Origin of the sequence: Streptomyces sp. Y2F8-2, from assembly GCF_014905555.1 — a bacterium.
GTDB classification, from domain to species: Bacteria; Actinomycetota; Actinomycetes; order Streptomycetales; family Streptomycetaceae; genus Streptomyces; species Streptomyces cynarae.
In genome coordinates this window covers 1-56,810 of the sequence record NZ_BNGS01000010.1, presented here as the reverse complement: position 1 = coordinate 56,810, position 56,810 = coordinate 1, and the positions used below count along the sequence as shown (strand labels likewise).

Below are 56,810 nucleotides of genomic sequence, written 5' to 3'. Positions count from 1 at the left end.
CATCCAGACCTCTTCGGCAACACGATCGACGCCGTGCTCTCCATCGTGTGGATCGTCTTCGTCACGAATGCGTTCAACCTGCTGGACAACATGGACGGCGCCGCCTCGTCGCTGTGCGTGGTCATCGGCGGCTTCGTCTGCCTGACCGCTCCGGCCGGCGGTCCTGATGGTGTGGGCGTGCTGGTGGCCGCGCTCGCGTGTGCCTGCCTCGGCTTCCTGTTCCACAACAGGCATCCGGCACGCATCTTCCTCGGCGACGCGGGATCGCTCTTCCTCGGCTTCACGCTGGCTTCCGCCTTGGTGGTGCTCCACGACGACGTCGAGGGCCTGTCCGGACCGGCGGGCCTGCTGCTCGCCACTGTGGTGCCGACTCTGGACACGACGCTGGTGATGCTGTCCCGCTACCGGGAGTCCAAGCCGCTGCTGCAGGGCGGAACGGACCATATCGCCCATCGGTTGAGACGCCTCGGCCTCACGGTCCCTCAGGTCGTTCGGTACCTTGCGCTACTCGCCGTGGCCGGCTGCCTGTCGGGGATGTTGGTGACCCACGGGTTGCTCCCTCCCGGCACCGCGCTCGCCGCCGCCGGTGCGGTCGGCGTCGGCGCGGTGGCGCTGCTGCTCAGGATCCCCGCCGCCACGGCCGCATCCGAAGGTGGCGCGGTCACGGCGGGTACGCCGTCGAAGGACGCCGCCCGCGCTGCCGTGCCCCACTCGCGGGAAGCGAACAAGGGAACGGCGCTGTCCCCGACCGCCGGCGTTCCGGCTGCACCGCAGTGACACCCCGCAGCGGGCGGCGTCGGCCTTCCGGCGTTCGGGTGACGCCTCCCGCACGACACGCCGAGCCCTGGCAGGGCCACGGCCTCGGGCGCCGCTCAGCCTCTAGGGTGCGGACGCGCGATGATGCAAGGCCTCGTCGGCAGCGGAGGGCGGCTCGGTGACCATGGCGCGCATCTGCGAAGTGATCAAGACTCTGGACGTGGGCGGTGCCGAGGTTCTTCTGGTGGAACGCCTGCGCCGGGCGCCCCGGACCGGTCGTGACTACACCGTGGTCTTCGTGAAGGCCGCGACCGACGAATTGGCCGAGGTGCTGCGGACCTGCGGAGTGAAGGTCGTCGATCTGCGATCGTCACCGCGTCTGCTCCGCTACGCCAGACTCGTCCGTGTGGTGCGAGGACTGCGGCCCGACGTGGTCAACGTCCACTCCCCCCTGCCCGCATCGCTGCTGCGCCCCGCCGTGCGCCTGATGTGCCGCCGCCCCGCACTGGTCTCCACCGTGCATCACGAGTGCTATCGCCCGCTGACCATGCTGGTCGACCGGTGGACACGGTGGCTCGATGATCTGACGGTGGCGGTCTCACCGCAGGTGGCCACCGCTCGTACCGTCAAGGGAGCACGCCTGGTTCGCACACGCGTCCACGGAGTGGATGTCGCGGCTCAACGGTCCTGGGCTCAACGTGCGAGGGAGGTGCGCGCGGAGTTCGGGATCCCCGACGACGCCTTCGTACTGGCGTGTGTGGCCAACTTCCGCTGGCAGAAGAACCATCCCCTGCTGATCGAGGCTGCTGCCCGGGTGCTCGGTGAGCGGCCCGACGCCGTGTTCGTGCTGGCCGGTGACGGCCCCCTGCGTGAGCAGGTGCTGGCTGAGGTCGACCGGCGAGGGCTACGGGAGCGCATTCGCTATGTGGGGCGTGTGCCGGGGGCCAACCGGCTCGTGGCCGCGGTGGACGCCTTGGTCCTTTCCTCGAACCACGAGGGACTGCCCGTGGTCGTCATGGAGGCGATCGCCGCAGGGGTACCGGTGGTTTCCACGGCCGTGGGCGGAGTCACCGACCTGGTCCGCGACGGCGAGAACGGATTTCTGGTGCCGCCCCGGTCACCGGAGCGGCTGGCCGACGCCATCCTGCGCGTCATGCGCCCCGAAGTTCACGCCGCGCTCGCCGCCCGGGCTCTCGCCGACACCTCGTCGGTGGACATGGCGGCCACCGCGGCGTGGTTCGACGACGTCTACGCCACCTTGGCGGCCGGAGCCCGCCCCTGACCGTCGCGGGGTCACGGCTTCGTACGGCCCGCGGCGCGAGTACCACCGGCGACGGATGCCCCTCACTCACCCGGCCGCCATCGGGCCCACGGCGGAGCGGTGCGGGGCGCGGTCCGTCACGGTGCGCCGGGCGTCGAGCCAGGTGACGGTGCGCCGACGGCCGGGCCGGACGGGCTTCGAGCGAAGCGCCCGACCCGCTCCGCCGCGGCCCACGTCATCACTGCGCCACGGACCGCCGTTCGCCGCCGTCGCATACCGGAGAGGGCCGCACATGCACCCGCAGCGGTGTGACCAGCGGTTGGCGCCACAGCACGGGGGCCCGGTCGCTGGCCGGCTCCAGCAACTGGAGCGTCCAGGTACGGGTGCGCCGCGCCGGCAGCTCCAGGTCGAGGGTGTACACGGGATGACCGCGTTCCTTGCCGACGCCCACCGTGATGCCCTGCCCGTCGAGCGTCGCCTGGGTGAGTTGTGCGCCGGCGCTGGCGTAGTAGGAAACCAGCAACCGGTTGTCTCCGGGGCGGGTGGGGTGCCGGGGTCTGTCGCCGCGCTGGGTGACGTAGGCGGGAAGCCCCGAAGCCGGAGCCCGGTTCGTGAGATCGATCCGCGCGGTGACGAGCCGGCCCTGTGGCGTGCAGCGGCCCGGGAGCCAGCTCAGCTCGCGCTCCAGGTAGTAATCGAGCTTCCCGCCCGCGGCGTTGTTGACGACGAGGCCGGCGAAGGGGTCGGTGGTCTCCGGGAACGTACCGCTCAACGGACGGGTCGACAGGATGCGTTGCTCGTTCTCCCGTGCGCTCCACACCTTCAGCCGGCCGGCCGCGGCGTCACCGTACGCAGCCTTGACCAGCCTGGGGAGCCGTCGTGGGTCGCCGAGGGAGTCCGCCAACGTGGTGGCTGCCGTGCGCGCCACCTCGAGGAGGAACGCCTTGCGCCGCGCGTCGTCCGAGTACCGGGCGTAGCCCGTACGCTCGGTGAGGTCCAGCGCGTTGTCGGCGGTGAGCGGTGTGCCGTCGGGGAGGCGTCCGGGGCCCGTCGCCCGCAGAAGGCGGCCCAGCGTGGTGGGGTCCAGGGCGACGACTCCGTCCACCCTCTCGCCGCTTCGCTGGCGCCAGGTAGCCGACCAGATACGGGCCGCATAGGGGAAGTGCGGGCTCATGTTCGAGTTGGCCCAGTATCGAGTGGGCTCGGCCGAGGCGTAACGGGCGGCGAATTCCGCTCCCAGATCGACGGTGGGGTTGGCGCCCGACACCCTGTCGTCGTTGCCGAACGTCTCGAAGTCCAGTCGTCCCCGATCGGCGGTGACCACGGCGAAGGCCCCGGGCATGCCGCCGGTGCCGCGGGCCTCCGCGGTGTTCTGGACGACGACGAAATACCGCCGGGGGCTTTCCTCGCCCATCATCTGCGGTAGCACACGGGCGGCCATCGAAGCATCAGCCGTGACCGGGACGGTCCGGTCGAGCAGCTCGGCAAGCCGCGTGCGTACATGGTCGACCGCGGGCAGCCAGGTCGCGCGGGGCAGTCCGCCGACATCCGCGCGGGATTCGGCGGCGGCCCGAGCCGCCCGTTCCAGTGCAGGAGCCTGACCCTGGAGTGCGGACAGCAGGGATTCCAGACCGCGCTTCCGCCTGTCACCGGCGTGTTCGGAAGCGATGCGCACGAGCGGCGGCAGGACGTCATGAGTCAACCGGTCGGCGACGTCCGCCGCGCCGCGGACGGTGCTCGCGGGCCCGCCGAGGACCGGTGCCTGCGCGAAGAGATACCAGGCGGGCCCCGTGGTGAGGCGATGCGCCTGGGCGGCGTGTCCCGCCGCGGAGCTCATCGCCGCCTCCGCGTCCATTGTCCCGGCCCCTGCAGCGTTTCTCCCCGCCGCACCGGTCACCGAGTGCCGCAACGTCTCCAGCGACCGCTGCGCGGCCAGCAGCTCGGTCCGGGCGAACAGACCGGTGACCACGATCCAGCCGGCCCCGGCGATGACCAGGAAAACGACGGCCGACAGGATGTACCGGGCGCGGAGGAGGGACCTGGTCTGCCGTCGCAGGCTCCGCATCCGTGGCAAGAGCTCGTCCGTCAACGGGGCTCGGACCATGACGTCGCCATATCTTCCACGCTCCCGACATGCACTTGACTCGAACCGACAGCGCAAAGCGGCTGTCACACGCATAGATATCGTTGATGAACCCCCGTTAACGCTGTGGAACGGCCCAAATCACTGAACGGATCAATAAATCCCATTAACGGGTCGGCCGGGCTCAGCGGTGCGTCGACGACGTGCCGTACTTCAGCGTGAGCTTCGCCGATCGAGTGGAGCAGACTTCCGGGTACAGAGAGGCCGCCACCGCCGCCGGGTCACCCTGCCTGCCGAAACCCCGAGGGGACAGCGTCGTCTCCCCGATTCCACGCCTGAGGCCCCCCTTAGGGGACCCTTAGGGGATGTCACAGCTCGGCCCCAAAGCCTCCCCGTCCCCCGGTTGCGGCACGTCACCCCCCGACACCAGGTACGTTCGAAGACGTGGCTGGATTCAGGATCGGACGCGGCGGCCGGGACAACCGTGCCCCGCAAGCGCGACCGCAACACCCCCCGTACGGACAGCAGGCGCCGCAGGCCCCGTCGCACGGCTACCCCGCTGCACCTCCGCAGCAGCAGTACGGCGGGGCGGGACCCCACGGTGGCCGGCCGCAGTGGCAGGCACCGCAGAGCCACGGTGAACCGGAGTACTTCGGCGACGACGGCCGGGGCCACCCCCACACCCCGGATCCGTACGCGGCCAACACCCCGGGCCACACCCAGGCCTTCTCCGTCGGCGAGGACCCTTACAGCCAGGGCGAGACCTACCGTGCCGGCCAGGCCTCGATGCCGCCGGCCGGCCCACGGCTGCACTGGAAGGAGCTGCTGCGGGGCATCGTGCTGTCCCCGACCCAGACGTTCCTCCAGATGCGGGACTACACGATGTGGGGCCCGGCCCTCATCGTGACGTTCCTGTACGGCCTGCTCGCCGTCTTCGGATTCGACGGCGCCCGTCAGGACGCGATCAACGCCACGCTCTCCAACGCGATCCCGATCGTCCTGACGACCGCGGTGGCGATCGTGATCAGCTCCTTCATCCTGGGCGTGGTCACCCACACCCTCGCCCGCCAGCTCGGCGGCGACGGCGCCTGGCAGCCCACGGTCGGCCTGTCCATGCTGATCATGTCGATCACGGACGCGCCGCGCCTGGTCGTCGCGATGTTCTTCGGCGGCAACGCGTCCTTCGTCCAGCTCCTGGGCTGGGCGACCTGGGTCGGCGCGGGCGCGCTGCTGACCCTGATGGTCTCCAAGTCCCACGACCTGCCGTGGCCGAAGGCCCTGGGCGCGTCGGCGATCCAGCTGATCGCCATCCTGTCGATCGTCAAGCTGGGGACCTTCTAGCGTCCCTCGGCTACCGGTGTCGAGGTCGGGTTCGGCGTGGCGGACTGCAGATCCGCGGCGCCGGCCCCGACCGTCATCACATGGCCGTGGGCGACCTCGCGCTTCTTCGGATTGACGGCGACGGCGGTCGCCTGGGCGGTGAAGACCCGCGATTCCGGCGCCGGGAGCATGGGCGTGTACTTCGTATGGCCGTAGGCGACCTCCGCGACCTGCCGCCGGTTCGGTGAGGTCCGGATCTCGACGGTGTCGCCGACCTCGGCTCCGGTGAGCTTGCCCCACACCGTGTGACACGCCGGGCTGTACCGGATCGCCAGGTACATGGTGCCAGCCCACTCCCCCCGGAGCGTCCTCGCCCCGGCCCCGCATCGGGTGGTTTCGGGGTCGAGCCCGTCGCACTCCTCGCCGTGGCAGCCCGGCGGCGTCGACGGGCCCGTGAGCGCGCCCACCGTCCCTTCGGCCGCCGCGCTTCCGCCCGTACTGCCGCCGGGGTCGTCGCCCAGTGCGGCGGTCAGGAGTACGGAGGCCACGGCTCCGATCACGGTCACCAGAACCGAGCCGACGAGGGTCTGGGGGCCGTGGCCGCGTACCCAGGCACGCGTGCGGGCAACAAGGCCGGTGCGCGGGCCGGAACCGCCGCCCGGGTCAGTGGTCGTTCCGCTGTCAGGCCCCTGGGACGTGCCGTCGGGTAATGGGCCGCCCGTGCCGTCTGTCATCTCTCCCCCCTTCCGCCGTACGGCTCGAAAATCCGCCCGCCCCTCACGCCCCGTGGCACGCGGTCCCGTCCGTACCGTCCTGTCCGTACAGCCCCGTCCGTACTGTCCCGTTCCGTACGCGCCCGGCGCCCGAAAGCTCTGCCCTCGATCCCTCGACGCTACGCACGCCCCCTCGACATCCCTACCGTTTCTCCCAACTCCTGGACGCTACGGTCCCGTTGGTGCCATAAGATGGCGCCCCTGTTCAGCACCGGAGCGAGAAGGAGTGGCTGTGGAAGCCGAGTTGGCGGCCCTCGCGTCGAGCGCGGGGACGGCGGTGGTGACGGCTCTGACCACCGACCTGTGGGAGCGGGCCAAGACCTCGGTCGCCGCTCTCTGGCAGCGCGCGTACCCGGAGCGTGCCGACACGGTCGAGGCGGAACTGACGGAGACCCGCACCCTGCTGCTCGCCGACACCCAGGCCGACCTCGCGGAGGACTCGGCGCAGGAGTGGCGCCTGCGTTTCCGCCGGCTGCTCGTGACACGTCCCGACCTTGCCGAGGAACTGCGCCGCGTCCTGGCGGAGGAGCTCACCCCGTCGCTCCCCGCACAGCAGACTCAGGGCACCACCACGGTCTTCAACGCGGCCCCGACCGGCCATGCACGCGTCTACCAGTCCGCCGGGAACCAGACGATCAACGAACGATGACGGGACAGACGACTCCCCCTCCTGACCGACCCGCCGGGCAGTCCTTCTCGGCAACACCGTCGGACCAGGCCCGGACCTACCAGACCGGCCGCGATCAGACGATCCATGAACACCACCACTACGCCTCGCGCGGGTCGCTCAGGGCTGGGCTGGCGTGGTCGCTGGCGGGAGGCCTGATCCTTGCACTCGGCGCGTTCGTCGGCGTCGACCTGTGGGAACGCCATACGGTGTCGGACGCAGCGCCGGCGGGCGACGCGGAGACGTCGTCGCACGCGCCGTCGCGGAGCACCGTCCCGACGAGGTCCGGGAGCCCGTCACCGAGCGCGACAGCCACCGCGACCACGGAGACTGCGGCACCGGGCGCGTCACAGCCTGCGCTGCCGGGCAACCCGGCACAGGGCTGCACCGGCTGGAGATCGACTGACGCGTCCGACGTGCTGGTCAAGCCCTGTGCGCGTATCCAGGGCGGCCGCCTGTACATGATCGCCGAGTGGCGTACGACGTCCGGCTCGAAGTCGGTGGACGTCTACCTCTGGCTGAGGGATTCGTCGGGCAGAACCACCGTCTTCCCCGGCACGGACGAAGCCCACGGCAAGGTGTTCCCCGCCCTGCCGGCCTGGCCGACTCCGCAGTCCCGTGAGCAGTGGGTGGAGGCGGCAGTCGACACGGACCTGACGCACGGTGCGCGCTACGAGGTGTGCGTGACGGTGACGGACCGCGGCGCCCCCGCCCCGAAGATCTACAACTCGAACGTGTACGGCAGGCAGTACCAGGTGACGTACAAGTGACTCGGACGCCTACGCGTCCAGCACCTGCCCGTCCCGCTTCACCACAGGCCCGTCGACACTCCACGGGAAGTTGATCCAGTCATCGGTCCGCTTCCACACGTACTCGCACTTCACCAGCGACTGGGACTTCTCGTAGATCACCGCGGAGCGGACCTCGGCGACGGTCTCCACGCAGAAGTCGTGCACGAGTTTCAGCGTCTTGCCGGTGTCGGCCACGTCGTCGGCGATCAGGACCTTCTTGTCGGTGAAGTCGATCGCGTTGGGGACCGGGGCGAGCATCACGGGCATGTCGAGCGTGGTGCCCACACCGGTGTAGAACTCGACGTTGATCAGATGGATGTTCTTGCAGTCCAGGGCGTACGCGAGGCCGCCGGCCACGAACACTCCGCCGCGCGCGATGCTGAGCACGATGTCGGGCTGGTAGCCGTCGTCGGCGATGGTCTGCGCGAGTTCCCGGACGGCGCGTCCGAAGTCCTCGTAGGTCAGGTTCTCTCGTGCGTCGCTGGTCATGTCTCGCTCACACCTGCGTCCGGTGGAAGTTCAGGAAGGAACGGGACGGCGTGGGACCGCGCTGGCCCTGGTAGCGCGAGCCGTACCGCTCGCTGCCGTAGGGGAACTCGGCCGGCGAGGTGAGTCGGAACATGCACAGTTGCCCGATCTTCATGCCCGGCCAGAGCTTGATCGGAAGGGTGGCGAGGTTGGACAGCTCGAGCGTGACGTGCCCGGAGAAACCGGGGTCGATGAACCCGGCGGTGGAGTGGGTGACGAGCCCGAGCCGCCCGAGGGAGCTCTTGCCCTCCAGCCGCGAGGCGAGATCGTCGGGCAGCGTGATGACCTCGTACGTCGAGGCCAGGACGAACTCCCCGGGGTGGAGGATGAACGGCTCGTCGCCCTCGGGTTCGACGAGCCGCGTGAGGTCGACCTGCTCGATGGAGGGGTCGATGTGGGGGTACCTGTGGTTCTCGAACACCCGGAAGTAGCGGTCGAGCCGCACGTCGATGCTCGAGGGCTGCACCATGGTCGGATCGAACGGGTCGATCACGACCCGCCCCTTGTCGATCTCGGTCCGGATGTCCTTGTCTGAGAGAAGCACGCCCTGAGAATACGCAAGGCGCGCGGAGCCGCCACAATCGCGACGACTCCACGCGCCCGAACCGCTGGCCGCTACGGGCCCTCCGCTCCTGCCGCTACTGCTTTTGCAAGGTCACCGGCACCGCGCTGCGGAGCCGGGCGCAGCGGGGACACCGGACGAGCCGGCCGGGGCCGAGGCGCTCGGCCTGCTGCATCGGGAACGAAGCGGTGCTGAACACGTGCCCCTCGGCACAACGGACGACGGTGCGCTCCATCAAGTCCTCTGAGTCCCTTCCCCAAGAGCCTTCGTCTCACTGCCGTGACGGACGACGAAAGCCACATTACGGGATGAAAGGGACGGCCCTCCAGGCGGCACTCCGACCGCGCACGACCCCTCCGCTCCCCCACCACCGTACGCCCCAACTCCGGCCCCCCGCAGCCACATCCGGACCCTGGAACGACACAGGACCCCACGGCGCGAGCACCGGGGGTCCGGGATGAGGTACAGTGAGCAGCGTTCCAGGACCGGATCACCGGTCGGGGACTTACGCGGGTGTAGTTTAATGGTAGAACATCAGCTTCCCAAGCTGAGAGCGCGAGTTCGATTCTCGTCACCCGCTCCATGATTAAGGCCCAGGTCAGAGACCCGGGCCTTTTTGCTGTCCTCGATGATCAGACGCCGCGTGCCAGATTCGTGCCAGAAGGCCTGTCGGGCGCCTTCCGAGCTGCGGCGACCCGAGCCTTCCGGACGGTGGCGTCGAGGCCCGCGGCGACCTCCTCCTGACGCTCCTCGTCGGAGTGCTGATAGATCAGCGCCGCCTTCTCCGAGGACTGTCCCGCGCGGACCATCGTGTCCGCCCGGCTGCGCCCCTGCCTCCGGCCCGCTCCGCGCGCTGCGCCGACGCGCGCCCACATGTGGAGAGGGCTGGTGGCCATGAGTCGATCACCGCATAGAGCGGCCCACGGTCAAGGCAATGCCTCCGGCGGGGGATCAGCCGGCACCGGGATGGAGGGGGCGCCGCCGCCGACTGCGGGTCCGTAGTGGCGTGCGCAGGGAGCTCCCGTCCCGCACACCGCCGACCCAGGCGGAGCCGAGCAGACGCGGCCCATGGCGTACGGGACAGGAGCTGGGGTTAGTGGTGGGTTGAGGCGGTGCGCACCGTGCAAGGCCTCTCACGACCACTACCGCGTGCCCTTGACGCAGGTCAACGAGCTTGCTGAGCAAGCGGCTTGTTGACGCGCTCGGTCTCATCCTGCACGAGCAAGGAGAGGAGAGAGGCCACGGAGAGACCAGCTTCCGCCGGATGACGCAGTACCTTGCCTGCCTCGATGCGGTAGGTGTTCGTGCGGCCATCACGGGTTCGAGAGAGGTAACCGTCCTGCTCGAGGTCGGAGATGATGCGCTGGACGGCGCGCTCCGTAAGCCGACAACGAGCAGCGATGTCGCGGATCCGGACGTTCGAGTTGTCGGCAATGGCTGCCAGCACGCGCGCGTGGTTGGTGATGAACGTCCATCCGGTGTGAGGTTCGGGCACTCCAACCATGCCCTGCATCTTAGGGGCAGCATTGCTGAACCCAGATACATGACATACTTTTCACGTAATCGCTGACATGTTCCCGCGATGCAGCGCCACGGAAGGAGCCCGCAAGTGTCCTGGGACGAGGCCGTCATGCCAAGACTCGTGAGCAACGCTGACGAGGAGCAGTGGTCGAACCTGGCCGGCGAACCTGCCCCAGAAGCTGCATTGGATCAGTACGCATCGCGCGGTGCCTGGGTCATTGCAGCTCATGGTTCATACGACATGCATTCGGTCCCGCCTCTGGCGAACGCACTGGCCGCCGCTGCGAGAGAGCATGCAAAGGTGATCCTGGACGCATCCGGCGTTGTCTTCGCGGACTCGTCATTTCTCAATGTGCTCATTCGTACGCACAAGGCGGGCACCTTTCGAGTGGTCGCGCCACCGCAGCAGCTTCAGCGCCTGTTCGCGATCACGGGAGCCGACACCGTCCTGGAGATCCGAGAGACCGTGGACGCCGCCACCCTCTCCTGAGACTCCTGTCAAGCTCGCCGTTGGGCCTGACACCAACGGCTGACACCAACAGCCACGAACAGGGCCGAACAAGAGCGGTGCTCAGCGACCGGCGGGTCCACCCCGGGTCAGGGCTCTGCTGAGTACCAGAGGAGCCGTGATCGACCTGATAAGGATGAGGCCAGATCGCAAAGTCTGGGCCCGATACGGGCTCCGTGCGCACCATCGGCCGGCGCCCGTCGCTTGGCTCGGTCATTGAGACTCTGCCGACCTCACGTCGAACCGCCCCCTCGACCTTATTCGGCGCCCTACGTCACAGTCGGATGCTGGGCACGGGCCCACCATCAGGGACACGGCCTGGAGTTCATCATGACGGCGCCGATCAGCGATCCGCGGACGTTCTCGCGATGACGGCCTTCTACCACTGCGGTGGGCCGGAGCCTCACCGTCTTGATCTGGGCCACAGCCTGCCGATGGGGGAACCCTGGACGCCCGGATCGACCTGCGAGCATCTGCTTGTCAGCCTGTCCTACCTGCACGGGCCCGACCTTGAACGGTGTGCCCTGCCAGACGGACACGCCCGCTTGCTCTGGCTGCTACCGGTTACCGCATCCGAGATCGCGTTCCGCAGAAAGCATGGAACCGAAGCCCTGGAGCAGCTCTTCGACGAAGCCGAGATCAACCCCGTTGATCCGCGCAAGCCCGCAGTCGTCTAAGCAAGGGAAAGCGGGGCCGTCTCGGGGCCGTCAGAGGGTGCTCAACGACGACCAACGCCGACAACCACCGACAGCTAAGTCGCAGGTCGCAGCGTTGATCGATTACGTGGCCGCAGGTCGGAGACCCGGCCTTTCACTTCTTCGGCTACTGAGATAACCGCAGGTCAGAGCCCTAGGGGCCATCCTGGGCCGTCTCTGGGCCGTCATCCGCAGGCTCGTCCTCTTGGAAGACGCGATCAACGGCGGCCCGGGTCCGGGTCTCACTCGACCGGCTGCTCACCGCCGTTGCCGGGGCTTGCCACGTCCATGGAGACTTCGCCGCCCGTGGTGTTCGTATCGCCAGCGCAACCCACTAGCCCCCGCAGGGCTCAGCTCGGGGAGGTTCGTACCAGGTCGGCGTACAGGATGATGTTGTCCGGGCGGTGGCCTGCGCGCAGGTCGCCGCCGCAGGTGATGACGCGCAGTTCGGGGCGGGAGGTGTCGCCGTACACCCGCTGGGTGGGGAAGTGTCTCTTGTCCACCTGCTGCAGGGTGCGTACGGCGAAGACGGCGGTGGAGCCGTCGGCGCGGTCGACGGTGATGGTGTCGCCGGGACGCACGCGCGCCACGTTCCGCAGGACGGCGGGCCCGTTGACGGTGTCGAAGTGGCCGATGAGTACGGCCGGACCCGTCTGGCCGGGGGTGACGCCCTCCCGGTACCAGCCGATGCGGTCGGCCTGGGCGACGGACGGCACCTGGACGGTTCCGTCGGCGGCGAGGCCGAGTTGGAGGACGGGGGAGGTGTCGACGCCGGCGGCCGGGATGCGGACCCGCACGGGCGCGGATGCGGGCAGCGGAGCCGGTGAGGACGTGGGCGAGGACGCGGACGCGTGCGACGGCGGTGGGGCGGAGGCGGTGATGTTCGCTGCCGGGCCGTGTGCGGCGGGTGCCGGGGTGTCGGCGTGTACGGCGATGACCGTCATCCAGCCGCCGACGGCCAGTGCTGCCGCCGCCATGGCCGCGATCCAGCGCAGGCGGCTGCGGGAGGGCGGGGACGGGGGCGGCGCTTCCTGGGCTGGGGGCGCGTTCATCGGGGTTCCTCGGGGCTTCCTGGGCTGTGCTGGGGGGAGTCGCCTGGGGTGGACGCCGAAGGCGGGCCGCCGGTGACGACCGGTGGCCCGCCAGGTGCGGTGGTGTCGGGGGATCAGACGCTCGCGCGGCGGCGGCGCACGACGTAACCGAGGCCGGCCACACCGCCCACGGCCAGGACCGCCCCGCCCGCCAGCAGCGCGGTGTTCTGCGAGCTGCCGGTGCCCTCGGCGCCCGCGGCGACGGCGCCGGTGGGGACGACCTTGGTCTGGGTGGCCTTGGTGGTCTGGGTGGTGCCCTTACCGGCGCCGGTGCCGGTGCCGGTGTTCACGCAGCCCTTGGGCAGCTTCGGGAAGGGCGTCGTGCGCCAGGGGGAGTCGCCGCCCTGGTTGTTGTCCAGGAAGAGCGGGGAGGTGCTGTAGGCCTTCTCGATCTTCAGGCCGTTGACGGTGTCCACCGGGCGGTTGCGGTCCACGGTGGACACCGCCTTGCCCTTGCCGTCCCTCAGCACGGCCTTGGGGCCCTTACGGAGGCTGTTGGTCAGGTCGACCGTCCAGCCGCCGAAGCGGGAGGGAATGGTCTGCATCACGGTGCACTTGCCGATGACGGTGACGGTGCCGGTACCGGCGCCCGACCCGGACCCCGTACCCGTGCCGGAACCGCTGCCCGTGCCCGTCCCCATGCAGTCCTTCGGCAGGGCCGGGAACGGCGTCTGGCGCCACGGCGCCGGGTCGCCCTGGGAGCGGTCGAGGAAGAGCGGGGAGGTGGTGTCCGCGTTCTTGATCTTGAGGCCGTTGGCGAGATCCTCGGGATGGGCGCGGTCCACGGTGGACACCGTCTTGCCCTTGTCGTCCTTCAGTACGGCCTTGGGGCCCGCCGAGAGGCTGTTGGTCAGGTCGACCGTCCAGCCGCCGAAGGCGGAGGGGATGGTCTGCGTCGCGGTGCAGTGTGTGTCGGTGCCGGACTGGCCGTCGGCGGCGAAGGCGACGGCCGGCGTGAGCAGGGCGCCGGCGAGAGCGGCGGTGGCGACGGCGGCACGGAGGGTGAGGCGGTGGCGCGCGAGCACGGCAGACATGGTGATCCCCCCAGGGATGACAAGAGTGGTGAAGCGAGAAGATCGCCCCGCGGCTTTCCGTCCGGCCCCCCGGTTTCGGCCCTTGCGGTGTGCGATGCAGTTAGTGTGACTGATCACATAATCGTGATCGATACGGGAACCGTCACCGCTGTGTAACAGCGCGACGGCTCACCTCTCCGGCCGTCAACCGGCGCGTCCGGTTGATCGATGACAGCAGGAGGCTTGCCCGCTGCCGGAGCTGTTTCGCTGACATCCACCGCTGACATCAACGAGCACGGACGGCGGCTGCAACCAGCAGGCGCGTGCGGCACCGGTGCCTGAGGCGGGCCTCAGCCCGGCCGGGTGGAGAACGAACTCCTGAAGCGGGTGTCAAAGCAAGGGGGCGGTCGGTCACGCCTGCTCCTGCTCCGCAAGCTCATGCCGGTTGCCGAGGAACGCGCGGCCGCAACGTGGAGGCAGGTGCTGTACCACCATTGTGTGGGGTGATCAGCGGTCGCGTTTCCAGGCGGTCTGCAAAGACCAGTGCCTCCCAGCGGTATCGATCAGCACCACCGGCGGCCTTGGGCCGGTGAGTGAGGCTCGTACGAGCCGACCAGCACGCCCGTCTCGCGCAGCTCGCCCGGACTCCGGCGGTACGCGGGGTGGGCGGCCTGGGCCGAGTTCAGGTACGGCAGGACGGCGGTGGGAATGCCCGTGCCGTACGCCTCGCACAGGATGCCCCGGGTGAGGGTGTCGGAGATGCCGGCGGTCACGCGTGGGCTCCAGGACGGTGAGCTTCTCGTTGGGCGGCCAGGTGGTCTGCAAGCGCATCGGGCCCGATCTTGCTCAGGGCCCACAGACTGCTGGATCGGCGAGCCCCCTGCCAGAGTGGGTCATCCACAGGGGTGTGGAAGGGCAGCACGGGCATGCCGTGGGCGTCGAAGGGGCCGCGGCGTCGAGGTAACGCAGACCACCGGTGCCGCACAGACAGTGGGTACTGTTGGTGGCTGCCGCAAGGTCGGCGAGGCGCTCGGAGCGGCCTTGCCGGGTCGGGATCTCGCTGCTGTCCCGCACCTTCCCCGACCAGCCATCAGGCGTTCGCCACCGCCGGCGTCAGGCGTGCCGTGCTCCGCAGCGAACGGGAAGCGGTCAAGGCGAAAAAATCTGTGGATCTTCGCGGCAACCTCTTCGGCCTCTCGGACCACTCAGCGTTGTCCGGCCAAGTGGTCCGGTCAGATGCAACGGCTGAAAGAGAGCACAGGCATGTCCCTGGAACGAGAGCACAGACATGTCCCCGGCCCACCCACGTCATCGGTGGCGTCCCGCGTCGGCGGCCACCGTGCCGACGGCGGCGCGCGCGGTGGTCGCCCGAAGCATCGTGGCCGTCGGTTGCTCGCGCATCGGGGTCTGTGGGCAGGTCTCGCCATGGTGGTCGTGGCCGGCTCGGCTGTCGTGGTCAGCCAGGCTTCGGCGCAGCAAACCCTGGATCTGAAGAAGTGGTACGTGCTGGTCAACCGCAACAGCGGCAAGGTGCTGGACGACCGCGCCTACGCCACGAACGACGGCGCGGCGGTGGTGCAGTGGGCGCGCCACGGCGGGGCCAACCAGCAGTGGCGGTTCATCGACGCGGGTGACGGGTACTACCGGCTGCAGAACCGGAACTCCGGCAAGGTGCTGGACGACCTCGGCTGGTCGAAGACGGCCGGCTCCGCCCTCGTGCAGTGGCGAGACCACAACGGCACCAACCAGCAGTTCAAACTGGCCAAGTCGCCGGACGGCTACGTGCGTTTGGTCAATCGCTTCAGTGGCATGGCCGTCGATGTCCGCAACGCCGCCAAGGCCGACGGGGGCGACGTCGTCCAGAACCGCGACCGGGGCGGCGCCGATCAGCAGTGGCAACTCGTCCCGGCCGGGAGTGTCGGCAGCTCCGGTACGCCCACCGCGCCGGGCGGCAGCGTTCCCACCAGCCAGGCTCCGAGCGGCTCGCACCCGTCGTCGGCGCCGTCTCCCGTGGCCGGTGGCGGCAGTTCGACGACACGTTTCATGGGCAGCAGCACGGTGCTCATCGGCGGCTCGATGTCCGACGCCTCGGCGACCGCCGCGCCGTTCGACATGCGCTACGCCTATGTGCACAGCCAGCCCGCGCCCTCGTCGGACTACTACACGGCAGCGCGCTGCCACGACGATTGGTCGGGCTGGTGGGGCTGCTGGAACGGCAGCACCACGGCGCCCGGCACTTACGTGACCTGGCGGGACAGCGTGGCGGCCCAGGCGACGTACAAGGGCAGCGCGCGTCCGCAGAAGATGCTCTGGACCTGGTACTCGTTGCGCGACCTCGGGGATGCGGCAGGCGAGGGCGACGGTCCGGGCGAGGTCAAGGCCATCAACCGGCTCGATCTGCTCACCCGGTACCTGAACGACTACCGGTTCTTCCTCCAGAAGATCGGCACGTCGCACGACGCGATCGACCTCGAGCCCGACTTCTGGGGCTACGTGCGGTCGCTCGGCGATCCGCACCAGGTTCCCGCACAGGTCTCGGGCGCGAATCCGACGGATTGCGGATCGCAGGAGAACAGCGCCGCCGGACTCGCCCGCTGCCTGATCTCGATGGCGCACAAGTACGCGCCGAACACCGCCGTGGGGCTGCACCTTTCCTGCTTCGACTGGCAGACCAACACACAGGCATGCGTCAAGGACTACGCGAACCTCGGCGCGCAGAACGCCGACTTCCTGGTCACCGACGTGTCGGACCGCGACGCGGGCTGGTACGCACAGCCGGCCCACGGCGGCAGTGACCACTTCTGGACCGACCAGAAGGCCGCCGCCGCGCTGCAGTTCTACAAGACGATGGCCGAGTCCGTGGGCAAGCCGGTGGTCCTGTGGCAGATCCCCGTGGGCAACATGGCGCAGAACAACACCCTCAACCATTACAAGGACGACAAGGTGGACTGGCTCTTCGGGCACATGGACCAGGTGGCGAGCGCCCATGTCGCCGGGCTGCTCTTCGGTCCAGGGCAGCAGGAACAGACGACGGTCGAGTCCGACGGCGGAAACCTGATCAACAAGACGATCGCCTATCACAACTCGGGCGGTACAGCACTCAAGTAGGCGAAGCTGACGAAATGCGCCCCCATCTCTTCGATGGGGGCGCATTTCGTCATCTTCGTCGGGCTGAGGACTTCTCCGGTCGGCGCCGGCCATGCCGCCGTCGGTGCGGGCGCCGATCGGGGCGGCCTTGGCGAAGGGGATGATCGTGCTGACAGGTGACGGCGGGGAAGCCGAGTTCGACCGCGAGGCCGGGACAGTGCGGGCCGTCCCGGTCGATGAATGCGCCGATGTGGCGGAAGGTGAATGCGGCCCGGGACGCCGGCGCCCACACCGCGCAGGACCAGGAGCCCACCCGTCAGCCCGACAAGCCTCGCCGAGCCTCCGTCTGGTCCCCAAACGATGGGAACCCCAGCCATGCGCCGGCTGGGGTTCCTCGAGGCGGTGAGCAGCGGTCAGCGGGTGGAGGTGCCCACGCCGTAGACCGCTCGTCTACGCGCCGGTGCACCGCACCCGATCGCCATCACCGTGGATCAGGCGGGTCAGCGCTGCAGGGTGAGGACACCCGGCCGCCACGGCAGTCGGTCGTAGGGGCCGGTCGCGGTGGGGGACTTGCCCTGGTAGAGGAACTGCAGGTGGCAGGGGTCGATGGTCATGGTCTGGTCGGGGTTGTTGCGGACCAGGTCACCATGGCTGATGTCGTTGGTCCAGGTGGCACCGCTGTTGGCCTTGCCGGCGAAGGGGTTGCTCTCGCCGGCGGCCTGCGGGGTCCAGGAACCACTCAGGCTGGTGGCGGTGAACGAACGGAAGTAGCGCTGCTCGTTCGCCCCCCGAGCCTCAACGATCATGAGGTACTGGTTGTGGCCCTGAACCTTGTAGACCTGCGGCGCCTCGAACAGGTTCTTCGTCGAATCGCTCATGACCGTCGTGTACGACGAGCCGAAGTTGCCCGGGAAGTTCCCGATCGGCATGCTCGCCCGGTAGATCTTGCCGTTGTCGCCGGCGAAGAACAGGTACATGTTCTGGTCGTCGGCGATCAGGGTCTGGTCGATCGGGCCGGTGGCGGATTCGGTGCGGGGGATGCTGCCGGTGAACAGCGGCTGCGGCGCGGACCAGCCGTCGGGGTTGGTGGGGTCGCTCGACGTGCGGTAGACGAAGGGCGACGCGCCCCACTGGGACGCCAGCACCCAGATGTTCTTGGGCGCGAAGTAGAACAGTGTGGGCGCCACCGCTTTCTGGCTCATGCCGGTCTGGCCGGCCGACACCATGTCCGCCCAGTTCGTGAAGGGCTTGAACATCATCGAGCCGTACGACGATCCCGACACGCTCGACGCGTAGACCAGGTGCTTGCCGTTGTACGTCACGGTGGTGAAGTCCTTCACCGCGTCCCACCCGTTCGCCGGCTGCGCCAGCGCACCCGTCGACGTCCACCGGTATGTCGACGGAAGAGCACACGTGCCGCCCGCCGGCGCAGGCGCCGGGGTCCTGAAGTTCCAGTGCTGGTTGGCGCCGCCGCCGTTGGAGTCCCAGATCTGGACGGGGGTGCCGTTGGCGGTCTTGCCGCCGGGAATCTCCAGTGCCCGACCGCTGGCGACGTTGGTCAGCGTGTAGGAGCCGTCGCTGTTCCGGGCGGCCCGCCAGTGCTGGTTGGCGCCGCCGTTGGAGTCCCAGACCTCCGTTCTGGTCCCGTTGCCCGTCTGGTTGCCCGGCTCGTCCAGTACCCGGCCGCTGGCGACGTTGGTCAGCGTGTAGGAGCCGTCGCTGTTCCGGCCGGCACGCCACTGCTGGTTGGAGGCACCGCTGGCGTCCCACACCTGGAGCGGGGTGCCGTTGCCGTTGTATCCCGCGGGCTCGTCGAGAACGCGTCCGGCGGCCACGTCGGAGAGCGTGTAGACGGTGCCGGAGGTGATGCCTTCGGCTGGTGTCCCGCCGCTGCCCCCGCTCGGCGTGCCGCCGCTGCTGCCCAGGGCGGTGAGCACCGCGTTGTAGGCGGGCTTCTCGTTGCCGCTCGCGTCGAACAGCAGCGGGTTCTCACCGGTGCGCCAGGAGTCGCTGTCGCGGATGCCCCACACCGTGATGCCCGTGCAGCGAGCGACGTTGAGGCAGTCCTGCACGGTGTTGGCGTACGCGGTGGCGGACGCCTGGGCGATGTCGAGTTCGGTGATCTGTACGTCCACGCCGAGCGCGGCGAACTTGGACAGCGTGGCCTGGAAGCCGGCCGGCGGGCCGCCGGCGCCGAAGTGGCTCTGGAAGCCGACGCAGTCGATGGGCACACCGCGGGACTTGAAGTCCTTGACCATCGCGTAGACGCCCTGCGTCTTGGCGTCGGTCCAGTTCTCGATGTTGTAGTCGTTGTAGCAGAGCTTGGCGGAGGGGTCGGCGTTCCGGGCCGTGCGGAAGGCTTCCTCGATGAAGCCGTTGCCCAGCACGTCCTGGAAGACCGAGCTGCGGTGCTGACCGCTGCCGCCGTCGGCGAACGCCTCGTTGACCACGTCCCAGGCGTAGATCTTGCCCTTGTAGTGGGTCATCTCGGTGGTGATGTGGTTGTCCATCACACTGCGCAGGGTGTTGGCGTCGGTGAGGGACTTGACCCAGCCGGGCAGTTGGGAGTGCCACACCAGGGTGTGGCCGCGCATGCGCTGGCCGTGCGCGGCGGCGTGGCCCACGATCGAGTCGGCCGGGCTGAAGTTGAAGTTCCCGCGGGAGGGTTCGACGGTGTCCCACTTCATCTCGTTCTCCGGGGTGATCATGTTGAACTCCCGGTCGAGAAGGGTGGAGTACGTCGGGTCGCCGAACCTGCCCGAGGACACCGCCGTGCCGAAGTAGCGGCCGCTGCCGGCCGCCGCGGTGGCCAGGGTCGGTGTGCGGGCCTCCGGCGTGCGTGCGGCCAGCGCGACCAGCGGTGCGGCGGCACCCGCGGCGGCGAGGACCACGGCGGCGGCGAGCACGCGGCGGGTAGCCGGACGGCGGCGATGAGAGCGGTTCTGATCTGACAACGGCACGTCCTTCTGGCACAGCGGGCCTTGATCCGGACCCGGTTACCTGCCGGTTGCCGCCACGCACACAAAGGTTGCCGCGATCCGACGGAAGAGTTTTCACGGCCGCTGTCACCGTCCCCACCCGGTTCCACGGCGACCCGCCGGCCACCATGGAGGCCACCTACGCCGACGGGACCAACGTCGGCCCGGCCGACTGGACCCCGTACCAGCAGTGCGGGTACTTGTTCTCCCATCGAGCTGTGCGGCAAAGGGACTCACCCCTTGCCGCACAGCGGCGTTCACCGGGTCGGGACGAACCCTCCCCGGACCGACGCGGAGCCGCCCGAACCCTGCGCGTCGACGCGGTAGCCGTCGCCCGCGGAACTGCGCACGCCGGTGCCGTTGTTGAACTGGGCGGCAAACTCATAGCTCCCGGCCGGCACGGTCAGGCCCGGCTTGAGGACCCAGCGGTAGACCAGCGTGCCGCCGTCCTCCCGAGCGGTGACGGTGAAGTCAGCACTCGGCAGGGTCTCCCAGGTGCCGGTGTTCTTCACCCCGCCGGTCTGCACGATCCGCATCTCGACCGTGAGCGAGGTGAGCGGCCGGGTCGTCTTGAGGGCGAGGTTGCTCTGCGTCCAGTAGACGGTGCTGTGCGGGTCCACCGAGCCGGCCGACCACAGCGGCCCGTTCCGGCTCTCGCCGGCGGCCGGCGATGGACTGGTGGCCGGCGGAGTCGGGCGCGCGCTGCCCGGGGTGGCGGGGGCCGGCGCAACGGGGGTGGGGCGGCCCGATGTCGGGTGCGGGGAGCCGGCGGTCGGGGACGGGGTGGCAGGCGTGGTCACGGTGGCCGACGGCGACGAGTGCGCGACGATGGCGGCGACGGCGAGGCCGCCGGTCGCCAGGATGCCGGTGGCGGCGAGCCCGGCGAGCGCGACCCTGGTCCCGGACCTCGCGAACGGCCGCGCGCGGTGACGGACGGCGGGGCCGGCCATGCCGCGTTGCACCCGGGCCAGCATCCGCGCGCGGTCGGGCCGGTGCGCCTCGGCGGCCTCGCGCAGCTGACGGGCGATCTCGTCGTTCACCGGTTCCTCCTCCCTGCCACCAGGTCCCCGGCCGCTCGTGCGCCCAGTATCCTTTCCAGCTCGGCCATTCCCTTCGAGGTCTGGCTCTTCACCGTGCCGACCGATATGCCCAGCGCTGCCGCCGTGTCCTTCTCCGACAGGTCGAAGGCGTGCCGCAGCACCACGCAGGCGCGCTTGCGGAAGGGCAGCCGGGCGAGCGCCGCGCGGACGTCCAGCACGGCCGCCATGTCCGGCCCCTCCACCTTCTCGGGGCTGCGGGACCAGAACAGCGTGATCCGGAGTCGCTCGCGCACCGCGCTGCGGATCCGTCCCCGCGCCAGGTTGGCCACCACACCGCGGGCGTAGGCGAGCGGGTGGTCGGCCTGCCGCAACCGGTCCCAGCGCTGCCACAGGGCGAGCAGGGCATCCGCCGCGAGGTCGTCCGCCGCGTCGGTCTCGCCGGTCAGGAGGTATGCCAGACGGGCGAGTTCGGCATAGTGGCGTTCGAAGAATTCGTGGAACTCCGCGGACGCGTCGTCGAGGAGCATCCCTCCGTCGCCCTCTCCTGGCGATGACGTGCACGTTAGTTGCATGTTTAACAACAGGGGCGCAGCCTAACAGTGCCCGGCCCGGGATTCGAACGGCGGTCGTGCTCGGTTGCGGACCGGTGAAGGCTGTCCGGCGGCTGGTCAATGCCGGGCGAACTGGACGCCCGTCGGCTGCGCGACGTCCGGCTGCACGGCGGTGCCGTCGACGGTCAGCCGCTCCCCGTAGATGTCGGTGATCCTGACATCGGTCCCGCTCCCGGGGGGACGGCACGGCAGCACCCGACGACCAGCAGCGCCACGCGGGTGGCGCACCACAGCCTCACCATAAGGCGCAAGCGGAGCAGCCCCAGGCGGTGGGCCGGCCAGGAGCATGTCGGCCCGGGCCTGGTCGATGCTCTGCGGCTGGCCCTGACGCAACGGAGTGGGCGGGACGCGCAGGTTCGACGGCCGTGGAGAACTCCGGCGGAGGGCCGACCACAGAGTCCGCAGGCAATGGCGAATGCACGCCTGCGACGCCGTCGGCCACACCGCGAGGACGCAAGAGGCTCAGGCGTTGTACTTGGCGAAGATACGGGTGCCGGCCACCGCCGACACGACCATCAGGCCGACCACCACGCAGATGCCGGACAGGACGGAGTGCGAGCCGTAGTTTCCGGCGAAGAGTCCGCGCATGGCGTCCACCGCGTAACGCAGAGGGTTGGCGGAGCCGATGGCCTTGAGCCAGCCGGGGGCGTAGGTCAGGGGCAGCAGGATGCCGGACAGCAGCATCAGCGGCAGGGCGATGCCGTTGAGGACGGGAGCGAACAGCCATTCCGACGTCAGCTTCAGGGCCAGCGAGTAGGACAGGAATGCCAGGCTGATACCGACGAGCAGCATCATCGCGATGGCGGCCAGCACACCTCCTACCGGAGCCCGCAGCCCGAACAGCAGGGCGATGAGCACGATGACGACCGACTGGATGAACAGGGCCAGCACATCCCAGAGCACCCGCCCGAGCAGCAGCCCGAGCCGGCTCGCCGGGGTCACCCGCAGCCGTTCCAGGTAGCCGGAACGGACGTCGGGGATCAGCCCGAATCCGGCGTAGCCGGTGGCGAACAGGCCCAGTTGGACGAGCAGGCCCGGGATGTAGACCTGCCAGGCGGAGGCGCCGCTCTCGGGCAGCATCCTCACCAGCAGCGGGCCGAACAGGGCCATGTAGACGAATGGTTGGACCAGGCCGATCAACAGACCGATCCTCTTCTGTGCCACGGCCGCGGCCTCGTCGCGGAAGACGATCGCCGCGTCTCGGATCGTGTGCATCGTTGCTCCCCCTCAGGCGTGGACGGCGTCCGCGTCCCGTTGCGGACGGCGGTCGGTCATGGTCATGAAGACGTCGTCGAGCGTGGGCTTCACCACACGCAGGGACTCGACGCGGATCCGCGCGGTTTCGAGCACGCGCAGCAGATCGGCGAGGATCCGCTCGGCGTCGCGGCAGCTGACCGACAGAACGACGCCGTCCACCGTCACCTCGTGAACATCTCGGTGGGCGGCGAGCAGGTCACGGGCACGCGTCGCGTCGACGTCGACCTCGATCCGGATGGTGTCGTGGGAGATCGCGGCCTTCAGGCTCTGCGGGCTGTCCTCCGCGATGATGCGGCCCTTGTCGATGATCAGTACGCGGTCACAGAGGCTGTCGGCCTCGTCCAGGTAGTGGGTCGTGAGGAACACGGTGGTGCCGTGCTCGTCACGCAGGCGGCGGATGTGCTCCCAGACGCCATTGCGGCTCTCGGGATCCAGATTGGCGGTGGGCTCGTCGAGGAAGAGGAGCTCGGGCCCGTGGATCAGGCCGAGCGCCATGTCGACGCGACGGCGCTGGCCGCCCGAGAGTGTCTGGACGACGCGGCTCGCGAGGTCCTCGAGACCGAGCTGGACCATCACCTCCTCGGCTCGTGCTTCGGCCTCCGGGCGGGACATCCCGTAGAGGCGGCCCTGCAGGACCAGGTCCCGGCGGACCGGGGAGCCGGGCTTGGCGCCGCCCGCCTGGGAGACGTAGCCGATGTGCCGGCGCACCTTCGCCGACTCGTGCAGCAGATCGCATCCCGCGATGACGGCCGTGCCCGAACTCGGGGGGAGCAGGGTGGTCAGCATGCGCATGGTGGTCGTCTTGCCGGCGCCGTTGGGCCCGAGGAAACCCACGATCTCCCCCGCATCGACGGTGAAGTCGACTCCGGCCACCGCCTCGACCGGGCCCTGCTTGGTGGAGAACGTCTTGGCCAGTCCCTTGGCCTGGATCATGGGTAACGCCTTCCTCGGCGGATGGGGTTCGCCTCGCTGGTGCGGTGCGGCTGGTGCGGTCATGCGTGTTGTCCTTCGTTCTCGTCCTGGTCGGTCCACACCTGCCGGCCTTCCTTGGTGGTCAGTTCGGGCCAGGTGAGGGTGCCGTTCTGAATCTCGCCCACGATCTGCCGGGACCAGTCCCGCTCGGCCTCGGCCATGGTCAGGGCATATTCGAGCTCGATCACGAAGAGCCGTGGCGTCTGCCCGCTCAGCGCCTCCGCCTGCGCGCGGCGCGCCTCGTCGATCTCCTCGTCCAGGCGGGCGATGCGTTCCTGGAGGGCCTGGACGGCGCGTTCGGGTCCCAGGGCACCGAGATAGCTGACTGCGGCGAGGAAGCTGGGGTATTCCTTCACCGGGGTGCGGACAAGTTCGTCGAGCCAGCTCATGAACTCCTCACGGCCCAGCTCGGTGTGGGCGTACACGGTGCGCTCCGGTCGGCGTCCGGCACGCTCGACGCTGTGCTCGGCGATCCAGCCCGCCCGCACCAAGGACTCGACCACGTCGTAGAGCGAGCCGTTCTTGACCTTGAAGCTCGTGTCCTTGTTGCGCTCCCGCAGGGTCGCCGCCATCTCGTACGGATGCATCGGCTGCTCCAGCAGCAGTCCGAGAACTGCGAGCCCCAGCAGATTGGACACCGGCCGTCTGCGCACCGTCATCACTCACCCTCCTTGGTCGGTTACGACTAGACGATACCGACTATTCTCGGTGCGCCGACTCCGCGGAGAGTCCTCGAAGGTACTCGGCCGTGGGTCCGGAGTCCGGCGGAAGGAGGTCCGGGCGGCCGCAGTGCAGCACCCGGCCCCCGGCCGCGCCGCTCCCCGGCCCCATGTCCACCAGCCAGTCCGCGGCCGCGGCCAGATGGAGGTCGTGCTCGGCGAGGACGACCGTGTTTCCCGCGGCGACGAGTACGTCGAACGCGTCCACCAACACTTGGACGTCCGCCGGATGCAACCCGGTGACCGGCTCGTCCAGCACCACCAGTCCGGGCTGTCGCGAACCCTTGGTCAGCGCGGCCGCGAGCTTCAGCCGCTGGGCTTCCCCGCCGGACAGCACGGTGGCGCTCTGTCCCAGCCGCAGATACCCCAGGCCCGTGCGGCGCAGCGCCGTGAGTACCGGCCGCAGCGCGGGCGTGTCAAGGAGCTCCGTGGCCTCGTCGACGCTCAGGTCCAGCACCTCGTCGATGGCCAGGCCGCGGTAGGTCACCGCGAGCACCTCGGGCCCGTACCGCCTGCCGTCGCAGACGTCGCAGGTGACCCAGACGTCGGGCAGGAAGTTCATGTCCACCTGCCGGACGCCGTACCCGGTGCACGTCTCGCACCGGCCGCCTGGTGAGTTGAAGGAGAAGGAGGCCGCCGTCAGACCACGGCGGGCGGCGGCGTCGGTGCCCGCGAACAGGTTGCGGATCAGATTGAACGCCTTGGTGTACGTGGCCGGGTTGGAGCGCGGCGTCCGGCCGATGGGCTCCTGGTCGACCACGGTCGCCCAGTGCAGGGGGCCGGTCCACGCCACGTCGCCCACACCGGGTGCACGGGTGCCTTCGATGCGGGCCTGGACCGCGCCGGCCACCCCGTCGATGAGCAGGGTGCTCTTGCCGCTGCCGCTCACCCCCGTGAAACAGGTGAGTGCCCCCAGTGGGATGTCGATCCGGTCGGCCCTGACCGTCCGCACCGCGACGTCGCGCAGCGTCAGCATCCGGTCGTCGCGAACCGGGCGCCGGGCACGCCGCACCCGCCCGCCCCGCCGGGCCAGGTACTGGCCGGTCAGCGACTCCGGAACGGCCGCGACCTCCTGGGGGGTGCCCTGGGCCACCAGCCGCCCGCCCCCGCGACCGGCCCGCGGACCGACGTCGATCACCCAGTCCGCCTGGGCGATCAGCTCGGGATCGTGCTCGATCATGAGGACGGTGTTCCCGGAGCCGCGCAGCTCCTCGATGAGCTCGGCAAGCCGCGCCTTGTCGGCCGGGTGCAGCCCGGCGGACGGCTCGTCCAGGACGAACGCCACTCCCGACAGTTCGGTGCACAGCTGGGCCGCCACCCGTGCCCGCTGCAGCTCTCCACCGGAGAGCGTGGGAGCCGGCCGCGAGAGCTGGACGTGTCCGACGCCGAGCCGGACCAGTAACCGCAGCCGCGCCAGGAGCGCGGGCACGACAGCCTGCGCCGCCTCCTGCTGGGCCGGGCCCAGTGTCGCCCCGAGGACCTCACACCACTCGACGACCTCCTCGACCGGACGGTCGAGCAGTTCATGCAGTCGCCGACCGCCGAGCCCCACCGTCCGGGCGACCGCGCCCAAACCCGTCCCCTCGCACTCGGCGCAGGGCTCGTTGCGGACGAACGGCTCGTAGGTCTCCCGCACGGCCGGGCTGGGCGCGCCGGCGTACAGCCGTTCGGCCTCGGCGATCGCCCCCGGCCAGGTGCGACTGTTGCGGACACTGATCGCGGTGCCGCTCTTCTTCATGGTCGTCTCGTAGGCGATCTCCACGGCGTCCTCGCCCGTGCCGTGCAGCACCGCCTGCCGGAAGTCCCCGGGCAACTCCCGCCAGGGCAGGTCCAGATCGGCGCCGAAACGCCGGGCCAGCGCCTCGACCGTCGCCTTCTCCGGGGTACGCGCCATGGCGAACCAGGGGGAGGCGCCGGCCAGAAGCGGCAGGGCCGGCTCGGTGATCAGCAGCCGCTCCTCGGACCGCACCCGGCCGCCACTGCCACGGCACTCCGGACAACACCCCTCGGGCATGGTCGGGTTGAACTGCGCCGGCTTGAGCACGGTGCCCAGCGCGGGGTCCCAGTCCCGGCCGAGCGGTGGCAGCCGCGCGAAGGCCAGGCCGAGGTAGTCGCCGACACCCGTCACCGTGGCCATCGTCGAGCGCGGGCTGCGGGCCGGGACCCGCTGGTCGACGGCGAGCGTGGGAGGCAGCCCTTCGATGCGGTTCACCTGTGGGCGGTCGCGCGGGGTGATGAACTGGCGGACGAACGGGCTGATCCCCTCCAGATACCGCAGCTGGGCCTCGGCATGGATGGTGTCGATCAGCAGTGAGGTCTTTCCGCTGCCGCTCACCCCTGAGAACGCGACAACTCTGCCCTTGGGCACGGAGACCGTCAGGTCGTTCAGGTTGTGCGTGCGGGCACCGACCACCTCGATGGCGTGTTCCCCAGATCCCATGACACCCTCCTCGGAACCTTATATTCGGAACCGAATATAAGGGTCCGGCTATCGTTGTTCAAGCCGCTCGGTGACGGGGCTCGGCGGCGGGCGGGCCGAACCAGCGGGCGAGCGCCGCGCGGAGTTCGTCGACCGTGTCGTCCGCCGACGCCGCCCACGCGACGTAGCCGTCCGGGCGGACCAACAGCGCCTGGACCGACGGCTCGACTGCTGTCTCCCCGGTCACCACGGACACCCGGCCGGACCACGGATGCGCCGCTTCCCGCAGATCGGACCGTCCCGCGAGGTCGAGCAGCAACGGCCGGGCCGGACGCAGGAGTTCGGCCAGCGGCACCGGTCCCGTGGGCCGCCGGTTCAGCACCAACTGGCCCGCGAATCGCCCCGCCCACGGATGCGGCTGCGCCGGTGGGGCCGGGACGAACGGCGCACAGCGCACATCGGTGCCTGTGATCATCTCGGTGAAGAACCGGTTGGCCTCATCGAGGCCGAGCAGCTCCTCGACGAACCCGCGCAGCGGAGTCGTGTGCTGCTCGTCCGGGCGCATCAGGGCCAGTTGGGCCCGGGTGTTCAGCAGGACGCGTTCGGCCACCGGATGCCGTTCGTCGTGGTAAGTGTCGAGCAGTTCCTCCGAACCCCACCCGCGGACCCGGGCCGCCAGCTTCCAGCCCAGGTTGAACGCGTCCTGCAGACCGGTGTTCAGTCCCTGGCCGCCGATCGGGAAGTGCACGTGCGCCGCGTCACCGGCCAGCAGCACCCGCCCGCTGCGGTACCGATCAGCCTGCCGGCTGGCGTCCCCGAACCGGGACAGCCACGTCACCGGTTCGGTCAGCTTCAGCGGCGTGCCCCGCACGCGCGCGACGGCGGCGTTGAGGTCTTCCAGGGTCACCGGCCCGTCGTCCGCCGCCACATCGCGCCCGTACTCGATGACCACCACGCGGCCCGTACCGCCCTCCGGTGGGAAGGCGAGGACCAGGATGCCGTCAGGGGTGCGCTCCCAGCGGCGCGGCACATCGCGCTCGGGCGTGCTCACGTAGCCGATCAGGGCACGAACGGTGGGCTCCGTGCCGGGGAAGCCGATCCCGGCCAGCCGGCGCACCGTACTGCGCCCCCCGTCACAGCCGACCACGTAGCGGGCCCGCACCCGGTAGGAGCCGCGCGGCCCCTCCACGGTCACCTCCACGCCCTCCCCGTCCTGGCGCAGCCCGGTCACCTCGTGGCCGCGGCGGATCTCCGCGCCGGCCCGGCGCGCGTGCTCCGCCAGCAGGACCTCGGTACGCGACTGCGGAACCAGGGCCGTGTACGGGTGCCGGGTGTCCAGCAGGCTGAAGTTCAGGCCCTGGCTGAAGATCCCGGCGAAGGGGAGACCCTTGGCGACCTGCGTCCCGTCCAGGAAGCGGTCCAGCAGCCCGCGCAGGTCGAGTATCTCCACCGTCCGGGTGTGCAGGGCCCCCGCCCGGTCGTGGCCGGCTGGCTCCGCCAGCTTCTCGAGCACCAGGGCCGCCACCCCGCCGGCCCGCAGTTCCCCGGCCAGCATCAGGCCGACCGGGCCCCCTCCCACCACCACGACATCCGTCGTCAGAGCGGCGTCGGCCGCATTGCCGTTGTCCATCATGCGCCTTCCGTGATCGATGCAGCCGGTACGGACCACTGGGCGACCAACTCCTCCAAGTCCCTGGCGACCTGCGCCGGGGAAGGGCGGCTCAGGGCCCGGTCCTGGAGCGCCGCGGCGGCCCGCACGTACCGGTCGTCGGTGACCAGCCGCCGTACCGCAGCCTCGACGGCGTCCGGGTCCGCGTCCTTCGCGCTCAGGTGCAGTCCGGCGCCGGTTTCCGCCAACCTCCCGCCGTTCAGGTCCCGTTCGAAGGTGTCGCTCACGATGAGCTGAGGGAGTCCGCGGACGACGGCGCCCAGTGCGGTGTTGGCTCCGCCGTGGTGCACGGCCGCCGTACAGGAGGGCAGTACGGCGTGCAGCGGCACGCCGGTCACCGCCCTCACACCGGCGGGGAGTTCACCCAGCCCGGCCAGGTCCTCGGCGCGTGCGACGAGCACCACCTCCATGCCGAGCCGTGACAGTGCGTGCACCGCCCGCGTCAACGGATGGCCGCCCTGTACTCCCTCGCTGAACGTCCCCCACGTCACGCAGATCCGTTGCCGTGCGGGGGGATCGAGCAGCCAGGCGGGGACGGCCCCGGGTCTGTCCACCGGGACGAAGCGGACCGGAACCCCGGTGCCCGGTCCCAGCCGCTGGAGCTGAGGGGGACAGGGGTCGATCACGAACTCCCGTGCCGACGGCCACACGCTCCCCGGCACCTCGGCCGTCACCAGTTCACGCACGCTTTCCCGCAGCCAGGCACCGGGAGGTGTGCCGAAGAGGTCCGGCCCCCACAGGTGCCGCAACGTCGGGATGTCCCGGGCCGCCGCGACCGTCTCGGCGGCGAAGGCGACCGGCTCGTGCACCACCGCGTGCGGACGCCAGCGGTCGACGAGCGCCGCCAGCCCGTCGAGCATGGCCAGGGCGTTGTCGGCGAACATGCGGGACAGCGCGCCCGGCTCCCGGTAGCCCTCGCGGTGCCGCCGGGCGAACCCGCCGTCCGTGCTCACCCGCACCACGGTCAGTCCGAGCGCCAGCGCACCCGGCACCGTGTCCGCGTCACAGACCACCCGCACGTCGTGTCCGGCAGCGCGCAGGGCCCAGGCCAGCGGAACCATCGGAGCAAGGTGCGAGCTGGAGACGGACGTCACGAACAAGATGCGCATGAAAGCCCCTGATCCTGGACGTCGGGAGACCGCACCGACGCTAGGCAGGGCCCCTCGAGGCTGGCATGAGACCCGACCGTGTCCCCGTCTTCCAGCGCCGCTCGAGGCCGGCACGACCCCCTTACAGGAGGGTTCGGGCGCGGCGACGCGGCCGACGGCCGGACGCCGGAACCTCTTTCTGGGCTGAAGGCAGGTCGCAGTGAAGGCGATGATCTGACATGCGCGTTCTGGTCTGTTCCATTCCTCTGCTCGGGCATCTGAACCCCTTGCTCCCGCTCTCCTGGGCGCTGCGCGCCGAGGGGCACGACGTCCTGGTGGCCACGGACGAGGGCTTCGCGCCACGGGTCCTGGAACGCGGGCTGCCCGTGGCATCGCTGTCACCCGTTCCGTTGCGGGAGGTGATGGCACGGGACCGGGCCGGCCGTCCGGTGCCCCACACCGACGAGGCGGACCGGGTGTGGCGCAGCGGGCGCGGCTGGGGGCGGCTGGGCGCCCGACACCTGGCGGAGACCGTCACGTTGATGCGCCGGTGGCGACCGGACCTGCTCGTCACCGACCCCGTGGAGTACGCGGGCCCGCTGGCAGCCGCGCGCTTGGGCATCCCCTGGATCGAGCACGGCTGGGGCATCCGGCCCGTCCCGGAATTCGCCCTGGCCGCCGAGGAGGAACTCGAGCCGGAGCTCACGGCGTACCGGCTCCGCGGGCTGCCCCGGCCGACGCGTGTCCTCGACACGTGCTCGCCCAGCCTCCAGCGTCCGGGCGCGTCCGGCGAGCCCATGCGCTACATACCGGTGACCGGCCCGGCCGAGCTGCCCGCTTGGCTGGACGAGCCCGGGCGCCGTCCCCTGGTCTGTCTCACCTTCGGCAGTGTGCTGCCGTCACTGGCGCCGGACCGGATGCGAGCCCTGATGACCCGGTTGATGCACACGCTGCCCGCGCTCGACGTGGACGTGGTGGTGGCTGTCGATCCGGCGGGTGCGCAGGGGCTGCGGCCGGTGCCTCCCGGTGTGGTGTCCGTGGGCTGGCAGCCCCTGGACCACGTGGTACCGCGCTGTGCCGTCCTGGTCCATTACGGGGCGTCGGGCATGACGATGGCCGCGATGGCCGCGGGGGTTCCTCAGGTCGTCCTGACCGTGCCGATCGCCGACGCCCCGGACAACGCGCGGCGCATCGAGGCAGCGGGACTGGGCATCGCCCTGCCGGCGCTCGACCTCGACGCGGATCAGGTCGTCGCGGCCTGCCGCGCGCTGCTCACCGACCCCTCCTGGCGGTCCCGCGCCGCCCAGGTCGCCGCGGAGCAGGCCGACCGTCCGACGCCCGACCGGGTCGCGGCCGGGTTCACGGCCGCGTTCGGCTGAGCGGGAGTCCGAGGGAGAGAACGCCTACGCCGCCGTCCTACTGCCGAGGACGGCGGCGTGCCCGCACCGGGCGGGGCGGTGCCGCGAACAGCCTGGTACGGCGGCCCCGGAGTGCTCACGGAACCGCCGTACCGCCGCGGTCAGCCGGGCTTGCGGGCCACCAGGAGCCGGTCGTGCGTCATCGTGTCCAGGGGGATCACCTGCTCGACCTGGAAGCCGGTCGCCTGTGCCCAGGCCGAGATGTCGCGCACCCGGTACTCCGAGCCGCCGTCCAGGATGACGGAGCACACCAGGCTCTGCAGGTACGCCCCGGCCTCGGAGTCGTCGTCCAGCATCGCGTCGTAGACCAGCAGCGTGCCGCCCGGGGACAGGGCGTTGTACGCCTGTGCCAGCAGCCTCTTGCGGGATTCCTCGGGGTGGTCGTGCAGGACGTGCCCGAAGAGGATCACGTCTGCGCCGGGCAGGGGGTCGGTGAAGAAGTCACCGCCCACGAATCCCACCCGGTCCGTGGTTCCGCGGGCTGCCATGTGCTCCACGAACAGCGGCTCGACGCCGGGCACGTCGAAGACCGAGCCCTTCAGGTTCGGGTGGTCCAGGACCAGTTGGGCCGCGACGTTGCCGCGGGCCCCGCCCACGTCCACGAAGGTGGTCCAACGGCTCCAGTCCAGGACCCGGCTCAGTTCTGCGGCCACGAACTGGTTGAAGGTGTCCATGTGGTCGAGGAACCGTCGGGCCCGGTCCAGGTCCGGCTGCTCCTCGACCACCGCGCCCGCGGTGATGTTCTTGCCCGAGGTGGCCTTGCCGTCGTGCAGCGCGTCGGTGAAGCGGTTCCACAGCTCGTAGTGGACGCGACCGTGCTGGAGCACGGCGCCACCGATGTAGTGCGGGCGGCCCGGAACCAGGAAGTGGTCGGCGCGGGGTGTGTTGGCGTACCGATCGCCGTCGAAGGACAGCAGACCCAGCCCGACCAGCGCGTCCAGCCAGTCGCTCACGAGGTGGGAGTGCAGCCGGCCGTGCTCACGGATCTCCGCCTCGGTGCGCGGACGCCCCTGGAGGAACTCGAAGAGACCCAGCTCCAGTGCGGTGTGCAGCACCCGGGCTCGGGTGTAGGCGACGTTGAGCTGGAGGATCTCGCGGGCATCGGCCAGCGAGGGGGCCTTGGGGGTGGCGTTCGTCATCGCGTGCCTTTCGGTCGAGAGGGAGGACGAGAGGGAAGCGAGCAGCGGGTCAGAGTCGCTCGGCGATCAGCAGCCGCAGCGGCACCCCGCCCATCTGGTGCAGCTGCGGCTCCCCGAAGCCGTTGGCGGTCAGCAGGTCCCGATACGTCTCCAGCGCGTGCGACTCACCCTCGTGGGTCCAGGCCAGCATCAGCGCGGCGAACAGGTGGGGCACCGGATCGGAGGACGGGTCACGGCCGTCCGCGGTGACCGCGACGATGCCGATCCGACCGCCCGGCCGGGTCACCTCCGCCAGCCGCCGCAGCATGCACCCGGCGCGCTCGGCGGAGAAGTGGTGCAGCACGTTGGTGATCAGCGACAGGTCGTACGGGCCGCCCAGCGGCACTTCGAACATGTCACCGGGGGTGAGCTCGACCCGGTCCAGCACGCCCAGACGCTCCGCGTGCCCCCGTGAGTACTCCAGCACGTTGGCCCAGTCGACGGACCGGACCCGGGCCTGCGGGTTGCGCTGCGCCACCGTGTAGCCGTACAGCCCGTGGCCGCAGGCGACGTCCAGGATGTCCAGGCGCTCGCGGCCCGCCGCCCACGGAGCCAGCGCCTCGGCCAGCAGGTCGGCGATCAGGGGCGTGTGCGGGGTGGGGTTGCGGGCCAGGTCCTCCCAGAACGGGTACTCGGGGGTCTCGGCGTTGGTGTCCAGTACGGTTCCGCCACGCTTGACCGCGTCGGAGAGCCGGCCGAGGGCCTCCCACTCGTAGCGGCTGACCGCGAGCCGAAGGGTGTCGCCGAAGTAGCCGGGGCTGGACCGGACCAGGACCCGGTCGACGTCCGGAGCCAGCCAGAACCGTTCACCGTCCGTCTTGAGCAGTTCGACGGCGGCAAGTGCCCGCAGCAGGACGCGCACGCCCCGAGGGGGGATGCCGAGCCGTGCGGCCACGGTCTCAGCGTCGGCCGGGCCGTCCGCCATCGTGTCGAAGACGGCGAGGTCGAGCCCGGCGCACAACACTCCGGCGCGGCGCACCGCCTGGGCCATGTTCAGCAGAGTGAACTCGTCGATCGAAGAAACGGTGGTCTGTGTCACGGTTCCTCTTCCTCAGTGGTGGGTGTACGCGGTGGCCAGGGCGGCGAGTTCGCCGGCCACCCGGGCGGGGGTCGGCTGGGAGAGCATCTCGGCGCGCAGCCGCTCCGCTGCAGTACGGACCTCCGCGTCCTCCAGCAGCCTGACCACCGCGGCGCGGATGGCCTGCTCGTCCGCCTGCTCGCCGTGCAGGTGGATGCCGGCCCCCGACTCGGCGAGCGCGGCGGAGATGTTGTCCTGGTCGGCCATGTGGGAGATGGCCAGCTGGCCGAGGCCGGCGCGGATCGCGTTGAGCACCGTGCCCGAGCCCCCCTGGTGCACGATGGCGTCACAGTCGTCGAGCACCAGGTGCAGGGGAGGGGAGTCGAGGACCCGCACGTTGTCCGGGACCTCACCGAGTTGCTCACGCGACGCGGCGTCGACGGCGACCACGATCTCGATGTCCAGTCCGTGGAGCGCCCGGATGACCCGGGGCAGCAGAAAGGCCCGCTCTCCCATGATCCGGGTGATGGACCTGCCCCAGGTGAGGCAGACCCGCGGCGTCGACTTGTCCTCACGGCGCAGCTCCGGTCCAGGAGCGCGGCCGGCACCGTTGTACGGCACGTACTGCACCTGCAGCCGGGCGGGCGAGGCAGGGGGCTGGAGGCTCGGCGGGCAGGGGTCCACGGTGCGCAGGGCCGGGTCCCCCTGGACGTCCAGCCCATAGGCGCGGTACGGGTCGTAGAAGCCCGGCAGTGCGGCGAGGATCTTCTCGCTACCGGCCGAGCCGAAGAAGTCCCAGCCCCACAGGTGGCGGATCCCGGGGACGCCGAGCTCCTGGGCGGCGACGAGCCCGGGCGGGCACATGGTGTCCGCGACCACGAGGTCAGGCTTCCAGGCCCGCGCGAGGTCCATCACCGGATCGAGGTTGGCGAGCGCGGCCCGCTGCCAGGTGTCGAAGACCTGCCCACCGTCATCGGCTCCGGCCGGATCCCCGGGCTTCTGACGGGCCTTCAGTTCCTGGGACAGTGTCTTGCGGCGGATCTCCACCATGTCGATGTCGCTTCCGACCGCTGCCATGGGCAGGCCCGACCGCGTGACCAGGTCCGCCATGGAGGGCTGGGCCACCACCAGGACCTCGTGCCCCGCGGCGCGGAACGCGGCCGCCAGCGGCTGGACGATGAAGTAGTGGGTGGGCCACGGGGAGGTGGCCACCAGAACACGCATCTCCTTCTCCTCCCTATCGGGCGAGGTTCGTCAGGTCCGCCACCAGGTCGGCCGGCGACGGCTGGGTGCTGATGCCGTCGGCCAGCTTCAGCGCGGCGGTTGCATGAGCGGGATCCGACAGGAGGCGGCCCAGCTCGGCGCTCAGCAGACGCACTCCCTCCTGGGCGGCGGGAACGTCCTCGGTCATCAGGTGCCGGGCCGCGCCCGACGCGGCCAGCCGGGTTCCGTTGACCGTCGGCTCGGGACGACTGGTGATCAGCAGCTGCCGTACCCCCGCGGCCGCGGCGGTCATGCTGGTGCCGGCGCCCCCGTGGTGGACCACCAGATCGCAGGACGGCATCAGCAAGTGCAGTGGCAGCCCGACCGCCACCCGGACCCGGTCCGGCAGCGGTGCGGCCCGCAGGGCCTGGGCGGTCTGCTCGGTCACGGCGACGACGACCTCGTCGCCGACCTCGGCGGCGGCTTCCACGCACTGACGTACGAGTTCGACGACCGTGCCGCCACGCAGCGCCATGGACGTGGCGCCCCAGGTGACGCAGACGCGGACGCCGACCCGTGGCCGCAGCAGCCAGTCCGGCAGCAGGCCGGGGCCGTTGTAGGGGACGTAGCGCATCTGGTGGCAGGTCGGCCCGGCCGGGTAGCGGATGCCGGGAGCGCTGGGGTCGATCCAAGCGGAGGGCTCGGTCCTCACCTGCGCCCCGACCCGCTCGTACAGCGCGGCGTACTCCGGCAGCGGTTCGGTCCCCATGCGCCGCATCTCGATGCGCTGGAGTCCGGGAGTGCCCCACAGATGGCTGACGTTGGGCACGCCCAGGGCCGCGGCGACCACGGGTCCGGCGAGCGTGACCGCGTCGTGCACCACCAGGTCGGGCTGCCAGTACCGGGCGAAGTCGAGCAGGTCGTCCAGCATCGCCGAGGCCATGACCGCCTGCATCCGTCCCAGGTTCTCGACCAGGGCGAACTGCTCCTCGCCCAGGAGCTCCGGACGGACGGGCCAGTCGTCGGGCCAACGGCCCTGGACGTGCCAGGAGGCCCGGCTGCGGTCGTTGGACAGCGAAGCGAGATCGACGTCCCGCCCGACCGGCACACCGGGCAGGCCCGACGCGGCCACGATCGGCATCAGCCCCGGCGAACTGGCGATCCGCACCTCGTGGCCCGCGGCCAGCGCGGCCGACTCGAGCGGAACCATCGGGAAGTGATGTGAGTGCCAGGGAAACGTGGTGAACAGAATGCGCATCCGTACGGTGCCTCTCCGGTCGCGTCGGAAGAAGGTGGTGGGCCGGGCTTCGTCGGAAGGACGGCGTGCCGTGCCGCTCGTCGGACGGGGACGAACGGCGTGGGACGGCAGCACCGTTCGGCCGACCCGCGGGACTATTCCTCGTCGCTCACGACGGAGTCGCCCAGGACCGCGTCGATCCGCGCCGTCAGATCCGCCTCCAGACGGACTCCGGCCGCCTCAGCGTTGCTCAGGACCTGATCAGCGCTGGACGAGCCGATCACGGCCCCGCTGACGCCCGGGTTCTGCAGCACCCAGGCGAGGGCGAGCTGGGCCGTGGTCAGTCCCGCTTCCTCGGCCAGCGGGCGCAGTCGCGCGACCCGGTCGAGTGCGGTGTCGTCGTCCAGCCAGCGCCGCATCAGGGGGGCCCGGCCTCCCTTCGGGGCCGTAGCCCGGGAACCGGCCGGCGGCTGCCTGCCCGGCGTGTACTTGCCGGTGAGGACACCCTGCTCCAGCGTGAAGTAGCAGATCTGGCCGATGCCCAGGTCGCGACAGGTGGGGATCACCTTGGACTCCGGGACCCGCCACAGCATCGAGTAGCGGGGCATGTGGCAGATCACCGGCACGCCCAGCCGGGCACCGATGTCCGCCGCCTCGGTGATCCTTTCGACCGGCCACTCCGACATCCCGACGTAAAGGATCTTCCCGGCCCGCACCAGGTCGGAGAAGGTCCACATCAGCTCCTCGAGGGGAGTCGCCGGATCGTGGCGGTGCGCGGTGTAGACGTCGATGTGGTCGACGCGAAGGCGGCGCAGCGAGCCGTCCACCGACTCCATGACGTGTTTCCTGGACAGCCCCCGACCGTTGGGGCCGCGCCCGGTCGGCATCCCCACCTTGGTGCACAGGACCAGCTCTTCGCGGGGTGTCCCGGCCAGCGCCTGCCCCAGGAGGGTCTCGGACCGGAACATGCCGTAGACGTCCGCGGTGTCAAAGGTCGTCACACCGGCGTCGCGCGCCGCTCTGATCGAGGAGAGCACCACCTCATCGGGGGTGTCGTCCTCGGGGTACAGCAGGTTGCCGTAGACGATCTCGCTCACTGATAGGCCGCTTCGGCCAAGGCTTCGGAACTCCACAGCGACGACGCTGAGCTGCCCGGATCGAAGGCGGCTCGAGCCCTGACGGAGCCCGGGCCAGGCAAACGGAGGGCCGACCGGGACTCGAGCACGGCTCCAGTCCGAGCGCCGACGGTGGCCCGGAGCGCGCTGCCGATGCCTGCGATGGGAGAGACGTCAATGACTCAGGCGATCACGAGCAGAAAGCATCCAGCGGTACCCCCGGACAGCCACGACGGCACGGACCTGATGCGCATCAGCGAATCGGCGGCCGCGGTCGACGGCGGCCTGCTGTCCATGCGCGACTTCCACCGCTGGTTCGACGAACGCCGGAAAGCCATCCGGATGGACGTTCGTCGCATACCCTTCGCCGAACTGAAGCGCTGGAGCTTCCAGCCGGTCACCGGGAACCTGGTGCACGACAGCGGCCGCTTCTTCTCCGTCGAAGGGCTGCGGGCGCGCTACGACGGCCCGGACCCGGTCTCCTGGTCCCAGCCGATCATGAACCAGCCGGAGATCGGGTTTCTGGGCATCCTGGTCAAGGAGTTCGACGGTGTCCTGCACTGTCTGATGCAGGCGAAGGCCGAGCCCGGCAACGCCGAAGGGCTCCAGCTCTCACCCACGGTGCAGGCGACCCGCAGCAACTACACCGGGGTGCACGAAGGCAGCGCCGTCCGGTACCTGGAGTACTTCACGGACCCCGGCAAGGGCCGGCCGCTGGTCGACGTGCTCCAGTCCGAACACGGCGCCTGGTTCTACCGCAAGCGCAACCGCAACCTCGTCGTCGAGGCCGTCGGCGACGTCCCCGAGCACGAGGACTACTGCTGGCTGACGCTCGGCCAGGTCCGTCGTCTGCTCGGGGTTCCGGACCTGGTCAACATGGACACCCGGACGGTGCTGGCCTGTCTTCCCGTCGGCCCCCTCCACGATCCCGGCCACGGCGCTGCGGCGGCGCTGACCGCCTCGCTGTCCCCGCAGGCGGACGCCGCGCACACTCTGCCCGACATCCTGCGCTGGTTCAACGGGATCAGGGCGCGCAGCGAGGTGTCCCTGGAGCCGGTACCGCTGGCCGCCGTCGACGACTGGGTGCGCGACGCGGAGGAGATCCGCCACACCAGCGGCCGTCACTTCGCGATCGTCGCCGTGTCCGTCGAGGCCGGCAACCGCGAGGTCACCGGATGGACCCAGCCGCTGCTCAGCCCGCGCGGCACCGGAGTGGTGGCCTTCCTGGCCAAGCGGATCAACGGCGTCCTCCACGTCCTGGTGCGCGCCCATCCCGAACCGGGGTACGTCGACGTCGTGGAGCTGGGCCCCACCGTCCAGTGTGTGCCCGACAACCACGCTCACCTGCCTCCCGAGCGGCGACCGAGGTTCCTGGACGACGTGCTGGCCGCCCGGCCGGAACAGATCCTGTACGACGTCGTCCAGTCCGAGGAGGGCGGCCGTTTCTACCGGGCGCTGAGCCGCTACCTGGTGGTGGAGACGGACGAGGATCCCCTCGTACCCGTGGACTACCGCTGGATGACCGTGGGCCAACTGGTCACGCTGCTGCAGCACAGCAACTACTGCAACATCCAGGCCCGCAGCCTCATCGCCTGTCTGCAGTCCGTCTGGTGACCGCGGTGTCCGTGGACCGTGCCCCTCTGCGCCTGGGCCTCATGGGCTGCGCCGAGATCGCCCAGCGCCGTGCGCTGCCCTCGCTCGCCCGTGTTCCGGACTTCGTGCTCACGGCGGTCGCCAGCCGGGACCCCGGCAAGGCGGAGCTCTTCGCGCGCCGGTTCGGCGCGGAACCCCTCACGGGCTACGAGGAGTTGCTCGCCCGCAAGGACCTCGACGCGGTGTACATACCGCTGCCCGCCGCACTGCACGTGCCCTGGGCCGGCCGGGCACTCGCGGCCGGGCTGCACGTCCTGGTGGAGAAACCGGCGGCCGCGACGGCCGAGGAGGCCGCTGCGCTGACCCGCCTGGCCCGGGAGCGCGGGCTGGTGGTGATGGAGAACTTCGCGTTCCTCCACCACAGCCAGCAGGAGTCGGTCCGGGCCCTATTGGCCGGGGGAGCCATCGGCGAGGTGCGCTCCATGACGGCCGAGTTCGCGTTCCCTCCGCTTCCGGACACCGACATCCGCTACCGGCCGGAACTCGGAGGCGGCGCGCTGTTGGACGCGGGTGTGTACCCGTTGCGGGCGGCCCGGCTCTTCCTGGGTGATGAACTCGAGGTCACGGGTGCCACACTGTGCGAGGACGCCGACCGCGGAGTGGACGTCGCGGGTGCCGCGCTGCTGACCGGGCCGACCGGTGTCACCGCCCACGTGAGCTTCGGATTCCGCCACTCCTACCGCTGCGGTTACACCCTGTGGGGTTCGGCAGGACGGATCGGCCTGGACCGCGCCTACAGCGCTCCGGACGACTTCGCGCCGAAGCTCACCTGGGAGCGCCCAGGCGAGGTCGAGGTACGCCGGCTGACTCCGGACCAGCAGTTCACCACGCTCTTCCAGCGGTTCGCCGCCGCCATCCGCCGCGAGGACGTCACCGGCCCGGCACGTGACCTCGAACAGCAGGCGCGCCTGGTCGAGCAGGTCGCCACCACCGCCCGGCGTTTCCGCTGGTGACCGGTGCCCAGCCTGTGCGGAGAGCCCGGTACGAGCTCCCGCACGACCGTCGTACGAGCCCCCGAACCCCGAAGAGAAAGGTCGACCACATGGACATCTCTGGCACCGCGCGGGAAGTGAGCACCTGCCGGATGTGCGGAGCGCAGGACTGGCAGAAGGTCGTGGACTTCGGCCCCGTGCCCCTGGCGGACAGCTTTTTGGAACCCGCCCCGTCCTACGACGACGAGCCCCGCTATCCGCTGGCCGTGATCTCCTGCCGCTCCTGCAGGCTGATGAGCCTGACCCATGTCGTGGATCCCGAGGTGCTGTACCGCACGTATCCCTACACAACCTCCGATTCGGAGACCATCAAGAAGCACATGGCGCGTGTCGTCGCCGTGTGCATGGAGCGCTTCGGCATCCCCGAGGGCAGCTTCGTCCTGGAGATCGGCAGCAACACCGGCTCACAGCTCAAGGCGTTCCAGGACGCCGGGATGCGGGTCCTCGGCATCGACCCGGCCCGCAACATCGCCACGGTCGCCAACGAGCGGGGTGTCGAGACCCTTCCGGAGTTCTTCTCGGTCGACACAGCGGCCCTCGTCAAGAAGACCCACGGCACGCCCCGGCTGATCCTGGGCCGGCATGTCTTCGCGCACATCGACGACGTCGCCTCGGTCGCCGCGGGCGTGCGCGATCTGCTGGGCTCGGACAGCTTGTTCGCCATCGAGGTGCCCTACCTGGTGGACATGCTCGAGCGCAACGAGTTCGACACCATCTACCACGAGCACCTGTCGTACTTCGGCGTCGGCTCCCTGGTCACGCTCTTTCGCCGGCACGGCCTGCGGGTCGTGGACGTCGAACGCCTCGCCGTGCACGGCGGATCCATCCTGGTCTTCGTGGGCCTGGAGGACGGTGCCCGGCCGACGGCCCCCGCCGTCGACGAGCTCATCGCCCTCGAGAAGCGGAGCGGCCTCCACGAGGACGCCACGTACGAGCGCTTCGCCGAGCACGTCGAGCAGGTCACCGGTGAACTCAAGGCGCTGGTCCGCTCGCTGCGGGCCGAGGGCAAGCGGATCGCCGGGTACGGCGCCCCCGCGAAGGGCAACACCCTCCTGAACGTCTGCGGGCTCACCACGGACGATCTCGAGTTCTGCTGTGACACCACCGAGTTCAAGCAGGGCCTGGTGCTGCCCGGCACGCACATCCCGGTGCACAGCCCGGCCTACGCCAAGACTCAGGCCATCGACTACTACCTCCTGCTGGCCTGGAACTACGGGGAGGAGATCCTCGCCAAGGAGGCGTCGTTCCTGGCGAAGGGCGGACGGTTCATCCTGCCGAACCCACGGCCGTCGATCGTCCCCGCCGGGGCGTGACCGTGGCTCGGACGACGGACCACGCCAGCGTCGTCGTCACCGGCGGTGGTTCCGGCATCGGCCGGGCCACCGCCCGGGCGTTCGCGCGCCAGGGCGCCCAAGTGCTGATCGTCGGGCGGACCGCCGAGCGTCTGGCCGAGACCGCCGATGGGCATCCGCACATCCGGTGGCATGTGGCCGACCTCGTCGACCGCGAGGCACCCGAGCGGATCGTGGCGGCGGCGCTGGAGGGCACCGGCCGGATCGACGTGCTGATCAACAACGCCGGCGTCCCATGGCGGGCTCGGCTCGGTGAGATCGACCGCGAGCGGGCCGAGCGACAGGTGGCCACCAACCTGTTGGGCCCCCTCTTCCTGACGCAGAGCGCGGTACCGCACATGCCGCCGGGCGCGACGGTGGTCAATATCAGCTCCAACCCGCCCACCCGCGGCTGGCCGGCCAACTCGGTGTACGGCAGCACCAAGGTCGGCCTGGACTTCCTCACTCTGACATGGGCGGTGGAACTGGCACCGCGCGGCATCAGGGTGGTCTCGGTGGCTCCGGGGCCGACGGTCACGGCCGCCCTGACCGAGGCAAGGTCCGGCCTGCCGCCCGCCCAGCTGGACGACTTCTCGCGCGTACCGCTGGGCCGCCCCGCGCGGCCGGAGGAGATCGCCTGGTGGATCACCCAGGTGACCCGCAGCGAGGCGGGGTATCTGACCGGCGCGATTCTGCGTGTCGACGGCGGCCTGAGCGTGGGGTGACCTTCGTCGGCGCCGCCCGCCGGTGCAACCGGCGGGCGGCGCAGCCGCGCGGTGTACGGGGCGTGGCTGCGCGGGGCCCGCCTCGGCTCGACCACCAGGGTGCCCGACGACCAGGGCCTGGTGCGGGCCCGGCCGGTGTCTGTACCGGCCGACCCGCACCAGGCCCGATCTCATCGGCCTGAACGCTTCATCAGTCGTCCACCAGGGCCACGGCACGGGTCCAGCCGGCACCGGAGCCGACCAGCTTCACCGGAAGGCAGGAGACGGTGTAGCCGAAGTCACCGGGCAGGGCGTCCAAGTTGTGGAGGCGTTCGATCTGGCAGTACTCACGTCGGCGGCCGGCGAAGTGCGCCGGCCACAGCACGGAGCGGTCACCGGTCTCCTGGAACCGGCGGATCATGTCGCCGAACGGCGCGTCGAGGCTGAACGCGTCGGTGCCGATCACCTTGACCCCCAGGTCGAGCAGGAAGTCGGTGGCCTCGCCGTCGAGTCCGGTGAAGTCGGTGAAGTACTTCTCGGTCCCGACGTGGGAGGAGGCCCCGGTGTTCAGGAGGACGATGTCGTGGGGCCGGGGGGTGCGGCCGATCCGGGCGAACTCCCGCTCGAGGACCTCGGTGCGCACCGCCCCCACCGGCTGGTCCCGAAGGTCCAGCCGGATCGCCGGGCGGTGGAACCAGTCCAGCGGCATCTCGTCGATGTGGCGCGGAGTGCCGTAGGCGGCTTTCGAGCCGTAGTGCGACGGCGCGTCCACGTGGGTTCCGGTGTGGCTGGTGAGGGTGAAGGTGTCCAGCGACAGCAGCTCGCCGTCCGGCAGCACGGACGGGTCGAAGTCGATGCCGAAGTGGGCCTTCATCTCCTCACTCATGTGCCGGGCCCCTTCGGCGGGCGTGAGGACCTCGTGGACCACGGGGTCCGGCTCCCAGGCCCCGGCGTCCACGGGCGAGGACAGGTCGATGATGCGCATGGGGTCACCTCTTCGTGCTGCCCGTGCGCTCGGCACGGACGATCGGGCCAGTGGTGAACAGATCGGTGCGGACGTCCACGGGCGGATGGCCGAAGGCCACCCGATGGGTGATCTTCCTGCCCAGCGGGCTGTGCCGGATCAGGCCGGCGATGCCGGAGCGCAAGCGGTCCGCCACCGGCCCACCGGTCCCGAACATGCCCTTGGCCTGCATCGTCTGCATCTTCATCACGGCATCCACCGCGGGCATCCGGGCGTCGAGGAAGGGAGCGAACCGCTCCCGCTCCAGGCTCCCGGCGCGCAGGGCCGCCACCAGCACGGGGTGGAGTACCGCCGCGTCCTGGAGGGCGAGGTTGATGCCCTGGGCCCCCAGCGGGCTGTGGGTGTGGGCACTGTCGCCGATCAGCACGAGGCCGTCGCGCGTCCACGTGTCGGCCTTTCCGGCGTAGACGTCGAGCAGGCTCAGATCGGACAGGCTGCCGACGGACTTCTCGATGAGGTCCGCGTACTGCGGCAACGCCCTGGTCAGCTCGCGCCTGACCTCGTCGACTCCTCGGGCAGCGAGCTCCGGCCAGCTCCCGTGCGGCAGGGTCCAGCCGATCTGCAGCTTGCCGGGGTGCGAGTCGTGCACGAGGACGGGGTTGCCCTCGGTGCGATGGATACGGACATACCGGGTCTGCCGGCTCGGAGCGTCCACTTTGAACCAGAGCACGTCGTGCCCGAACGTCTCCACACGGCCGGCGTCGATCCCCGCCAGGGACCGAGTCTTGGAGAACCGGCCGTCGGCCCCCACCACGAGCCGGGCGTGGACCCTGCGCCGGCGGCCGGGGCCGCGGGCGACGACACCGGCGACCCGCCCGTCCTCCTGGAGCAGCGCACCGACCCGGTGGCCGTCCAGGAACAGGAAGCCGGGCAGTGCTCGGCACTGGGCGAGGAGTGCGTCGAGCAGGTGGCGTTGGGGGACGGCCAGCAGCCGGTCGTACGGGGCCGGCAACCGCCGGTAGTCGATGTCGAGCAACACGCGTCCGCGATCCACGAGCTGGAAGCCGTCGAGTTCGCACGCCCCGGCGGCGCGGGCCGCACTGAGCACGCCCAGGTCGTCGAGGATGCGCTGCCCGCCGGGTTGGAGGATCTCGCCGCGAAAGGCGCGGTGGAACCGCGTCGACTTCTCGAGGAGGGCGACCCGCACCCCCGAGCGCAGGAGCATCAGGGCCAGGGCGAGTCCCGCGGGCCCGCCGCCCACGACGCAGACGTCGGTGTGCAGGTCCTCGTCGAGTGTCGGCGTGCCGGGCGGTGTCGTTCCGGATTTCATGGACATCGCTCAGCCCGCCACCAGGCTCAGGCCGCCGTCGACCGTCACGACCTGGCCCTGGAGCCAGCCTGCCTCGTCCGTGCACAGCAGGCTGACGGCGTCAGCGACGTCCTCCGGCGTGGTGAGTCGGCCTCCGGGCGTGCGCGCGGTGATCGCCTCAGCGATCCCGGGCGGAACCGTCCCGTCCCCCTTGTCGACCTTGGCGGCGGCGACCGCGTTGACGGCGATGCCCCGTCCGGCCAGTTCGACCGCGAGATAGCGCACGAGGGACTCCAGAGCGGCCTTGGCCACCCCCGCCGCGGCGTACCGCGGCACGACCCGGCGGGCACCGATGCTGGAGACGGTGACGATCCTGCCCGAGCGGCCCTCCATCAACTCGGCGAGCCGTGCGGCTGCGGCCAGCAGGGGGTGCAGCGCGACGGCCAGGGAACGGTCCACCAGCGCTGGTCCGGTGGCCAGAGTCGGCGCGGGGCGGAAGTACGAGGTGTTGTGGACGAGGATGTCGAGGTGCCCGAAGCGCCGCCCGGCCTCGTCGCACAGGGCGTCGAAGTCGTCGGTGACATCGGCCTTGACGGCGTGGACCCGGCCGGGGAGGCCGGCCAGCTCCTTGAGGGCGCGCTGGGCGTTCTCTTCGTCCTGGGCGTAGTTGAGCAGGACATCGACGCCGCAGGTGCTCAGCTTCCGGGCGATGGCGAGGCCCACGCCTCGGGTGGCGCCGGTCACCAGCGCCGTACGGCCGGTCAGTGCCGGGGCTGTGGAGTGGTGCGTGGTCACGATTCGACTCCCAGAGGTCGGCAAGCGGCTCAGGCGACGCTCGAGCCGGCGGCGAGGGCCTCGTTGACCAGGGCGAGGTACTGGCCCGGGGTCTTCGCCTCGGACACGGCCTCGTCATCGAGGGCGATGCCGTACTCACGCTCGATGCGTGCGGTGATCTCCAGCAGCGCGACCGAGTCGTAGCCGAGGTCGGTGAAGGAGACGTCGACGGCCTCGGTCAGGTCCGCGCTCTCGCTCTCGCCCGCGCACTCGCGCACCACGGCGGTGAACTCTTCCCACCGCATCTGCTCTGACATGGGTACTCCTTCTGGCGTTCTCGATTCGGTGTCTCGCTGGACATGTCGGCCGTCGTCCCCGCAGCCGGTCAGGGCGCGGTCCTCAGGACGGCGGCGGCGTTGAACCCCCCGCGGCCCCTTGCCAGGACCAGGGCGACGCGCAGCGGCAGCGGCCGGGGACGACCGGTGACCAGGTCGATGGGGCAGTCGTCGGCGGGTTCGACGACGTTCACGGTGGGGGGCACGACCTGGTCGCGCAGGGCCAGCAGAGCGGCAGCGACGTCCAGGGAGGCGCCGCCGGCCGAGAGCCGCCCCGTCATGGTCTTGGGTGCGGTGACCGGCACCCCGTAGGGGCCGAACAGCCCGGCCAGGGCCTGAGCTTCAGCGCGGTCCGCCTCGCGGTCGCCCGCGGCGTCGGCGAACACCACGTCCACCTGTTCGGGCGTCAGCCCGGCGTCTTCCAGGGCCAGTTCCGCGGCATGCCGGAGCCGCGGGAGGCCGCCGCGTCCGGGGGGCGGGTCGAAGGTGGCCGCGTATCCGGCGAACGCCCCGTACACGCGCGCACCACGGGCGCGGGCCGCAGCGGCCGACTCCAGCACGAGGAGGGCGCCTCCCTCTCCGACGACCTCGCCGCGGGCATCCGCGGAGAAGGGGAGGTAGGCGCCGGCCGGGTCTTCGCCCGTGGACAGGCGGCCCCCTGCCAGGTGCGCGGTCAAGCCCCAGGGGCAGAGCGCGGAGTCCACACCGCCGGTGATCATCAGGTCGCCGCCCCGGCGCAGTTGGCGACGGGCCTGGGCGATCGCGTCGAGTCCGCCCGCCTGCTCGGTGACCAGGACCCCGCTGGGGCCGCGCAGGTCGTGGCGGATGGAGATCTGCCCGGTGTTGACGGCGTAGAACCAGGCGAACGACTGGTAGGCGCTGACGTACTGCCCACCCTTGCTCCACAGGGCCTGCAGCTCGCGCTGCCCGAACTCGAACCCGCCCGCCGAGCTCGCGGTGACGACACCTGCCGCGTAGCGGGGCAGCCGCTCCAGATCGACGCCCGCGTCGTCGACGGCCTCCTTGGCCACAGCGAGCGACAGCCGGGTCACCCGGTCGGTCTGCGGCAGCAGCCGACCCGGAATGTGGTCGGCGTCGAAGAAGTCCCGGATTTCGCCGGCCAGTCGTACCGGGTAACGGGCGGGGTCGAAACGGCTGAGCCTGCGGATGCCGCTCTCGCCCCGCAGCACCGCTTCCCACCAGGCCTTCACCGTCAGCCCGTTGGGTGCCGCGACCCCGATGCCGGTGACCACGGTCCGGTCATGGCCCGTGCCGCGTTGACGGCGGGACGCCGTGCGGGCCGCCGAGGCGGGTCCGGGAGCCGCGCTCATGACTCCTCCCGGCGTCCGGGTGCCGTCAGGACCATGGCGCTCTGGAACCCGCCGAAGCCGCTGCCCACGCTCAACACGGTGTCGACGCGCTGTTCGCGGGCGGTGATCGGGGTGTAGTCGAGATCACAGGCCGGGTCCGGATCATGCAGGTTGGCCGTGGGTGGCACCGTGTCGTGCTCGATGGCCAGCGCGCTGGCAGCCACCTCCAGGGAGCCGATGGCACCGAGCGAATGCCCGATCATCGACTTGATGGAGCTCACCGGCACCCGGTAGGCGTGGTCGCCGAGACTGCGCTTGAAGGCGGCGGTCTCATGGCGGTCGTTCTGCTTGGTGCCGGAGCCGTGCGCGTTGACGTAGTCGACGGCTGTGGCATCGAGGCGCGCCTCGTCGAGCGCGGTCCGGATCGCCTCGGCGAGCTCCGTGCCGTCAGGGCGCAGCCCGGTCATGTGGTAGGCGTTGCAGCGACCGGCGAAGCCCGAGATCTCCGCGTAGACGTGGGCGCCGCGACGCCGGGCGTGGTCGAGACTCTCCAGGATCAGCACGGCACTCCCTTCCCCGAGGACGAAGCCGTTGCGGCTGCGGTCGAACGGCCGTGAGGCGGTGGCCGGGTCGTCGTTGCGCGGAGAGGTGGCCTTGATGGCGTCGAAGCAGGCCACGGTGATGGGCGAGATGGGCGCATCGGTCGCCCCGGCCACCATGACGTCGGCACTGCCCTCCCGGATGAGCTCGACGGCGTGGCCGAGGGAGTCGAGGCCGGAAGTGCAGCCGGTGGAGATCAGCGCCACGGGGCCCTGGGCGCCGGTCGACCAGGCCACCTCGGCGGCCATGGAGCTGGGCACGAAATAGTCGAAGAGGTGCTCGACGGCGCGGGTGTGGTCGACGTACCAGTCGGAACCGCCCTCGCTCACGATGTTGTACTGGGCGTCCAGGCCCGTCGTGCAGCCGACCGCACTGCCGAGCGCCACGCCGGTGCGCAGCGGGTCGAGGCCGTCCTGGAGGCCCGCGTCGGCAACGGCCTCACGGGCACTGACCAGGGCGAACTGGGTGGCCCGGTCGAGCCGTTCGACGTCTGCGGCGTCAAGGCCGTGCCGTGCCGGGTCGAAGTCGACCTCCGCGGCGATCCGGGAGCGGAACGAGGAGGCGTCGAAGAGACTGATCGTCCGGGTGGCCGTGCGGCCGGCGGTGAGCTGCTCCCAGAACGCCTCGACGCCCACCGCCCCCGGGGCCACGACCCCGATGCCGGTGATGACGACGCGACGGTTCATCGGCCCTCACCGCCTACTGTCCCCCTGGTCATTGGTCCTCTCCTGCTGGTTGAGGCATGCCGTGTGTCCTCGACGAGGTTCCGCGAGCCCTCTCGAAACCGGCTCGAATCGTGCAGGAGTTCCGATCGGGAACAGCCCGCCGACGGGGCGTGCGGCGGGTGGTCGTCCTCGCGGGACGACCGGTTCAGCGCAGGTCGTCGCGGGCGACCTCACGGGTCCGCACGAGCAGTCGCCCACCCTGGCGGACCAGGACGTCCGTGCAGGTGCAGACCCGGTGCACGCGGGACTCCCCACCGCGCGGCGAGGAGTACACGGTGGTGTACGAGTGAACGATCAGTGAGCCGTCCTGCTGTGGCCGGACGTCGAAGACACCGGGCCAGTGGCGGTGCTGCTCCCCGGCGGCGGCGAGGGCGTCGGCGGTGCGCCGGACCGAGGCCGCCAGGGCGTCACGGCCCGAGACCGGCGCCGGCAGTGTCGGCACGGAGAACGAGGCGTCCTCCGTGAAGTCGGCGGCCCACTCGTCGGCCGCACCGCTGTCCAGAAGGTGCATGTGCCGGGCGTAGAACTGCTGAATCTCCGCGTACAGGGCGCCGAACTCCTTGGCGGAGTGCTGCGTTGTCTCGGTCTGCGTGGTCACGGTGTCTCCGTTTCATGTGGCTGCCGGGGCAACGGCGGCCGGGACCGGAAGGCACCGGCCGTCCGCCCGGGCAGCCTGGACGGAGCCGGTCGAGCCGCGTTGGAGTCGTGCTACAGCCCCGACGGGTCCCCCGCACGGCACCCGCCACGGCCCCGGCCGGTCCCCGCACGGCATCCAGCCGGAATCCAATGCGTCTCAAGTGCCGCAGCGCAACGTTGCCCGCGAGCACCGCAGAGTGACGCGTCGATGACAACAGGAGGACACAGGATGACGAGCAGCCGGCAGTACTCCGTCCGGGACGAGATGCTCATCGCGGCCCCGGCCGAGAGGGTCCGCTCGCTGGTCGACGACGTCGTCGGCTGGACGCAGTTGCACAAGCCCGCCGTCCACGCCGAGATCCTGGAGGACACCGGCGACGAGCGGCTGATCCGGCACTGGGCGGTCACCGGCCGGGATTCCGTGCGCACCTGGACGGCACGCCATACCAGCACCGCCGACGGCAGCCGGATCTCCTTCAGCCACAAAGAGCCCGAGGCCCCGTTCGCGACGCTCGACGGCTCGTGGTCGTTCCAGGAGCGGGACGGCAAGACGCTGGTGGAGATGCGCCACGACTTCACCCTGTCCGACGGCGGGGACGCCCGGGCGGAGGAGCTCTCGGCCCGGCTGCACGAGGGCAGCCGCGACTATCTGCGCACCCTCGGCCACGCCGCCGAGAACAGCGAGGAACTGGACCGGCTGATCATCTCCTTCACGGACTCCCTGTTCATCGCCGGCGACATCAAGGACGCCTACGACTACCTGTGGGAGGCCGACAAGTGGGAGGAACGCATCCCCCACATCGCCAAGCTGGACCTCGAAGAGCCTGCCCCCGGAGTGCAGTTCTTCGACATGCTCACCTCGACGCCGGACGGCTCCTCGCACCGCACCCGTTCCGTCCGGGTCACCGTCGAGCCGGACATCATCGTGTACAAGCAGACCGAGCTGCCCGCTCTGCTCGACGGGCACACCGGGCACTGGAAGTTCACGCGGACCCCCGAGGGCGTCATCGCCGAGGCCCGGCACACGGCGACCATCAAGCCATCCGCCCTGAGCATCCTCGGGGACGGCACCACCGTCCTCGACGCGCGCAAGTACCTGCGCCGGGTGCTGAGCGCGAACAGCGTCAGCAACCTGCGCCTGGCCAAGGCGTACGCGGAGGAGATCGCCGGTGTCTGAGGTCCTGACCCCGGTGCCGGCCGTGCCGTTGGACGGACTGCTGCGCCGGGCCGCCCGGCGCCGTCCCGGGCGGATCGCCGTGCGGGACGAGCGGGGAGCGACCCACTACGGCCGACTCGACGCGGAAGCCGACCGGTTCGCCCGCGCACTGCTGCGGCTGACCGGCCGGCGGCGGACGGCGGTCGGGGTGGCAAGTGTGCTTGACCCGGTGTTCGCGGCAGCGTTCCACGGCACCAGCCGCAGTGGCAACCGCATCGTGATGGTCAACCCGCTGGTGCGCGAACCCGCCCTGGAGCATGTCTTCCGCACGGCCGGCATCGAGATCGCCCTGGTGTCCGCCGAGATCGCCGGACGCCTGGCAACGGTCCGTCGGAACCTTCCGGCCCTGCGAGAGGTGTACGTCGTCGACGCGGACCGGGGCAGGCCGCTGCCCGAGCACACGCGTCCCCTCGCCGACCTGCTGGCGGAGGGTGGTGGAGGCGCGCCCGCGCTGCCTGATCCGGCCGAGACCGACCTGGACTCGGTCGTCTGTGTGCAGTTCACCAGTGGCACGACCGGGCCTCCCAAGGGCGTCCAGCTGACCCACCGGAACCTGGTGGTCAACGCCGCTCAGGCAGCGCACGCACTCGGCCTCGGCGACGAGAGCGTCTGCCTCAACCACCTGCCGCTGTACCACCTGATGCACCTCAACGCGGCGGTGTACGCGGGGGCCACACAAGTGCTGTGCCATGACCCCGACCCGGTGGCCTCGTTCACGGCGGCCGCGGATGTCGGGGCCACCCACTACTTCGGGCTGCCGGTGCGTCTGACCAGGCTGGCGGCGGACCAACGGCTGGCCTCGGTCACCGCCGGCCCGGACCTGAGGCTGGTCACGTCGGGCGGCTCGGCGCTCGCCCCCGCCGTCGCCGCACGGCTGAGGGAGCAGCTCGGTGTGCCGGTCATCCAGGGGTACGGGCTCGCCGAGCTTTCCCCGCTCAGCCACAACGACCGGCCGGAGCGGAGCAAGCCCGGCTCGGTGGGTCCGGTCGTCCCCGGTACGGAGTGCCGCGTCGTGGACATGGAGACCGGAGCCGATCTCGGCCCGGGCCGGCCGGGTGAGGTCCTCCTGCGCGGCCCGCAGTTGATGGCCGGATACCTCGGTCTGCCGGACGCGCCGGACATCGACGCCGAGGGCTGGTTCCACACCGGGGACGTCGGCTTCCAGGACGCGGACGGCTGGCTGTTCCTGGTCGACCGCATCAAGGATGTCTTCAAGGTCGACAACGAACTGGTGTCGCCGAGCGAGATCGAGCGGATCCTGCTGCACGACCCGGACGTCGCCGACTGTGTCGTGGTCGACATGCCGGACGAGTTCAGCGGTGCCCTCGTCTGGGCCGGCATCGTTCCCGCCGGCGACCGGCCGGTGGACCTGCGCCTCATCGTGTCGCGGGTCAACGCGCGGCTGTCCGATCACCAGTGCATCCGTCGCGCCGAACGGCTGACGACCGTGCCCCGCTCCCCGAACGGCAAGGCCGACCGGCGACTGCTGCGCGAGCGGCTGCGAGCCGAGGCGGCCTGACCCCGTACGACCGGCGCCCGCGCGCCGGTCGGTCCATGCCAGATCCCCTTCGTACCAGGAGAACCATCGTGGTGACCTTCATCAACAAGCTGACCGTCAACGGCGACATCGCGGAGTTCCTCAAGATCAAGGAGTCGTTGACGGAGTTCATGTCCGCCCAGCCCGGCTACCGCAGCTCGGCGACCCTGCGCCAGGTCGGCCGGCCCGACGTGTTCATCGAAATGGCCGAGTGGGACAACGCCGCCGCCCACCAGGCGGCCGTACGCAGCGAGGAGTTCCAGGCGCGGGTCAAGGGCCTCGGCGCGCTCGCCAGCGTGGAACCGGGTCTCTACGAAGTGGTCACCGAGGACGGGGCGAACCGTGGCTGACGGGGCGCAGGTACTCGTGGCGGGGGCCGGCCCGGTCGGTCTCACCGCCGCTCACGAACTGGCACGGCGCGGACTGCGGGTCCGCCTGATCGACGCGGCACCCCGGCCCGCCGCCACCAGCCGCGCCGTGGCCACCCACCCGCGCACGCTGGAGACGTACGACCAGATGGGGGTCATCGAGGAGATGCTCGAAGAGGCCCAGCAGATCAGGGCCTTCACCATGTTCAACCGGGGCCGCCGGCTGGTGCGGCTGGACGCCGACTACACGACCATGCCCACGCGCTATCCGTTCACGGCGATCATCGAGCAGGTGGACACCGAGGCGGTGCTGCGGGACGCGGTGGCCCGGCTCGGTGTGGACGTCGAGTGGGGGACGCGGCTGACCGACTTCTCCCAGGACTCCGACGGCGTGACGGTCACGCTCGAACACGCCGACGGAGCCACGGAGTCGGCCGGGGTGCCGTGGCTGATCGGCTGCGACGGCGGGCACAGCACCGTACGCAAACTGCTCGGGCTGCCCCTGCTCGGCGAGTCCAGCGAGACGTGGATGCTCGCCGACGCCCCCGTGGACGTGGACCTGCCACGCGACAGCATCTACTGGGTCCACACCGGCTCGCAGGCGCTGATGATGGTGCCCTTCAGACGCGGTGGCCGCTGGCGCCTGCTGGACACCACCACGGCGGCCCCCGGCACCGACGCCGCCGTGATCGCCGACCGTTTCACGCAAAAGCTGGGGCCCGGCCTCGGCCGGCCGGCCAAGGTGCGCACCCCGACCTGGACGTCCGTCTTCACCTTCCAGCAGCGGATGGTGCCGCGCATGGGCCAGGGGAGGGTGTTCGTCGCGGGCGACGCCGCCCACGTGCACAGCCCGGCCTCCGGACAGGGCATGAACACCGGCATCCAGGAGGCGTACAACCTGGCCTGGAAGCTGGCCCTGGTCGCCCAGGGCCAGGCGGAGCGGAAGCTGCTCGACAGCTACAGCTCGGAGCGGGTGCCGATCGGCGAGAGGCTCCTCGGCTCCACCAGGAAGGCGACCTTCCTGGTGCAGCTGAAGAACGCCTTCGCCCCGATCGCCCTCCCTGCCGTCTTCGGTGTCATCCGCAACGTCGCACCGCTGCGCAGGAAGGTGCAGCGCCAGGTCCTGGGCGGCATCTCCGGCCTCCGGCTCGCCTATGCCGACTCCCCGCTGACCCGGCCCGCGGAGACCGGCCAGGGGCCGCACCCGGGCACCCGTGCCTCGGTCGGAGCGGGCGCCGATCCGGCCGACGCCGGCTGCCTGGCGTGGGCCGAGGAACTGCGCGACACCCGCTGGACGCTGGCCGTGACACCGGACGTCACGACCGGGGCACCTGCGGCGAGCAGCTGGTTGTCGGTCCGCACGCTCGGTGACGGCACCGAAGGTCCCGGCCCTCTCGCCGACCCGAAGGGCCGCCTGCGCGCCGCCCTGGGACTCACTGCGGGCGGCTGGCTTCTGGTCCGACCGGACGGCTATGTCGCGGCACGCGGCCGGGAACTCATCGGTGCGGATCTGCGGCAGGCACTGGCCGCGGCAGGCCTGCGGGACGCGCACCGGGTCCTGCCTCGCTCCTGAACCCGCCCGGTGCCCCTCGGGGCGCCGACCCGGCCCGGCACGGCGCCCCCGCTTCCCTCCCGACGGATCAGCATGAAGGCGGAACACGCATGGACATGGGACTGAAAGACCGCACGGTGCTCGTCACGGGCGGGTCCTCCGGGATCGGCGCGGCGATCGCGCGCGCGTATGCGGCCGAGGGCGCACGCGTCGCCCTGACCTACCGGAGCGGCAGCGAGGACGCCGAACGGCTCGCCCGCGAACTCGGCGGCGTCCGGGACGCGGCCATGGCGGTGCGGTACTCGCTCGCCGAGCCGGGGACCCTGGAGTCGGCCGTCGCCGCGGTCACCGAACGCTGGAGCGGCGTGGACGTGCTCGTCGCCAACGCGGTGCGCTGGGCACCCCGGCGGGCGCCCGGCGAGCATTTCGAGGACGTCGCGGTCGGTGACTGGTGGGGCTTCCTCGACGACAATCTGGCCCCGACCCTGCGCACCGTGCAACTCGTGGTGCCCGGAATGCGCGCGCGGTCCTGGGGCCGGATCGTGCTGATCTCCTCGCACGTGGCCCTCGACGGCCATCGTGGCCAGGAGTTCTACGGCGCCGCCAAGTCGGCGCTGCATGGCTTCGCCCGCAGCCTGGCTTGGGACGTGGGCGGTGACGGAATTCTGGTGAACGTCGTGTGCCCGGGCCTGACCACCACCGACCGAGTGCTCACCGGTCTGCCCGGCGAGATCCGGCAGCGGGAGGTCCGCTCGACTCCCACCGGGCGGCTCAGCAGCCCGGAGGACATCGCCGGCACGGTGCTTTTCCTGGGGTCGGCGGCCAACGGCAACACCACCGGCCAGACCCTCACCGTCGCCGGCGGGCGGTGACCGCACGTCCTCACACTGTCCGCCCGCGTCGGGAACGCAGACGCGGGCGGATGCCGCATGTCCCCCGGCGAGGACTTCCTCCCAGTGGTCGCCCGGTCTCGCACTCAGCTGTTCCGACTGCCCGGACCGCCCGTACCGGCGCCGTCCTGGAGTTCCTCCAGCATCAGCCGCCCGGGCGTGCGACCGCCGCTCGTCGTGCCGCCGTCCAGGAAGCAGCCCACCTGCCCCAGCGCGGCCATCACCCGGGCCTCGTCGTAGTACGCGGATCCGATGTGCAGGGCGCCCAGAGCGACGAGCCCCCGCCAGACGTGCGTCAGGCAGCGGCCCACGAGGACGCCGTACCTGCTGCGCAGCAACCCGTGCATGCCCACGCTCACTCCCTCAGCCGTTTCTCCGACACGATGAACAGGACGGTTCTCGGACGGTCGCGCCCATCCGCCGCCTGAGGGGCTCCCACCACGCGCGGTTCAAGCGGTACCAGGCGACCGTCTCCGCCAGTGCGTCCCCGAAATCCCTGGCCGGTCGGTAGCCGAGCTCACGCCGGATCTTCGTGCAGTCGACCGAGTAGCGCCGGTCGTGCCCCTTGCGGTCGGTGACGTGCCGCACGCGGCTCCAGTCGGCACCGCAGGCGTCCAGAAGCAGCTGTGTCAGTTCCTTGTTGGTGAGTTCGGTGCCGCCGCCGATGTTGTAGACCTCGCCGGCACGACCACCCGTACGGACCAGTTCGATCCCGCGGACGTGGTCGTCGACGTGCAGCCAGTCGCGCACATTGCCGCCGTCCCCGTACAGCGGCACCTCACCGCCGTCGAGCAAGCTGGTGACGAAGAGCGGGATGACCTTCTCCGGGAACTGGTGGGGCCCGTAGTTGTTCGAGCAGCGGGTGACACGTATGTCCAAGCCGTGCGTTCGGTGGTAGGCCAGGGCGATGAGGTCGCTGGACGCCTTGGCCGCGGAGTAGGGGGAGTTGGGGCTGACCGGAGCCGTCTCCGGCCAGGACCCCGCGTCGATGGAGCCGTACACCTCGTCGGTGGAGATGTGTACGAAGGTCTGGATCCCGTGCCGCAGCGCCGCGTCGAGCAGGGTCTGGGTACCGGTGACATTGGTGCGTACGAAGTCGGCGGCGCCGAGAATGGACCGGTCGACGTGCGACTCGGCGGCGAAGTGCACCACCTGGTCGTGCGCCGCCATCAGGTCGTCGACCAGGGAGGCATCGCAGATGTCGCCCCGCACGAACCTGAACCGGTCGTCACCGCTCACCTCGGTGAGGTTGGTGAGGGTTCCCGCGTACGTCAGCTTGTCGAGGACGGTGACCGTCACATCGCGCACGCCGTGCGGGCCGAGCAGGGTCCGGACGTAGTGCGAGCCGATGAATCCCGCGCCGCCCGTCACCAATATGGCCTTGGTGGTCATGAGGAGATCTGCACCTCGCTGTGATCGCCGAGAACGAGCCGGTTGCTGGACGGCTTCCGCGGGGCCGGGGCCACGGTGACGCTGCGGCCGATGAGCGACCCCCTGACCCGCCGGACGCCGTCCAGTCGGGAGTCGCGCAACACGATGGAGAACTCGATCTCGCTGTCGTCGATCCGGCAGTTCTCCGCTATGGAGGTGTACGGGCCGATGTAGGAGCCGCAGATCACCACGCCGGCCCCGATGACCGCCGGGCCGACGATCCTCGAGTTGGCCACCCGCGCACCGGCCTCGATCCTGACGCGGCCGATCACCTCGCTGTCGGCGTCGACGGTACCCTCGGTGCACGGCTCGACGCCCTCGAGGACGGACCGGTTCACTTCAAGCATGTCCATGACATTGCCGGTGTCCTTCCAGTAGCCGTGGATCACGGTGGACCGCACGTCGCAGCGGCTGTCGATGAGCCACTGGATAGCGTGTGTGATCTCCAGCTCGCCGCGCCAGGACGGCTCGATGGCGCGCACCGCCTCGTGCACGACGGGGGTGAACAGATAGACGCCGATCACCGCCATGTCGCTCTTGGGCTGCGTCGGCTTCTCCTCCAGTCGTACGACCCTGCCGTCCTCGTCCAGTTCGGCGATGCCGAAGGCGGTCGGATCGGGAACACGGGTCATCAGGATCTGTGCGTCGGGCCGGTCCGTGCGGAACTCGTCCACCAGACCGGCGATGCCGCCGACCACGAAGTTGTCTCCCAGGTACATGACGAAGTCGTCATCACCCAGGAAGTCACGGGCGATCAGGACCGCGTGAGCGAGTCCGAGGGGTTTCTCCTGCGGCAGGTAGGTCACCTCGATGCCGAACTTGGAACCGTCCCCGACCGCTTCCTGGATCTCACTGGCAGTCTCTCCCACGACGATCCCGACGTCGGTGATCCCGGCCCGCGCTATGTCCTCGAGGACATAGAAGAGGACCGGCTTGTTCGCCACCGGCACCAGTTGCTTCGGCGATGTGTGCGTGATGGGCCTCAGGCGCGTTCCCGAGCCACCGGACAGAACGAGAGCCTTCATGCCATGAACGCTAAACGGACGCTCTAGAAGCCCACTCGGGCGGCGGTCGACGCCTCAGGGCCGTGCGCGCCGGTCTCCTGGCGCGCACGGCGGCCGACGGTCAGTAGCGGTAGTGGTCCGGCTTGTACGGGCCTTCGACCTCGACGCCGATGTACGCCGCCTGCTCGGGGCGGAGCCTGGTCAGCTTCACGCCGAGCGCGTCCAGGTGGAGACGGGCGACCTTCTCGTCCAGGTGCTTGGGCAGCACGTACACGCCGGTCGGGTACGCGTCGGGCTTGGTGAACAGCTCGATCTGGGCCAGCGTCTGGTCCGCGAAGGAGTTGGACATCACGAACGACGGGTGACCGGTCGCGTTGCCCAGGTTCAGCAGGCGCCCCTCGGAGAGGACGATGATCTTCTTGCCGTCGGGGAAGGTCCAGGTGTGGACCTGCGGCTTGACCTCGTCCTTGACGATGCCGGGGACCTTGGCCAGGCCGGCCATGTCGATCTCGTTGTCGAAGTGGCCGATGTTGCCGACGATCGCCTGGTGCTTCATCCTGGCCATGTCACTGGCCATGATGATGTCCCGGTTGCCGGTCGTGGTGACGAAGATGTCGGCCTTGTCGACGACCTCGTCCAGCGTCGTGACCTGGTAGCCGTCCATCGCCGCCTGCAACGCGCAGATCGGGTCGATCTCCGTGACGATCACACGGGCGCCCTGACCACGCAGGGACTCCGCACAGCCCTTGCCCACGTCGCCGTAGCCGCAGACGACCGCGGTCTTGCCGCCGATGAGGGTGTCCGTGGCGCGGTTGATGCCGTCGATCAGGGAGTGGCGGCAGCCGTACTTGTTGTCGAACTTCGACTTGGTGACGGCGTCGTTGACGTTGATCGCCGGGAA

At 70.5% G+C, this 56,810-nt stretch carries 52 protein-coding genes, 1 tRNA gene and 2 pseudogenes (1 of these 55 running past the window's edge); 20 read left to right on the top strand and 35 right to left on the bottom strand.

The features are described from left to right. Together SY2F82_RS29480 and SY2F82_RS29475 are read left to right on the top strand one after the other, a co-directional pair. Positions 1-777: the 3' portion of an MraY family glycosyltransferase gene (locus SY2F82_RS29480; protein WP_200422209.1), read on the top strand. 363 nt of this gene lie to the left of the window's left edge; 777 of the gene's 1,140 nt are visible here — the last part of the coding sequence; the start codon falls outside the window, past its left edge; it ends in the stop codon at positions 775-777. A 163-nt stretch (positions 778-940) separates the two neighbouring features. After that, on the top strand, positions 941-2,038 hold the full coding sequence (locus tag SY2F82_RS29475; RefSeq protein WP_236041889.1) for a glycosyltransferase: 1,098 nt from the start codon (positions 941-943) through the stop codon (positions 2,036-2,038). Between the two features lie 217 nt (positions 2,039-2,255). Here the strand turns inward: SY2F82_RS29475 and SY2F82_RS29470 are convergent, their stop codons facing one another. After that, entirely contained in the window at positions 2,256-4,082 is a 1,827-nt protein-coding gene (locus SY2F82_RS29470; RefSeq protein WP_200422207.1) for a DUF4012 domain-containing protein, read from the bottom strand. 462 nt (positions 4,083-4,544) lie between these two features. On the opposite strand from SY2F82_RS29470, the gene SY2F82_RS29465 reads away from it, so the two are divergent. After that, entirely contained in the window at positions 4,545-5,441 is an 897-nt protein-coding gene (locus SY2F82_RS29465; RefSeq protein ID WP_200422206.1) for a Yip1 family protein, read from the top strand. Here the strand turns inward: SY2F82_RS29465 and SY2F82_RS29460 are convergent. Next, complete coding sequence (locus SY2F82_RS29460; protein WP_200422205.1) at positions 5,438-6,154, bottom strand: DUF2690 domain-containing protein; 717 nt, start codon at positions 6,152-6,154, stop codon at positions 5,438-5,440. The two genes, SY2F82_RS29465 and SY2F82_RS29460, sit on opposite strands and share 4 nt — an antisense overlap. Positions 6,155-6,425: 271 nt before the next feature. Between SY2F82_RS29460 and SY2F82_RS29455 the strand changes: the two genes are divergently transcribed. After that, positions 6,426-6,842 (top strand): hypothetical protein, encoded by a 417-nt coding sequence (locus SY2F82_RS29455; RefSeq protein WP_200422204.1) that lies wholly within the window; start codon positions 6,426-6,428, stop codon positions 6,840-6,842. After that, the gene (locus SY2F82_RS29450) at positions 6,839-7,630 is read left to right on the top strand and encodes a hypothetical protein (RefSeq protein ID WP_200422203.1); all 792 of its coding nucleotides are present in this window, start codon (positions 6,839-6,841) and stop codon (positions 7,628-7,630) included. Before SY2F82_RS29455 ends, SY2F82_RS29450 begins: the two co-directional genes overlap by 4 nt. Positions 7,631-7,639: 9 nt before the next feature. Here SY2F82_RS29450 and SY2F82_RS29445 read toward each other — a convergent pair whose 3' ends face one another. After that, positions 7,640-8,140, bottom strand: a complete 501-nt coding sequence (locus tag SY2F82_RS29445; protein WP_200422202.1) for a phosphoribosyltransferase — start codon at positions 8,138-8,140, stop codon at positions 7,640-7,642. A gap of 7 nt (positions 8,141-8,147) precedes the next feature. Continuing rightward, positions 8,148-8,723 carry a dCTP deaminase gene (dcd, locus tag SY2F82_RS29440; protein WP_200422201.1) on the bottom strand — a complete coding sequence of 192 codons (576 nt, stop codon included), beginning with the start codon at positions 8,721-8,723 and terminating at the stop codon, positions 8,148-8,150. A 527-nt stretch (positions 8,724-9,250) separates the two neighbouring features. Between dcd and SY2F82_RS29435 the strand changes: the two genes are divergently transcribed. Further along, a tRNA-Gly gene (locus tag SY2F82_RS29435) sits at positions 9,251-9,324 on the top strand. Between the two features lie 49 nt (positions 9,325-9,373). Here SY2F82_RS29435 and SY2F82_RS29430 read toward each other — a convergent pair. Together SY2F82_RS29430 and SY2F82_RS29425 are read right to left on the bottom strand one after the other, a co-directional pair. Beyond that, a complete protein-coding gene (locus tag SY2F82_RS29430; protein WP_374707216.1) occupies positions 9,374-9,637 on the bottom strand; it encodes an integrase in 264 nt (87 codons plus the stop codon). A gap of 269 nt (positions 9,638-9,906) precedes the next feature. Next, on the bottom strand, positions 9,907-10,245 hold the full coding sequence (locus SY2F82_RS29425) for a helix-turn-helix domain-containing protein (RefSeq protein ID WP_200422200.1): 339 nt from the start codon (positions 10,243-10,245) through the stop codon (positions 9,907-9,909). 105 nt (positions 10,246-10,350) lie between these two features. Between SY2F82_RS29425 and SY2F82_RS29420 the strand changes: the two genes are divergently transcribed. Both SY2F82_RS29420 and SY2F82_RS29415 read left to right on the top strand, forming a co-directional pair. Then, the gene (locus SY2F82_RS29420) at positions 10,351-10,752 is read left to right on the top strand and encodes an STAS domain-containing protein (RefSeq protein WP_200422199.1); all 402 of its coding nucleotides are present in this window, start codon (positions 10,351-10,353) and stop codon (positions 10,750-10,752) included. 386 nt (positions 10,753-11,138) lie between these two features. Continuing rightward, on the top strand, positions 11,139-11,447 hold the full coding sequence (locus tag SY2F82_RS29415; RefSeq protein ID WP_236041868.1) for a suppressor of fused domain protein: 309 nt from the start codon (positions 11,139-11,141) through the stop codon (positions 11,445-11,447). A 368-nt stretch (positions 11,448-11,815) separates the two neighbouring features. Here SY2F82_RS29415 and SY2F82_RS29410 read toward each other — a convergent pair whose 3' ends face one another. The 3 genes and pseudogenes from SY2F82_RS29410 to SY2F82_RS29400 all read right to left on the bottom strand — a co-directional run. Then, positions 11,816-12,517: a class F sortase gene (locus tag SY2F82_RS29410; protein ID WP_236041867.1), complete on the bottom strand. Its 702-nt coding sequence runs from the start codon at positions 12,515-12,517 to the stop codon at positions 11,816-11,818. A 113-nt stretch (positions 12,518-12,630) separates the two neighbouring features. Then, positions 12,631-13,590, bottom strand: a complete 960-nt coding sequence (locus SY2F82_RS29405; RefSeq protein ID WP_200422198.1) for an LPXTG cell wall anchor domain-containing protein — start codon at positions 13,588-13,590, stop codon at positions 12,631-12,633. A gap of 415 nt (positions 13,591-14,005) precedes the next feature. Continuing rightward, positions 14,006-14,339: pseudogene (locus tag SY2F82_RS29400) on the bottom strand (hypothetical protein); the annotation flags it as partial. Between the two features lie 655 nt (positions 14,340-14,994). Between SY2F82_RS29400 and SY2F82_RS29395 the strand changes: the two are divergent. Next, the gene (locus tag SY2F82_RS29395) at positions 14,995-16,677 is read left to right on the top strand and encodes an RICIN domain-containing protein (RefSeq protein ID WP_200422197.1); all 1,683 of its coding nucleotides are present in this window, start codon (positions 14,995-14,997) and stop codon (positions 16,675-16,677) included. Positions 16,678-17,156: 479 nt separating this feature from the next. Here the strand turns inward: SY2F82_RS29395 and SY2F82_RS29390 are convergent, their stop codons facing one another. Then, a complete protein-coding gene (locus SY2F82_RS29390) occupies positions 17,157-19,616 on the bottom strand; it encodes a non-reducing end alpha-L-arabinofuranosidase family hydrolase (protein ID WP_308437797.1) in 2,460 nt (819 codons plus the stop codon). Between the two features lie 47 nt (positions 19,617-19,663). Between SY2F82_RS29390 and SY2F82_RS39210 the strand changes: the two are divergent. Continuing rightward, positions 19,664-19,834, top strand: a pseudogene (locus SY2F82_RS39210) (hypothetical protein); the annotation flags it as partial. A 57-nt stretch (positions 19,835-19,891) separates the two neighbouring features. Here the strand turns inward: SY2F82_RS39210 and SY2F82_RS29380 are convergent. The 9 genes from SY2F82_RS29380 to SY2F82_RS29340 form a co-directional block, all read right to left on the bottom strand. Further along, positions 19,892-20,674 (bottom strand): hypothetical protein, encoded by a 783-nt coding sequence (locus SY2F82_RS29380; RefSeq protein ID WP_200422196.1) that lies wholly within the window; start codon positions 20,672-20,674, stop codon positions 19,892-19,894. Continuing rightward, entirely contained in the window at positions 20,671-21,201 is a 531-nt protein-coding gene (locus tag SY2F82_RS29375; RefSeq protein ID WP_200422195.1) for a SigE family RNA polymerase sigma factor, read from the bottom strand. The genes SY2F82_RS29380 and SY2F82_RS29375 overlap by 4 nt, the downstream gene beginning before the upstream one ends. A 141-nt stretch (positions 21,202-21,342) precedes the next feature. After that, complete coding sequence (locus tag SY2F82_RS29370) at positions 21,343-21,516, bottom strand: hypothetical protein (RefSeq protein WP_200422470.1); 174 nt, start codon at positions 21,514-21,516, stop codon at positions 21,343-21,345. 231 nt (positions 21,517-21,747) lie between these two features. Next, entirely contained in the window at positions 21,748-22,500 is a 753-nt protein-coding gene (locus SY2F82_RS29365; RefSeq protein WP_200422194.1) for an ABC transporter permease, read from the bottom strand. A 12-nt stretch (positions 22,501-22,512) separates the two neighbouring features. Further along, complete coding sequence (locus tag SY2F82_RS29360; protein WP_200422193.1) at positions 22,513-23,475, bottom strand: ATP-binding cassette domain-containing protein; 963 nt, start codon at positions 23,473-23,475, stop codon at positions 22,513-22,515. 59 nt (positions 23,476-23,534) lie between these two features. After that, positions 23,535-24,173 (bottom strand): PadR family transcriptional regulator, encoded by a 639-nt coding sequence (locus SY2F82_RS29355; RefSeq protein ID WP_200422192.1) that lies wholly within the window; start codon positions 24,171-24,173, stop codon positions 23,535-23,537. A gap of 40 nt (positions 24,174-24,213) precedes the next feature. Further along, a complete protein-coding gene (locus SY2F82_RS29350) occupies positions 24,214-26,673 on the bottom strand; it encodes an excinuclease ABC subunit UvrA (protein ID WP_200422191.1) in 2,460 nt (819 codons plus the stop codon). A gap of 58 nt (positions 26,674-26,731) precedes the next feature. After that, positions 26,732-28,285, bottom strand: a complete 1,554-nt coding sequence (locus tag SY2F82_RS29345; RefSeq protein ID WP_236041866.1) for an FAD-dependent oxidoreductase — start codon at positions 28,283-28,285, stop codon at positions 26,732-26,734. Continuing rightward, positions 28,282-29,430, bottom strand: coding sequence for a nucleotide disphospho-sugar-binding domain-containing protein (locus SY2F82_RS29340; RefSeq protein WP_200422190.1), 1,149 nt, complete (start codon positions 29,428-29,430; stop codon positions 28,282-28,284). The genes SY2F82_RS29345 and SY2F82_RS29340 overlap by 4 nt, the downstream gene beginning before the upstream one ends. Before the next feature lie 218 nt (positions 29,431-29,648). Here SY2F82_RS29340 and SY2F82_RS29335 point away from each other — a divergent pair, with 218 nt between their 5' ends. Further along, a complete protein-coding gene (locus SY2F82_RS29335) occupies positions 29,649-30,788 on the top strand; it encodes a glycosyltransferase (protein ID WP_200422189.1) in 1,140 nt (379 codons plus the stop codon). Positions 30,789-30,928: 140 nt separating this feature from the next. On the opposite strand, the gene mtmMI is transcribed toward SY2F82_RS29335, so the two are convergent. The 5 genes from mtmMI to SY2F82_RS29310 all read right to left on the bottom strand — a co-directional run bounded on the left by mtmMI (position 30,929) and on the right by SY2F82_RS29310 (position 36,560). Beyond that, a complete protein-coding gene (gene mtmMI / locus SY2F82_RS29330) occupies positions 30,929-31,966 on the bottom strand; it encodes a methyltransferase (RefSeq protein ID WP_200422188.1) in 1,038 nt (345 codons plus the stop codon). A gap of 49 nt (positions 31,967-32,015) precedes the next feature. Next, positions 32,016-33,044: a class I SAM-dependent methyltransferase gene (locus tag SY2F82_RS29325; RefSeq protein WP_200422187.1), complete on the bottom strand. Its 1,029-nt coding sequence runs from the start codon at positions 33,042-33,044 to the stop codon at positions 32,016-32,018. Between the two features lie 12 nt (positions 33,045-33,056). Next, positions 33,057-34,247, bottom strand: coding sequence for a nucleotide disphospho-sugar-binding domain-containing protein (locus SY2F82_RS29320; protein WP_200422186.1), 1,191 nt, complete (start codon positions 34,245-34,247; stop codon positions 33,057-33,059). A 13-nt stretch (positions 34,248-34,260) separates the two neighbouring features. Further along, positions 34,261-35,484, bottom strand: a complete 1,224-nt coding sequence (locus SY2F82_RS29315) for a nucleotide disphospho-sugar-binding domain-containing protein (RefSeq protein ID WP_200422185.1) — start codon at positions 35,482-35,484, stop codon at positions 34,261-34,263. Between the two features lie 134 nt (positions 35,485-35,618). Beyond that, positions 35,619-36,560 carry an aldo/keto reductase gene (locus tag SY2F82_RS29310; RefSeq protein ID WP_236041865.1) on the bottom strand — a complete coding sequence of 314 codons (942 nt, stop codon included), beginning with the start codon at positions 36,558-36,560 and terminating at the stop codon, positions 35,619-35,621. Between the two features lie 195 nt (positions 36,561-36,755). Here SY2F82_RS29310 and SY2F82_RS29305 point away from each other — a divergent pair, with 195 nt between their 5' ends. From SY2F82_RS29305 to SY2F82_RS29290, 4 genes are all read left to right on the top strand, one after another. Beyond that, positions 36,756-38,192: an NDP-hexose 2,3-dehydratase family protein gene (locus SY2F82_RS29305; protein ID WP_236041864.1), complete on the top strand. Its 1,437-nt coding sequence runs from the start codon at positions 36,756-36,758 to the stop codon at positions 38,190-38,192. Next, a complete protein-coding gene (locus tag SY2F82_RS29300) occupies positions 38,189-39,184 on the top strand; it encodes a Gfo/Idh/MocA family protein (RefSeq protein ID WP_236041863.1) in 996 nt (331 codons plus the stop codon). Before SY2F82_RS29305 ends, SY2F82_RS29300 begins: the two co-directional genes overlap by 4 nt. A gap of 89 nt (positions 39,185-39,273) precedes the next feature. Further along, on the top strand, positions 39,274-40,536 hold the full coding sequence (locus SY2F82_RS29295) for a class I SAM-dependent methyltransferase (RefSeq protein WP_200422183.1): 1,263 nt from the start codon (positions 39,274-39,276) through the stop codon (positions 40,534-40,536). A gap of 2 nt (positions 40,537-40,538) precedes the next feature. Further along, positions 40,539-41,279: an SDR family NAD(P)-dependent oxidoreductase gene (locus tag SY2F82_RS29290; protein WP_200422182.1), complete on the top strand. Its 741-nt coding sequence runs from the start codon at positions 40,539-40,541 to the stop codon at positions 41,277-41,279. 190 nt (positions 41,280-41,469) lie between these two features. Here SY2F82_RS29290 and SY2F82_RS29285 read toward each other — a convergent pair whose 3' ends face one another. The 7 genes from SY2F82_RS29285 to SY2F82_RS29255 all read right to left on the bottom strand — a co-directional run bounded on the left by SY2F82_RS29285 (position 41,470) and on the right by SY2F82_RS29255 (position 47,873). Then, positions 41,470-42,243 carry a cyclase family protein gene (locus SY2F82_RS29285; protein ID WP_200422181.1) on the bottom strand — a complete coding sequence of 258 codons (774 nt, stop codon included), beginning with the start codon at positions 42,241-42,243 and terminating at the stop codon, positions 41,470-41,472. Between the two features lie 4 nt (positions 42,244-42,247). Continuing rightward, positions 42,248-43,552: an FAD-dependent monooxygenase gene (locus SY2F82_RS29280; RefSeq protein ID WP_200422180.1), complete on the bottom strand. Its 1,305-nt coding sequence runs from the start codon at positions 43,550-43,552 to the stop codon at positions 42,248-42,250. A gap of 9 nt (positions 43,553-43,561) precedes the next feature. Further along, on the bottom strand, positions 43,562-44,326 hold the full coding sequence (locus SY2F82_RS29275) for an SDR family oxidoreductase (RefSeq protein ID WP_200422179.1): 765 nt from the start codon (positions 44,324-44,326) through the stop codon (positions 43,562-43,564). A 29-nt stretch (positions 44,327-44,355) separates the two neighbouring features. Beyond that, positions 44,356-44,622, bottom strand: coding sequence for an acyl carrier protein (locus tag SY2F82_RS29270; protein WP_236041862.1), 267 nt, complete (start codon positions 44,620-44,622; stop codon positions 44,356-44,358). Positions 44,623-44,690: 68 nt separating this feature from the next. Further along, entirely contained in the window at positions 44,691-45,971 is a 1,281-nt protein-coding gene (locus tag SY2F82_RS29265; RefSeq protein WP_200422178.1) for a ketosynthase chain-length factor, read from the bottom strand. After that, positions 45,968-47,236 (bottom strand): beta-ketoacyl synthase, encoded by a 1,269-nt coding sequence (locus tag SY2F82_RS29260; RefSeq protein ID WP_200422177.1) that lies wholly within the window; start codon positions 47,234-47,236, stop codon positions 45,968-45,970. Before SY2F82_RS29260 ends, SY2F82_RS29265 begins: the two co-directional genes overlap by 4 nt. 184 nt (positions 47,237-47,420) lie before the next feature. Continuing rightward, a complete protein-coding gene (locus SY2F82_RS29255; protein ID WP_236041861.1) occupies positions 47,421-47,873 on the bottom strand; it encodes a nuclear transport factor 2 family protein in 453 nt (150 codons plus the stop codon). Between the two features lie 267 nt (positions 47,874-48,140). Here SY2F82_RS29255 and SY2F82_RS29250 point away from each other — a divergent pair, with 267 nt between their 5' ends. The 5 genes from SY2F82_RS29250 (at position 48,141) to SY2F82_RS29230 (ending at position 53,456) form a co-directional block, all read left to right on the top strand. After that, on the top strand, positions 48,141-49,088 hold the full coding sequence (locus tag SY2F82_RS29250) for an aromatase/cyclase (RefSeq protein WP_200422176.1): 948 nt from the start codon (positions 48,141-48,143) through the stop codon (positions 49,086-49,088). Beyond that, positions 49,081-50,646, top strand: a complete 1,566-nt coding sequence (locus SY2F82_RS29245) for a class I adenylate-forming enzyme family protein (RefSeq protein WP_236041860.1) — start codon at positions 49,081-49,083, stop codon at positions 50,644-50,646. The genes SY2F82_RS29250 and SY2F82_RS29245 overlap by 8 nt, the downstream gene beginning before the upstream one ends. Positions 50,647-50,714: 68 nt before the next feature. Further along, the gene (locus tag SY2F82_RS29240; protein ID WP_200422175.1) at positions 50,715-51,014 is read left to right on the top strand and encodes an antibiotic biosynthesis monooxygenase; all 300 of its coding nucleotides are present in this window, start codon (positions 50,715-50,717) and stop codon (positions 51,012-51,014) included. Then, on the top strand, positions 51,007-52,605 hold the full coding sequence (locus SY2F82_RS29235; RefSeq protein WP_200422174.1) for an FAD-dependent oxidoreductase: 1,599 nt from the start codon (positions 51,007-51,009) through the stop codon (positions 52,603-52,605). The genes SY2F82_RS29240 and SY2F82_RS29235 overlap by 8 nt, the downstream gene beginning before the upstream one ends. A gap of 89 nt (positions 52,606-52,694) precedes the next feature. Then, on the top strand, positions 52,695-53,456 hold the full coding sequence (locus SY2F82_RS29230) for an SDR family NAD(P)-dependent oxidoreductase (protein WP_200422173.1): 762 nt from the start codon (positions 52,695-52,697) through the stop codon (positions 53,454-53,456). A gap of 104 nt (positions 53,457-53,560) precedes the next feature. Here SY2F82_RS29230 and SY2F82_RS29225 read toward each other — a convergent pair whose 3' ends face one another. The 4 genes from SY2F82_RS29225 to SY2F82_RS29210 all read right to left on the bottom strand — a co-directional run. Continuing rightward, a complete protein-coding gene (locus SY2F82_RS29225; RefSeq protein WP_200422172.1) occupies positions 53,561-53,827 on the bottom strand; it encodes a hypothetical protein in 267 nt (88 codons plus the stop codon). A 10-nt stretch (positions 53,828-53,837) separates the two neighbouring features. Then, a complete protein-coding gene (gene rfbB, locus SY2F82_RS29220) occupies positions 53,838-54,866 on the bottom strand; it encodes a dTDP-glucose 4,6-dehydratase (protein WP_200422171.1) in 1,029 nt (342 codons plus the stop codon). Continuing rightward, complete coding sequence (locus SY2F82_RS29215) at positions 54,863-55,930, bottom strand: glucose-1-phosphate thymidylyltransferase (protein ID WP_200422170.1); 1,068 nt, start codon at positions 55,928-55,930, stop codon at positions 54,863-54,865. Before SY2F82_RS29215 ends, rfbB begins: the two co-directional genes overlap by 4 nt. 100 nt (positions 55,931-56,030) lie before the next feature. Then, positions 56,031-56,810 (bottom strand): adenosylhomocysteinase (locus tag SY2F82_RS29210; RefSeq protein WP_200422169.1); only part of this gene is annotated, 780 nt, incomplete at its 5' end.

Coding starts and splice junctions, on each gene's coding strand:
- SY2F82_RS29375 (WP_200422195.1), bottom strand. CDS start 21,201: ATGCTCCTCGACGACGCGTCCGCGGAGTTCCACGAATTCTTCGAACGC.
- SY2F82_RS29335 (WP_200422189.1), top strand. CDS start 29,649: ATGCGCGTTCTGGTCTGTTCCATTCCTCTGCTCGGGCATCTGAACCCC.
- SY2F82_RS29405 (WP_200422198.1), bottom strand. CDS start 13,590: ATGTCTGCCGTGCTCGCGCGCCACCGCCTCACCCTCCGTGCCGCCGTC.
- SY2F82_RS29395 (WP_200422197.1), top strand. CDS start 14,995: ATGGTGGTCGTGGCCGGCTCGGCTGTCGTGGTCAGCCAGGCTTCGGCG.
- SY2F82_RS29265 (WP_200422178.1), bottom strand. CDS start 45,971: ATGAGCGCGGCTCCCGGACCCGCCTCGGCGGCCCGCACGGCGTCCCGC.
- SY2F82_RS29295 (WP_200422183.1), top strand. CDS start 39,274: ATGGACATCTCTGGCACCGCGCGGGAAGTGAGCACCTGCCGGATGTGC.
- SY2F82_RS29365 (WP_200422194.1), bottom strand. CDS start 22,500: ATGCACACGATCCGAGACGCGGCGATCGTCTTCCGCGACGAGGCCGCG.
- SY2F82_RS29285 (WP_200422181.1), bottom strand. CDS start 42,243: ATGCGCATCATCGACCTGTCCTCGCCCGTGGACGCCGGGGCCTGGGAG.
- SY2F82_RS29415 (WP_236041868.1), top strand. CDS start 11,139: ATGACGGCCTTCTACCACTGCGGTGGGCCGGAGCCTCACCGTCTTGAT.
- SY2F82_RS29215 (WP_200422170.1), bottom strand. CDS start 55,930: ATGAAGGCTCTCGTTCTGTCCGGTGGCTCGGGAACGCGCCTGAGGCCC.
- SY2F82_RS29360 (WP_200422193.1), bottom strand. CDS start 23,475: ATGATCCAGGCCAAGGGACTGGCCAAGACGTTCTCCACCAAGCAGGGC.
- rfbB (WP_200422171.1), bottom strand. CDS start 54,866: ATGACCACCAAGGCCATATTGGTGACGGGCGGCGCGGGATTCATCGGC.
- SY2F82_RS29425 (WP_200422200.1), bottom strand. CDS start 10,245: ATGGTTGGAGTGCCCGAACCTCACACCGGATGGACGTTCATCACCAAC.
- SY2F82_RS29430 (WP_374707216.1), bottom strand. CDS start 9,637: ATGGCCACCAGCCCTCTCCACATGTGGGCGCGCGTCGGCGCAGCGCGC.
- SY2F82_RS29280 (WP_200422180.1), bottom strand. CDS start 43,552: ATGAAATCCGGAACGACACCGCCCGGCACGCCGACACTCGACGAGGAC.
- SY2F82_RS29410 (WP_236041867.1), bottom strand. CDS start 12,517: ATGAACGCGCCCCCAGCCCAGGAAGCGCCGCCCCCGTCCCCGCCCTCC.
- SY2F82_RS29270 (WP_236041862.1), bottom strand. CDS start 44,622: ATGTCAGAGCAGATGCGGTGGGAAGAGTTCACCGCCGTGGTGCGCGAG.
- SY2F82_RS29470 (WP_200422207.1), bottom strand. CDS start 4,082: ATGCGGAGCCTGCGACGGCAGACCAGGTCCCTCCTCCGCGCCCGGTAC.
- mtmMI (WP_200422188.1), bottom strand. CDS start 31,966: ATGACGAACGCCACCCCCAAGGCCCCCTCGCTGGCCGATGCCCGCGAG.
- SY2F82_RS29230 (WP_200422173.1), top strand. CDS start 52,695: ATGGACATGGGACTGAAAGACCGCACGGTGCTCGTCACGGGCGGGTCC.
- SY2F82_RS29475 (WP_236041889.1), top strand. CDS start 941: ATGGCGCGCATCTGCGAAGTGATCAAGACTCTGGACGTGGGCGGTGCC.
- SY2F82_RS29345 (WP_236041866.1), bottom strand. CDS start 28,285: ATGATGGACAACGGCAATGCGGCCGACGCCGCTCTGACGACGGATGTC.
- SY2F82_RS29250 (WP_200422176.1), top strand. CDS start 48,141: ATGACGAGCAGCCGGCAGTACTCCGTCCGGGACGAGATGCTCATCGCG.
- SY2F82_RS29450 (WP_200422203.1), top strand. CDS start 6,839: ATGACGGGACAGACGACTCCCCCTCCTGACCGACCCGCCGGGCAGTCC.
- SY2F82_RS29355 (WP_200422192.1), bottom strand. CDS start 24,173: ATGACGGTGCGCAGACGGCCGGTGTCCAATCTGCTGGGGCTCGCAGTT.
- SY2F82_RS29340 (WP_200422190.1), bottom strand. CDS start 29,430: ATGCGCATCTTGTTCGTGACGTCCGTCTCCAGCTCGCACCTTGCTCCG.
- SY2F82_RS29445 (WP_200422202.1), bottom strand. CDS start 8,140: ATGACCAGCGACGCACGAGAGAACCTGACCTACGAGGACTTCGGACGC.
- SY2F82_RS29260 (WP_200422177.1), bottom strand. CDS start 47,236: ATGAACCGTCGCGTCGTCATCACCGGCATCGGGGTCGTGGCCCCGGGG.
- SY2F82_RS29350 (WP_200422191.1), bottom strand. CDS start 26,673: ATGGGATCTGGGGAACACGCCATCGAGGTGGTCGGTGCCCGCACGCAC.
- SY2F82_RS29305 (WP_236041864.1), top strand. CDS start 36,756: ATGACTCAGGCGATCACGAGCAGAAAGCATCCAGCGGTACCCCCGGAC.
- SY2F82_RS29315 (WP_200422185.1), bottom strand. CDS start 35,484: ATGCGCATTCTGTTCACCACGTTTCCCTGGCACTCACATCACTTCCCG.
- SY2F82_RS29320 (WP_200422186.1), bottom strand. CDS start 34,247: ATGCGTGTTCTGGTGGCCACCTCCCCGTGGCCCACCCACTACTTCATC.
- SY2F82_RS29460 (WP_200422205.1), bottom strand. CDS start 6,154: ATGACAGACGGCACGGGCGGCCCATTACCCGACGGCACGTCCCAGGGG.